The following is a 56305-nucleotide window of genomic DNA, read 5'->3' as shown; positions in this document are numbered from 1 at the left end:
CCCAGCAGTACCAGGGCCCCCAGCACCAGCAGGCCGAACAGCCACCAGCCATAGCGCCGGCGGGGACGTTTGGGCAATGCGGGAGTATCCGGTTGTTCTGCGGCAGCCTGCGTCTTGTCTGGTTCCGTTTGCCACTGTGCGCCCATAGTGTTCAGCCCGGCTGCGTATGTTCGTCTCGCTTGCCTGAAGCTTAGACGCTGGTCGCAATTGATGAAAAATTTGTGGGTTGCCAGCGGCAGGTTCGCCAATCACGGCGCGAACATGCGCCTTTGGTGCAAGGTTGTGTTGCCCCGTTTTGGTGCTATGTTAGCCGCCCGGTTGACACCCGCACGACCAAGCGCGGGAAATGCCACTCCGAATAAGCGGTAATTGCCGAGAGTTCTCGCCAAATATCGGGGTTTATATAGTGAAAAGCCCTGTAGCGGCCTTCCTATACTGCTCGCCCCTTTCGCTCGGCCGGTGCTCCGCGCCCCGGTCGACGTGCTTGCCCACAAGGTGAGCCCGGCGCGGCGAAACAGCAGCCTATCGGCGCTGTACAGCCTGCACGAAGGGTTATATCCAATAACAAAATGAGGTTGTATTCCTATGCCAGTCGGCAACCACCCTTCTCATGGTGAGACCGCCCAGGGCGGCCCACTCAAGCGGGAACTCGGCGAACGTCACATTCGCCTGATGGCGCTGGGCGCCTGTATCGGTGTCGGGCTGTTCCTCGGTTCGGCCAAGGCCATCGAAATGGCCGGGCCGGCGATCATGCTGTCCTACATCATCGGCGGCCTGGCGATCCTGGTGATCATGCGCGCGCTGGGCGAGATGGCCGTGCACAACCCGGTGGCCGGGTCCTTCAGCCGCTACGCACAAGACTACCTGGGCCCGCTGGCGGGCTTTCTGACCGGCTGGAACTACTGGTTCCTGTGGCTGGTGACCTGTGTCGCCGAGATCACCGCGGTGGCCATCTACATGGGCATCTGGTTCCCGGACGTACCGCGCTGGATCTGGGCGCTGGCGGCGCTGGGCAGCATGGGCGCGATCAACCTGGTGGCGGTGAAGGCCTTCGGCGAGTTCGAGTTCTGGTTCGCCCTGATCAAGATCGTGACCATCATCGCCATGGTGCTGGGCGGCATCGGCGTGATCGCCTTCGGCTTCGGCAACGACGGTGTGGCGCTGGGCATCTCCAACCTGTGGAGTCACGGCGGCTTCATGCCCAACGGCGTGACCGGCGTGCTGATGTCGCTGCAGATGGTGATGTTCGCCTACCTGGGCGTGGAGATGATCGGCCTTACCGCCGGTGAAGCGCGCAACCCGCAAAAGACCATCCCGCAGGCCATCGGCTCGGTGTTCTGGCGCATCCTGCTGTTCTACGTCGGCGCGCTGTTCGTGATCCTGTCGCTGTACCCGTGGAACGAGATCGGCAGCCAGGGCAGCCCGTTCGTGATGACCTTCGAGCGCCTGGGCATCAAGACCGCAGCCGGCATCATCAACTTCGTGGTGATCACCGCGGCGCTGTCGTCGTGCAACGGCGGTATCTTCAGTACCGGGCGCATGCTCTACAGCCTGGCGCAGAACGGCCAGGCCCCGGCCAGCTTTGCGCGCACCTCGCGCAACGGCGTGCCGCGCAATGCACTGCTGCTGTCGATCGGCGCGCTGCTGCTGGGCGTGCTGGCCAACTACCTGGTACCTGAAAAGGTCTTCGTGTGGGTGACCTCGATCGCCACCTTCGGCGCGATCTGGACCTGGGTGATGATCCTGCTGGCGCAACTGCGCTTTCGCGCCGGGCTGAGCCAGGCCGAACGGGCCGCGCTCAAGTACCGCATGTGGCTGTGGCCGCTGAGTTCCTACCTGGCCCTGGCGTTCCTGATCCTGGTGGTCGGCCTGATGGCCTACTTCGAGGAAACCCGCGTGGCGCTGTTCATCGGCCCGGCGTTCCTGGTAATGCTGACGGTGCTGTACCACGTGTTCAAGCTGGCGCCCAAGGGCGACAGTGAAGCAGTGGCGGCATCCAGCGCATCCTGATGTACACAACCCCGGCCCAGGCCGGGGTTTTTGTGTGGCTGTACTGCCCCTTCGCCGGCAATGCCGGCTCCTGCAGGTGAGGAGTCGGCGACGCCGTTACGCCGCTTCGGCGTTGGGCTCGAAACTGTCTGCCCGCGCCATCTGCCACATCCGCGAGTAGAACTCGCCGTTCACCTCGCCGGTAAGCAGTTCACCCGGCTTGAGGAACACGTGCAGCTGCGAGAACAGCTTGATCTCGGTGGCCGACATGCGCCGCACCAGGTGCTTGGCCTCCAGCTGCGAGGGGTGATCCAGCCCGGCGGCGGCCAGCATCTCGGCCAGCGCCTTGAGCGTGTTGCGGTGGAAGCTGAACACCCGCTGCGCCTTGTCCGGCACCACCAGCGCCCGCTGGCGCAGGCCGTCCTGGGTGGCCACGCCGGTCGGGCACTTGTTGGTATGGCAGCTTTGCGACTGGATGCAGCCGATGGCGAACATGAAGCCGCGCGCCGAGTTGGCCCAGTCGGCACCGATGGCCAGCACGCTGGCGATATCGAACGCACTGACGATCTTGCCGCTGGCGCCCAGCTTGATCTTGTCGCGCAGGTTCAGCCCCACCAGGGTGTTGTGCACGAACAGCAGCCCTTCGCGCAGCGGCACGCCGATGTGGTCGGTGAACTCCACCGGCGCGGCGCCGGTGCCGCCTTCCTTGCCGTCGACCACGATGAAGTCGGGCAGGATGCCGGTCTCGAGCATGGCCTTGGCAATGCCCATGAACTCCCACGGGTGGCCCAGGCAGAACTTGAAGCCGACCGGCTTGCCGCCGGACAGCTCGCGCAGCTGGGCAATGAACTGCATCAGCTCGATGGGGGTGGAGAACGCGCTGTGGCGCGACGGCGAGATGCAGTCTTCGCCCATCATGATGCCGCGGGTGTCGGCGATTTCCTGGGTCACCTTGTGCTTGGGCAGGATGCCGCCGTGGCCGGGCTTGGCGCCCTGGCTCATCTTGATTTCGATCATGCGCACCTGCGGGCTGCTGGCCTGCTGCGCGAAGCGCTCGGGGTCGAAGCGACCGTCCGAGGTGCGGCAGCCGAAGTAGCCGCTGCCCAGTTCCCAGGTCAGGTCGCCGCCATGTTCGCGGTGGTAGGGGCTGATGCTGCCCTCGCCGGTGTCATGTGCGAAGTTGCCGAGCTTGGCGCCCTGGTTGAGGGCGCGAATGGCGTTGGCGCTGAGCGAGCCGAAGCTCATGGCCGAGATGTTGAACACCGAGGCCGAATAGGGCTGGGTGCACTGCGGGCCGCCGACGATCACCCGAAAGCTCTCGGGGTCGCTGAGCGGTGCCGGGCGCATGGAGTGGCCGATGAACTCGAAGCCCGACTGGTAGACGTCGATCAGGGTGCCGAACGGCTTGTCGGCGGTTTCGTTCTTGGCCCGCGAGTACACCAGCGAGCGCTGGGCGCGGGAGAAGGGCAGCGCATCGCTGTCGGATTCGAGCAGGTACTGGCGGATTTCCGGGCGGATGCCCTCCACCAGGTAGCGGATATTGCCCAGGATCGGGTAGTTGCGCCGCACCGCATGGCGGCTCTGCAGCAGGTCGAACAGGCCCAGCAGGCTGAGCAGGCCGGTGACCAGGGTGAAGGGCCACAGCCAGTCGTGGTGCAGGAACGGCAGGCTGGCGAGGGTGAACACGACACACGCGGCGAAGAAGGCATAACGGCTGAGGAGGGAGAGGCTCATGCGGGTTCCTTTTGCAGGCAATCCAAGACCTTATATCGAATGGGGGATTGGATGCCAGTGAACCCATCAAGACAGCGTTGCGGCCTTCGCCGGCAATGCCGGCTCCTGCACACACCGCAAAGCTTCGGGATCAGTGATGGACATCGCGCACCACCCGCTCACGCAGCGCCGCATCCTCCTGCACCCAGTACTGCGCCTTGCCCGCCACCCGCGCCGCTACCGCCACGCCGTCGCGGTACACCACCCGGTTGCCGCTCACCGCTGCCACCTTGCTGCCGGGCAGCAAGGTGCCCACCAGGTTCAGCGGGTCGCTGGCACTCACCGCCACCAGGCTGCCATCCAGCGGGCGCCTGCGTACTTCGCGCAATACGCCGATGGCCTCGGGCAAGGCGAACTGTTCGCCGGCCAGCCCGCTGATGAAGCGACCGCCACGGATCTCGCCACGCGCCTCCAGGCGGTGCAACGTGCGCAGCAGGTCCCGCCAGCTCGGCAGCCAGTCGGCCTCGCGTTCGAGCAGCCGCCAGCACACCACGCCATAGCGGCGCAGCAAGGTCAGGGCCACCTGTTCCAGGGCGTCCTCGGCCGGCGTGCCGGCGCGGCGCAGCAATGCCCAGCGCCCGGCGTCCTCCATGCCGCCACTGAATGCCCCGCGACCACGCCGATGGCTGCGTGCCTGGCGCTTGCTGGCCGGGGTGATCAGTGCACGCAGGCCGGCAAAGCTGTCGGCACTGATCTGCCCGGCCGCCACCAGTTCCTGCAGGGCTGTCTCCAGCTCGCTGGGCAACAGGCGTGCCTCGTCGCGCAGTTCATCGAAAAACAGTGCGCCGTGCTCGCTGAGCGCGGCCAGTACACGTTGCGCGCGGGGCGACGGTGCCGGGGCGTCGTCGGTGGCGGCCAGTGCTCGCCACAACCCCAGCCGCGCCCGTGGTAGCAGCACGACAGGGGTGCTGCGCAGGGTACTGGCCGCAGCCTTGCCCGAAGGGGCCAGGCGAGCCCACACGAACTTGCCGGCCCGGCAGGCATCGTCCAGCCACTGCCCGCTGTAGTCGCGCAGCCGGCTCGGCAGCAGGTCGCTTTCCCAGGCCGAGGCCGCTGCGGCGAAGCCTTCCAGTTGGGTCAGCGCCTCGCCCAGCGCCGCCGGGCCCTCCAGCCGGGTGCCGGGCGAAAGGTGCTGCCAGTCGAACAGAAAGCGCATGAAATCCTGCAGGCTGACCGGCTCGATTTCGCGGCGCAGGCGCTTGAGCGTGTAGCGGTGGATGCGCGCCAGCAGGTGGCGTTCGCACCATTGTTCAGGGGTGTGGCCCGGGCTGAAGTGCCCGCGCATCACATAGCCCTCGGCTTCCAGGCGCAGCATTGCCTGCTCGACCTGTGAGGGGCTCAGGCACAGCGGCGCGCCGATCTCGCTGCTGGTCAGCGGGCCGAAGCCGCTCAGGCGCGCGCGCAGCAGTTCTACGGCAGCACTGTCGGCATCGATGGGCTGATCGAACCCGGGCAATGGGGTGGGCGCCGCTTGCGGGTACAGCGCCAGCAGCCACGGCAGGCGTTCGCGGGCCAGCCACAGGCCGCCACCCTGCGGCAACTTCAGGTGGCAGGCGCGTGCGCCGGCGGCCAGTTGCTGCAGCCATGCCAGCCAGCCCGGGTTGGCCTGCACCTCGGCATCGCACACGGCCGCCAGGCTCATCAGTGCCTCGTGCATTTCGTCAGCGCCGCCTGGCAACGGCCAGGCCTCGGCACGCACTGCGGCAATCGCCTGCGGATCCAGTGCGCCCAGGTCGTCGGCACTTTGCGGGTCGCTCCAGCGCCGGTTGAGCACGGCCTGGGTGCGCCGCTCTTCCAGCGGTGCGTCATCGAGAAAGGCGTATGGACGTGCATTCAGGATCGCCGCCGCCAGGGGCGAAGGCGCCGGCAGGTCGCGGCAGATCAGGCGGATGCGCTTGTCTTCGATGCGCCGCAGCAGGTTCACCCAGCCCTCGCAATCCATCGCCTCGTGCAGGCAGTCGTCGAGGGTCTGCTCCACCAGCGGGTGGTCGGGAATCTCGCGCTCGCCGACGATGTTTTCCAGGCACGCCAGCTGGTCGGGGAACACGGCAGCGGTGAGGTCTTCGCTTTTCATGCGCTGGATCTGCGGGGCGACCTTGCGCCCGCCGGCATAGCGCGGCAGTGCCAGCGACACCCCGGCGTTCCAGCGCCAGCGCACGCCGAACAGCGGCGCATCGAGCACGGCCTGGGTCAGCAGGTGCTCGGCACTGGCGCTGGAAATGTAGCGCCACACCTCTTCCAGGGCAAAACTGTGGCCGGCCGACAGCGACAGGATCAGCGCATCCTCGCTGGCTGCCGCCTGCAACTCGAAATTGAAGGTGCGACAGAAGCGTTTGCGCAGTGCCAGCCCCCAGGCGCGGTTGATGCGGCTGCCGAAGGGAGAGTGGATGATCAGCTGGGTACCGCCGGACTCATCGAAAAAGCGCTCCATGATCAGCGTGTCCTGCGAGGGCAGGGCGCCGAGGGCCTGGCGGGTGCGGGCCAGGTAGTCGAGCAGTTGCTCGGCGCTGTCCGCGTTCAGCCCGAGCGTGGCGTGCAGCCAGGTCAGCAGCGGTTGCAGCTGGCCGCCGCTGGTATCCAGGCGCTGGTCGATTTCGGCTTGCAGGCGTGCCACAGCGAAGGACAGCTCGTCGCTGCGCCCCGGCGCCTCGCCCAGCCAGAAGGGGATGGTCGGCGGTTGCCCGTGGGCATCCTCTACTCGTACCTTGCCGGCCTCCACCCGCAGGATGCGGTACGACGCGTTGCCCAGCTGGAAGATGTCGCCGGCGATGCTCTCCACCGCGAAGTCTTCGTTCACGCTGCCGATGTTCAAGGCCTGGGGTTCGAGCAGCACGCGGTAGTCGGCGTTGTCCGGTATCGCCCCGCCACTGGTCAGGGCGGCCAGCTGGCTGCCGCGCCTTCCACGCAACTGGGCACTGACCGCATCGCGGTGCAGGTACGCGCCGCGCACGCCCTGGCGCCCGCTGTAGCCTTCGGCGAGCATGCGCAGCAGGGCCTGGTAATGCACCTGGTCGAGATTGGCGTAGGGCATCGCACGGGTGAGGCACGCAAACAGCGCCTGTTCGTCCCAGGGCTGGCAACTGACCTCGGCGACGATCTGCTGGGCCAGCACGTCCAGCGGTGCGTTGGGGATATGCAGCTCGTCCAGCTCGCCACGGCGCACGCAGTCGAGCAGGGCCACGCACTCGATCAGCTCGTCGCGGGTGGTGGCGAACACACGACCCTTGGGGGTGCCGTCCACCTGGTGGCCGGAGCGGCCAACCCTCTGCAGCAGCGCGGCAATCGAGCCAGGCGAGCCGATCTGGCACACCAGGTCGACCTCGCCGATGTCGATGCCCAGCTCCAGCGAGGCGGTGGCCACCAGCACCTGCAGCTCGCCGCGCTTGAGACGCTGCTCGGCGTCGAGGCGAAATTCCTTGGCCAGGCTGCCATGGTGCGCGGCCACCGCCTCGCGTCCCAGGCGCTCGCTCAGGTGGCGCGCCAGGCGCTCGGCCAGGCGCCGGGTGTTGACGAACACCAGGGTGGTGCGATGCTCGCGGGCCAGTTGCGCGAGGCGATCGTAGACCAGCTCCCACACATCGTTGGCCATCACCGCGCCCAGTGGCGCGCGCGGTACCTCGATGGCCAGGTCGCGCTGGCGCGCATGGCCGATATCCACCAGGGCGCAGGGGCGCTGATGGCCCACCAGGTACTGCGCCACCCGCTCGATCGGACGCTGGGTGGCCGACAGGCCGATGCGCCGCAGCGGGCGCTGGCATAGCGCCTGCAGGCGTTCCAGGCTCAACGCCAGGTGGCTGCCGCGCTTGTTGCCGGCCACGGCGTGGATCTCGTCGACGATTACCGTGTGCACCGAGGCCAGGCCCTGGCGCCCGGACGTCGAGCCGAGCAGCACGTACAGCGACTCGGGGGTGGTCACCAGGATATGCGGGGGCTGGCGGCGCATGGCCGCGCGTTCCTTCTGCGGGGTATCGCCGCTGCGCACTGCGGTGCGCAGGGTAGGGGTGGGCAGCCCGAGGGCGGCCAGTTCGGCGCTGATACCGGCCAGGGGGGCCTGCAGGTTGAGCTGGATGTCGTTGGACAGCGCCTTGAGCGGCGAGACGTACACCACCAGCGTCTGTTCGGGCAGCTCGCCGCCGGCGTGCAGGGCCTGGGTGAAGAGTTCGTCGAGGACCGCGAGGAACGCGGTGAGGGTCTTGCCGGAGCCGGTGGGGGCCGCCACCAGCATCGATTGTCCGCTGCGGATCAGCGGCCACGCCTGGGCCTGGGCGGCGGTCACCGTGGCGAAACGGTGCTGGAACCAGGCACGGACGGCGGGGTGGAAGCCGTCGAGTACCGGGTGATTGCGGGCGGGCAGGTTCATCAGCTGTTTATGCGGCCGTTGCGCCCTGGTTGCAAGGGGCTTTCGTCAGGCTGCGGCGGCCGCTTCGCCGGCAAGGCCGGCTCCTACAGGGAATGCGCCGAACCTGTGGGAGCCGGCTTTGCCGGCGAAGCGCTCAGCAAGATTGAAAGCCCTGCGCCAGCATGTGATCCTAGCGCGCCTTCCCCGCCACGAGCCGCCTACCATGAGCAAAACCATCCGTATCGCCGCTGCCCTGTTGCTCGATGCTCAGGGCCGTACCCTGTTGGTACGCAAGCGCGGCACCCTGGCCTTCATGCAGCCTGGCGGCAAGATCGAACCCCACGAGCAACCCGTCGATGCCCTGGCCCGCGAGCTGTTCGAAGAGCTGGGCCTGCGCATCGACCCGCAGCAGGCGCAGTACCTGGGCCAGTTCAGCGCACCGGCGGCCAACGAGCCGGGTTTCGAAGTGCAGGCCGAGCTGTTTCAGTTGCACACCGACCTGACGCTTGAACCCGCAGCGGAAATCGAGGAAGCCTGCTGGGTCGACGCCCACCAGGTGGATCACCTCGAACTGGCGCCGCTGACCCGCGACCTGATCCTGCCGCTGCACCTGCAACGGGCCGCGCAATGATCCCGCTGCACGAATGGCTGCTGTTCAGCGGCGCCGCGCTGCTGATGGTACTGACCCCCGGGCCGAACATGATCTACCTGATCTCGCGCTCGATCTGCCAGGGCCGCATGGCCGGCGTGACGTCGCTGATCGGTGTGGTGGGCGGGTTTCTGGTGCACATGACGGCCGCAGCTGTGGGCCTCACCGCGTTGTTCATGGCCGTGCCGCTGGGTTACGACCTGCTGCGCTGGGCCGGTGCCGGCTACCTGCTGTGGATGGCCTGGCAGGCGGTCAAGCCGGGTGCGCGCTCGCCGTTCGAGCCCCGTGAGCTGGCCCCTGATTCACCGGCGCGGCTGGTGACGATGGGGTTTCTGACCAGCGTGCTGAACCCCAAGGTGGCGGTGTTCTACCTGTCGGTGCTGCCGCAGTTCATTTCGCCCGAGCACGGCTCGGTGCTGGCGCAGAGCCTGACCCTGGGCCTGACCCAGATCGGCGTGAGCTTCACCGTGAACCTGCTGATCGCACTGTTCGCCGCCGGCCTGTCGGCCTGGTTCGCGCGCTACCCGCTGTGGCTGATGTTGCAGCGCTACGTGATGGGCTTTGTGCTGGCGGCCCTTGCGCTGCGCCTGGTGCAGGAACAACGCAAACTGGCTTGATGCTTGCCGCTTGAACCTTCAGCGCACTGCACTGACCCCATCCAGGGTCGAGAACGAGGTGTCCTTGGCGGTCAGCAGAAAGTCGCGCATATACGGTGCATCGAGCATGTCGCTGCGCACTGCGGCGTACAGCGTGGCGAACAGGCCCTTTTCACCCAGGCGCTTGCCCTTCACGTAGCCGCGCGAGCTGTACTCGTGCAGGGCCCAGTGCGGCATGCCGCATACCCCGCGTCCGCTGGCCACCAACTGCATCATCATCACCGTCAGCTCGGCGGTGCGCACCTGCCCGGGCTCGATGTCGGCCGGCTCCAGAAAGCGCGTGAAGATGTCCAGGCGGTCGCGTTCCACCGGGTAGGTGATCAGGGTTTCCGTGGCCAGGTCCTGCGGCACCACGTAGGGCCTGGAGGCCAGTACGTGCTGGTTGGCCACCGCCAGCATCGCCTCGTAGGTGAACAGCGGCACGTAGGTGATACCGGTCAGTTCCAGCGGGTCGGAGGTCACCACCAGGTCCAGGTCGCCGCGGGCCAGGGCCGGCAGCGGGGCGAAGGCGAAGCCCGAGGCCAGGTCCAGCTCCACCTCTGGCCAGGCATCGCGGAACTGGTCGATGGTGGGCATCAGCCACTGGAAGCAGCTGTGGCACTCGATGGCCATGTGCAGGCGCCCGGCGGTGCCGCCGGCCAGGCGCGCAATGTCCCGTTCGGCGCCGCGCAGCAGCGGCAGGGTGGCATCGGCCAGTTGCAGCAGGCGCAGGCCGGCGCTGGTGAAGCGGATCGGCTTGGTCTTGCGGGTGAACAACTGCATGCCCAGGCGTTCTTCGAGTTCCTTGAACTGGTGGGACAACGCCGACTGGGTCAGGTGCAGGCGCTCGGCGGCCTCCACCAGGCTGTCGGCTTCGCGCAGGGCGTGCAGGGTCTTGAGGTGGCGAATTTCCAGCACCAGGGTGCTCCATGAACAGAATTTGATGGATGAGACAATTCGTTGAGTTTGTCTCATGTTGACGATGCTGTCGACCGCCCGGCAGTTGTCATCAAACGGTCACCGATCTGTGGCAGCGCGCCGGCATGAACTTCATCAGACTCGCGCTTTACTGGCGAACTGCACTCTGGTGTTTCTTTCATGCGGGCATTCCTGTTTCTGGTGGCGCTGTGCAGCGCCTTTTCTTCGTTCGCGGCGCCTCGCTGCGACATCACTTCAGCTATCCGATACGCCGAGGCGGGGCCGGTCAGCCTGGCCTATCAGAGCATCGGGCGTGACAGCGACCCGGCCCTGCTGCTGGTCATGGGCCTGGGCGGCCAGTTGATCCACTGGCCCGACGAGGTGGTACTTGCGCTGTGCCAGCAGGGCTTCAGGGTGATCCGCTACGACAACCGCGACGTCGGCCTGTCGCGCTGGAACCAGCCCCCCGCCCAGGCCAACCTGACGGTCGAGGCGCTGCGCTACCGGCTCGGCCTGCCGGTGGCGGCGCCCTACAGCCTGAGCGACATGGCCGCTGATGGCCTGGCGCTGATGGATGCGCTGCACGCGCAGCGCTTTCATGTGCTGGGGGTGAGCATGGGTGGAATGATTGCCCAGCACCTGGCGGCGATGGCGCCCGAGCGGGTCGAGAGCCTGACCCTGATCATGTCCAGTTCGGGGGCGCAGGGGCTGCCGGCGCCTGCGCCGGCGCTGGTTCGGCAGTTGGCCCGGCGCGGTGCGCCGAATCGCCAGGTGGCCCTGGAGCAGCAGGCCGACTTGCTGGCCGCGCTGGGCAGCCCGCAGGTGCAGGATGATCGCCAGGCCCTGTTGCAGCAGGCCGCCACTGCCTACGACCGGGCCTTCAACCCCGAAGGCGTGCAGCGCCAGGTCATGGCCATACTTGCCGAGCCCAGCCGTGTCGAGCTGCTCGACAACCTGCGGGTACCGGCCCTGGTGGTGCACGGCACGGCCGACCCGCTGTTGCCGGTGATGCACGGCGTGCACCTGGCCGCGCACATCCAGGGCAGCCAGCTACGCCTGATACCGGGCCTGGCGCACCGCTTCCAGGAGCCGTTCAAGGCCCCGCTGCTGGCGGCGGTACTGCCTTACCTGAAGGCGCACCGCGAAGAGCTGGGCCATCTGGCCCAACGCTAGTGCAGGCGCACCCATACGCTGACCAGCACGGTGGCGGCGATCAGCCAGGCCACTGCCGCCAGCGCCAGTGACAGCTCCAGGCGCAGGCGGTCGACCAGCACGTACAGCGCGGCCAGGTACACGAAGTAGGGGATGATCGACCACATGCCGAACACGATGGTGGCCTTCAGGTCCTCCAGCGAGCGGCCCTTGCCGATGATGTAGTGGGCAATCAGGGCAAAGGTGGGAAACAGCGGCACCAGCCCGGCCACGTAGTAATTGCGGGTCTTGGCCAGGGCCGCGATGATCAGCACCACCACGGCGCCCAGGCAGGCCTTGAGAATCATGTCCATCGAAACGCTCGCTCAGGCCAGGCCGTATTTTTTGACTTTGTCGAACAGGGTGGTCTTGGCCATGCCCAGCTCCTGGCTGGCCTGGCTGAGGTTGCCGCCGGTGCGCTGCAGGGCGTCGCTGAGCAGGTTGCGCTCGAAGGCCTCGACCGCCTCGGCAAAGCCCAGGCTCTGCGCCACATTGGCGCCGGCCTTCTTGAACGCCGGCAGGCCCAGGGCGTGGCGCTCGGCCACGTTGCGCAGCTCGCGCACGTTGCCCGGCCAGTCATGGGCCATCAGGCGCGACAGGGTCTGGCTGTCCAGCGGCGGTGCCTCGCGGTCGAAGCGCAGGGCCGACTGCTGCAGGAAGTGCTCGAACAGTTGCAGGATGTCTTCGCGGCGCTCGCGCAGCGGCGGCAGTTCCAGGGTCACCACGTTGAGGCGGTAGTACAGGTCGCTGCGAAACTGGCCGGTCTGGCCGAGGGCATCCAGGTCCGATTTGGTGGCGGCGATCACCCGGCAATCCACCGCAATGCTCTGGTTCGAACCCAGGCGTTCCAGGGTGCGCTCCTGCAACACGCGCAGCAGCTTGATCTGCAGGTTGAGCGGCATGCTCTCGACTTCGTCGAGAAACAGCGTGCCGCCGTTGGCGTGCTCGATCTTGCCGATGCGGCGCTTGCCGGCACCCGTGAAGGCGTTGGCCTCGTGGCCGAAGATTTCGGTCTCGAACAGGTTCTCCGGCAGGCCGCCGCAGTTCAACGCCACGAAGGGCTGGCTCTGGCGCCGGCTGAAGTCGTGCAGGCAGCGCGCGACCAGCTCCTTGCCGGTGCCGGTCTCGCCCTCGATCAGCACGTTGGCCGAGGTATCGGCGACGTTGGCGATCAGCTCGCGCAGGTTCTGCATGGCCGGCGAGCGGCCGATGATGCGCCCCTCCAGGGTGCTGCGCTCGGCCAGCTGGCGGCGCAGCGAGAACACTTCGCGGGCCAGGCCGCGCTGTTCCAGCGCCCGGCGCACCACATCCACCAGGCGCTCCGGCGAGAAGGGCTTTTCCATGAAGTCGTAGGCGCCGTTGCGCATGGCGCCCACGGCCATGTCGATGTCGCCGTGGCCGGTGATCAGCACCACCGGCAGGCTCTTGTCGCGGGCCTTGAGGCGGCTGAGCAGTTCCAGGCCATCGATGCCCGGCAGGCGGATATCGCTGACCACGATGCCGGCGAAATCATCGCCGATGCGCTCCAGTGCCTGTTCGGCACTGCCGACGCCTTCGCAGGCGATATCTTCCAGGGCCAGCGCCTGCTGGCACCCGAGCAACACATGCGGATCGTCTTCGACGATCAGGACGGTAAGGGGCGATGGGGTCATAGGGACTCGGCAGGTTCAGTGGGGGCATCGACCAGCGGCAGGCTGAGCACGAACGCGGTACCGCCGCTGGCGGGGTGTTCGACGTTCAGGGTACCGCCGGCTGCAGCGGCGAGGCTGGCCGACAGGGTCAGGCCCAGGCCCAGGCCGTGCTCGCCCGGTTTGGTGGTGAAAAACGGTTCGAACAGGTGCTTGCGCGCTTCATCGTCGATGCCATGGCCGTTGTCGCGCACGCGCAGGCGGTACTTGTCGCCCACCAGCTCGCCTTCGAGCCAGAGTTGCGGCAGCGGCACCGCGGCCATGGCATCCAGGGCGTTGCCGATCAGGTTGACCAGGATCTGCTCCAGGCGGGTCTGGTCGATGGTCAGTTGCTGGTCGGCGTACTCGAGGTGCAGTTTCAGGTGGCAGCCCTCGATGCGCGCATTGAGCAGTTGCAGGGCGGCGGTCACGGCCTTTTCCAGCGAGGCCTGGCCACGGTCGTCGCCGCGCCGGGCGAACGAGCGCAGGCTGGCGGTGATACGGCCCATGCGGTCGATCAGTTCGTTCATGGTCAGCAGGTTGGCGCTGGCGGTTTCCAGCGCACCGCGCTGCAGAAAGCGCACGGTGTTGCCCGACAGGGTGCGCAGCGCCGCCAGCGGCTGGTTCAGCTCATGGGCGATGCTGGTCGACATCTGCCCGATGGCCGCCAGCTTGCCGGCCTGCACCAGTTCGTCCTGGGCATGGCGCAGGGTCTGCTCGGCGTGCCGGCGTTCGCGGATCTGGCCCTTGAGGCGTTCGTTGCTGGCACGCAGGTCGGCGGTGCGCTCGGCAATCTTGCGTTCGAGCTGGTTGTTGGCTTCTTCCAGCGCCTCGCGGGCGGCCAGGCGGGTGGCGATCACCTTGCGCCGCTCGTTCCAGGCTATCAGCAGGATCGCCAGCAGGGCGAAGGCCACGGCCACCAGCACGCCCTGGATCATCGATTCGTGGCGCAGGTCCTGCAGCGGGGTCAGCAGGGTGAAGTGCCAGGGCGTGTCGCTCAGGCGCCGGGTCTGGGCCAGGTAGGTGACCTTGCGGTTGCTGTCGCCCAGTTCGGCATTGGCCGGAAAGGTCAGCTTCTCGACCCCGTCGGCGAGCTTCTCGCGCGCCAGCGGCTGCAGTTCGTTGAGCGGGAACCAGTAGTACTGCAGGCTGCGTGCCAGGCGCTCCTTGATTTCCGGGGTCAGCGGGCGCACCGACTTCAGCCGCCGCGCCGGGTCGCTGGAGAGGATGATGATGCCGTTCTCGTCGCTGACGAAGGCTTCCAGGCGGGCTCGCTGCCAACGCTCTTCGAGGGCTTCCAGGCGCACCTTGATCACCGCCACGCCGATGATCTTGCCGTGTTCTTCCAGGCCATGGGCCAGGTAGTAGCCAGGTTCGCCGGTGGTGCTGCCGATGCCGTAGAAGCGCCCGGGCTGGCCGCGCACGGCATTCTGGAAATAGGCACGGAACGAGAGGTCTTCGCCCAGGTAGCTGTCGACGTCGCGCCAGTTGCTGGTGGCCTGCACCCGGCCGGTGGTGTCGAGCACATAGATGGCGCGGCTGCGGCTGCGCCGGTTGAGCCCTTCGAGGTATTCGTTGACCGCCTGGCGCTGGTCGCCATCGGTGGAGTTCAGCAGGCTGGAGACGCTGTCTTCGAGTTCCAGCAGGCTGGGCAGGTAGGTGTACTTGCTGATCTCGCTCTCGACCGCGCGGGCATGCAGTTCAAGCTGACGCTCGCCGGTCTCGCTCAGGGTGCGGATGCCGTTGTGCTCGCTGATCAGGTAGCCGATCACACCCAGGCCGATCATCAGCAGCAGGACCAGTGGGGGCAGGAACAGGTGGCGGATCAGGCGAGGTTTCACGGCAAGGTCAGGCTTGGCTGGGCGAAAGAGCGTGGGATCGCATTTCATCACAGTGGCCTTGTCACGACCAGCGCCCTCTGCCCGGCGTGGGCCGGGCAGGGGCACCGGGCGGTATCAGTGCTGCAGGATCTTGCTGAGGAAGTGCTGGGTACGCTCGTCGCGCACGCTCTGGTCACCGAAGAACTCTTCCTTGGTGCAGTCTTCGATGATGTTGCCCTTGTCCATGAAGATCACCCGGTTGGCCACCTTGCGCGCAAAGCCCATTTCGTGGGTCACGCACATCATGGTCATGCCTTCGTGGGCCAGTTGCACCATCACGTCGAGTACCTCGCTGACCATTTCCGGGTCCAGGGCCGAGGTGGGTTCGTCGAACAGCATCACGATCGGATCCATGGCCAGGGCGCGGGCGATGGCCACGCGCTGCTGCTGGCCGCCGGAGAGCTGGCCGGGGTGCTTGTGCGCATGGGCCGACAGGCCGACGCGCTCAAGCAGTTGCAGGCCCTTCTTGGTGGCTTCTTCCTTGCTGCGGCCCAGCACCTTGATCTGCGCGATGGTCAGGTTCTCGGTGATGGTCAGGTGCGGGAACAGTTCGAAGTGCTGGAACACCATGCCGACCCGCGAGCGCAGCTTGGGCAGGTTGGTCTTGGGGTCGGCGATCGAGGTGCCGTCGACCACGATGTCGCCCTTCTGGAACGGTTCCAGCGCGTTGACGCACTTGATCAGGGTGGACTTGCCCGAGCCAGACGGCCCGCACACCACCACCACTTCGCCTTTCTTGACCTCGGTGCTGCAGTCGGTCAGAACCTGGAAATCGCCGTACCACTTGTTGACGTTCTTGATGGAAATCATACGGTTATCCTTTTCTGCAGACGCTTGACCAGGAAGGAAGCGGAGAAGCTGATGACAAAGTACACGGCGCCGGCAAACAGCAGGAACTCGTTGGAGCGCCCGATGATGTCGCCACTGGCCCGTGCCGAGTTGAGGAAGTCCACCAGGCCCACGGTGTAGACCAGCGAGGTGTCCTGGAACAGGATGATGCTCTGCTGCAGCAGCAGCGGGGTCATCTTGCGAAATGCCTGGGGCAGGATGATCAGGCGCATGGTCTGCGCGTAGTTCATGCCCAGTGCCTGGGCAGCCGCCATCTGGCCCTTGGAGATCGACTGCACGCCGGCCCGCACGATTTCGCAGAAGTACGCCGCCTCGAACATCATGAATGCCACGACGCAGGAGGTGAACGCACCCACCGGGGTGTCTTCGCCGGTGATCCAGCGCAGCACGAACGGTACCGCCAGGTAGAACCAGGTGATCACCAGCAGCAGCGGGATGGAGCGAAAGTAGTTCACGTAGGCGCCGGCCAGGCGTGAAAGCAGCTTGCTCGACGACAACCGCATCAGTGCCAGCACGGTACCCAGCGCGATGCCGCCAATGATGCCCATGAGCATCAGTTGCAGGGTCATCTTCATGCCGTTCCACAGGCCCGGCAGGGCTGGCACGATTCCACTGAAATCCATGTCCATTATTTACCCCCCACGGAGATCAGGCCCGGCACCGCGACTTTCTTCTCGACCAGGCGCATCAGCAGCATCAGCCCCATGTTCAGGGTGAAGTAGATCAGCGTGGCCAGGGTGAAGGCCTCGAACAGGTTGGCCGAGAACTCGGCGGTCTGCTTGGTCTGTGCCAGCAGTTCCATCAGGCCGATCAGCGACGCCACCGAGGAGTTCTTGAACACGTTCAGGAATTCGGAGGTAAGCGGCGGAATGATGATCCGGTAGGCTTGCGGCAGCAGCACGTTGTTGTAGATCTGCGGCAGGCTGAAGCCCATGGCGCGGGCAGCGGCTTCCTGGCCACGGGGCAGCGCCTGGATGCCGGTGCGCACCTGCTCGCACACCCGTGCAGCGGTGAACAGCCCCAGGCAGATGACCACGCTGATCAGCGCCGAGGTGGTCGGGTTGAGGTCCTGCTTGTACCACTCCTGCAGGCCTTCGGGCAGCAGGTCGGGTACCAGGAAGTACCAGATGAACAGCTGCACCAGCAGCGGCACATTGCGAAACAGTTCCACGTAGCACGTGGCGATACCCGACACCAGACGGTTCGGTACGGTACGCATGACGCCGAGCACCGAGCCCAGCAGCAGCGCAATGATCCAGGCGGCAACGGCGATCAGGATGGTCCAGCCCAGGCCGGTGATATACCAGTCCAGGTAGGTCTCGCTGCCAACGCCGGTGGACTTGAAAAAAACGCCCCAGTCCCAGTTGTAATTCATCGGGGTCTCCCCTCAGATCGGTTGTTTCACGGGCACCTTCGAGCATCCGGGGGCGCTGGGCGCCCTCGGATGAAAGGTTAGACACTAACTAGCTGGGGGTCAGGACTTCTTTTCGTCTGCAGCTTTGTCGGTAGGATTGGCGATCAGCGCCTTGAGCTCGTCGCTCATGGGGAACATCAGGTTCAGGCCTTTAGGCGGGATTGGCTGGTTGAACCACTTGTCGTAGATCTTGTTGATCTCACCCGACTTGTACAGGGCGACGATGGCGTCATCGACCGCTTTCTTGAACGGGGCATCGCCCTTGCGCACCATGCAGCCGTAGATTTCATAGGACTGCGGGGTACCGGTCACGGCCCAGTCGGTCGGCTTCTTGGCCTTGGCCATTTCGCCGGCGAGCAGGGCGTCGTCCATCATGAAGGCGACGGCGCGGCCGGACTCGAGCATCTGGAACGACTCGCCGTGGTCCTTGGCGGAGATGACGTTCATCTTCATCTGCTTGTCGGCGTTCATCGACTTGAGGATGCGCTCGGATGTGGTACCGGCGGTGGTCACCACGTTCTTACCGGCCAGGTCCGGGAAGTCCTTGTAGGAGGAATCCTTTTTGGACAGCAGGCGGGTACCGATCTCGAAGATGCCGACCGAGAAGTCGACCTGTTGCTGGCGCTCGAGGTTGTTGGTGGTGGAACCGCACTCGACGTCAACGGTGCCGTTCTGCACCAGCGGGATGCGGGTCTGCGAGGTGACCAGGTTGTATTTGACCTTCAGGTCCGGCTTGTTCAGGTCCTTTTTCAGGGCCTCGACGATAGCCAGCTGGATGTCGTGGGAGTAACCGACGGGTTTGCCCGAAGCGTCGGCGATGTAGGAGAACGGGATGGAAGCGTCGCGGTGCCCCAGGGTAATGGTGCCCGAGTCGTTGATTTTCTTCAGGGTGCCGGTCAGTTCGGCGGCAAGGGCCGGCGTGCTGATCAAAGCGGTCGCCATGGCGGCGCCCAACAGATGGGGAACGATACGCATCAAATTTTCCTCGACGTTGTTTTTCTTATTGAGCCGTTGGCGGGCTCTTTCGTTCAGCGAACACAGCAATGAAGCGGTTGCGCATTCGGGTACTGAGTGTAGAGCATGACTCATGCCAAACTCTGATTTTGATCATAACCCCATGCAAATAGCGGCGGCGGGCATTTTTTGCCGGGGTATGGCGGGGGAGGGATGTCCGGGTTTCCGATTAAGGGTCAATGGCTCGTTCGGGAAACCGAACAGATAGTGCTTTGGTGGCCTCATCGCGGGTCAAGCCCGCTCCCACAGGTTTGGTGACCTTGTGGGAGCGGGCTTGACCCGCGATGCGATTTGGCGGTGTCATGCCGCCTGAATACGCCCGCGGCTCAGTTCTACCCGTTGCAGGTAAACCCGCAGAGCCTGTTGTTCGGCCGGGCTGGTGAAAAGCCCCAGCTTGGTGCGCCGCAGCAGGATATCGTCGGCGCTGACCGCCCATTCCTCGCTGCACAGGTAATCCACCTCGCGGGTGAACAACCCGCCACCAATCGCATCGCCCAGGTCGTCCGGGCCCTGGACGCCCTCGAGCAGGCGCCATACGCGGGTGCCGTAGGTCAGCGCCCAGCGCTTGGCGATATCCGCTGGCAGCCAGCCGAAGCGCGCGAGAATCTCGTCGCACAGCGCCTGCGGCGTGGTCATCTGTTCACCGCCCGGCAGGCTGGAGGTGGCGGTCCAGCTACCGGTCATCTGGGTGAAGTACGGCGCCAGCTCGGCCATGGCCGATTCGGCCAGCTTGCGGTAGGTGGTCAGCTTGCCGCCGAACACCGACAGCAGCGGCGCCTCGCCGGCAGACGCCGACAGGGCCAGGGTGTAGTCGCGGGTGACCGCCGAGGGGTTGTCCGACTCGTCGTTGCACAACGGGCGCACACCGGAATAGGTGCTGAGGATGTCGGCGCGGCCCAGCTGGTGGTTGAAGTGCGCGTTCACAACCTTGAGCAGGTAGTCGGTCTCGGCCTCGGTGATGCTCACCTGGGCCGGGTCGCCGCTGTACTCGCGGTCGGTGGTGCCGATCAGGGTGAAGCGCTCCAGGTACGGGATGGCGAACACGATGCGCTGGTCTTCGTTCTGCAGGATGTAGGCATGCTCGCCCTCGTACAGCCGGGGCACGATCAGGTGGCTGCCCTGAATCAGGCGAATGCCGTAGGGCGCCTCCAGCTTGAGGTCGTCCTTGATGAACCTGGCCACCCACGGGCCGGCCGCGTTCACCAGGGCGCGGGCCTGGATGGTCTGCTGGCTGCCGTCGGCGCGTTCGAGCTGCACGTTCCACAGCTTGCCCACGCGCCGTGCGCTGACGCAGCGGGTACGGGTGAGGATGTGCGCACCCAGCTCACGCGCGGCCATGGCGTTGAGCACCACCAGGCGGGCGTCGTCCACTGCGCAGTCGGCGTATTCGAAACCGCGGGTGATGGCCGGCTTGAGCGGGTTGCCCGGGCCGAAGCGCAGGCTGCGCGAGGCGCCCAGCTGCTTGCGCTTGCCCAGATGGTCATACAGGAACAGGCCGGCGCGGATCATCCAGGCCGGACGCAGGTGCGGCTGGTGCGGCAGCACGAAGCGCATCGGCTTGACGATATGCGGCGCCTTGGCCAGCAGCACTTCGCGTTCTGCCAGCGCTTCGCGCACCAGGCGGAACTCGTAGTGCTCCAGATAGCGCAGGCCACCGTGGATCAGCTTGCTGCTGGCCGAGGACGTATGGCTGGCCAGGTCGTCCTTTTCGCAGAGCAGTACCGACAGGCCGCGCCCGGCTGCATCGGTGGCGATACCGACGCCGTTGATGCCGCCACCGATCACGGCAACGTCGTAGATTTCGGCAAGGGCGGGCGATGGCGAGCTGGACTGGGACACGAGGCGGCCTCTGGTTTCTATCGAATATGAACATTAATGTTCGTTTGCGAAAATGGTAGCGCAACAAAATGGCGCCCGCCAGTCGCTTTCAATAGAAAATACTGATCGGATGACAAATAAATGAAAAATTATGAACATTCGAGCGGCCCCCGTTGCGAGGGCCGCGATGGCGCTACACCACGTCCAGGCGGATCTTGTGCTGGTTGAGCAACTGGGCGAGGGCGGCGACGGGAGGCTGGTCGGTCACCAGGCAGTCGATCAGGCTGATCGAGCCCAGGCGCACCATGGCGTTGCGCCCGAACTTGCTGGAGTCGGCGGCGAGGATCACCTGGCGCGCATTGGCGATGATGGCCTGGGACACGCGCACTTCCTGGTAATCGAAGTCGAGCAGGCTGCCGTCTTCATCGATGCCGCTGATGCCGACCAGGGCGAAGTCGACCTTGAACTGGTTGATGAAGTCGACGCTGGCCTGGCCGACCACACCGCCATCGCGGCGCACGTTGCCGCCGGCCAGCAGTACTTCGAAATCGTCCTTGGCGCTGAGGATGGAGGCCACATGCAGGTTATTGGTGATGATCTTCAGGTGGTTGTGGTTGAGCAGGGCGCGGGCGATGGACTCGGTGGTGGTGCCGATGTTGATGAACAGCGAGGCGTGATCGGGGATCTGCGCGGCGATGGCTTCGGCGATACGCTGCTTTTCGTCGCGCATCTGGTCGGCACGCATGGCGTAGGCGGTGTTCTCGATGCTCGAGTCATAGGCCGCGCCACCGTGATAGCGGCGCAGCAGGTTCACTTCGGCCAGCTGGTTGATGTCACGGCGGATGGTTTGCGGGGTTACAACGAACAGCTGCGCCATTTCCTCGATACTGACATAGCCGCGTTCGCGGACCAGCTCGAGGATTTGTTGTTGGCGAGGGGGCAGATTCATGGGCGGTCCTTTTGGGCTGCCGGGCAAATCTGCATGATGCCGCAGGATGGGGGCGGGGGCCAGCGCGGGGCTGGCTGAAACGATCCTGTGGGCGCCTCGCCAGCAAGGCTGGCGCCTACAGTGTAGGAGTCAGCCTTGCTGGCGAAGAAGCCTGCGCAGGTTTTATTCCTCGTGCGGTTCCCAGTCGCGGGTACGGTCCACCGCCTTCAGCCAGCCGGCGTACAGCTTCTCTTTCTGCGCCTCCTCCAACTGCGGGGTGAACTCGCGCTCGATGATGGCCTTGCCGCGCAGCTCGTCCAGCCCGCTCCAGAAGCCACATGCCAGGCCGGCCAGGTAGGCGGCGCCGAGCGCAGTGGTTTCGCGCATCTGCGGGCGTTCCACGCAGGTGCCGAGAATGTCGGCCTGGAACTGCATCAGGAAGTTGTTGGCCACCGCGCCACCGTCCACCCGCAGTGCGCTCAGGCGCTCGCCGCAATCCTGCTGCATGGCGTCGAGCACGTCGCGGGTCTGATAGGCGATCGACTCCAGCGCGGCGCGGATGATGTGGTCGACCTTGACCCCGCGGGTCAGGCCGAACAGGGCGCCACGCGCGTACGGGTCCCAGTACGGCGCACCCAGGCCGGTGAATGCCGGCACCAGGTACACGCCGTTGCTGTCCTTGACCTTGCTGGCGAAGTACTCGGTGTCGTGGGCGTCGTTGACGATCTTCAGTTCGTCACGCAGCCACTGCACGGTCGAACCGCCGTTGAACACCGCGCCTTCCAGGGCATAGGCCACTTCGCCGCGCGGGCCGCAGGCAATAGTGGTCAGCAGGCCATGGGACGACTGCACGGCCTTGTCGCCGGTGTTCATCAGCAGGAAGCAGCCGGTGCCATAGGTGTTCTTGGCCTGGCCCGGCTCCACGCACATCTGGCCGAACAGCGCAGCCTGCTGGTCGCCGGCGATGCCGGCAATGGCGATGCCGCTCTTGGTGTGGCCGTACACCTCTGACGACGAGCGTACCTGGGGCAGCATCTGCTTCGGGATGCCCAGCACCTGCAGCATCTTCTCGTCCCATTCCAGGGTGTGGATGTTGAACATCAGGGTGCGCGAGGCGTTGGTGTAGTCGGTGACATGCACCTTGCCGCCGGAGAACTTCCAGATCAGCCAGGTATCCACGGTGCCGAACAGCAGCTCGCCGCGTTCGGCGCGTTCACGCACGCCGTCGACGTTGTCCAGGATCCACTTGAGCTTGGTGCCCGAGAAGTACGGGTCGGTGACCAGGCCGGTGGTTTCGCGGATGTAGTCCGCGTGGCCGTCACGCTTGAGCTGCTCGCAGATCTCGGTGCTGCGTCGGCACTGCCAGACGATGGCGTTGTACACCGGGCGACCGGTTTCGCGGTCCCACACCACGGTGGTCTCGCGCTGGTTGGTGATGCCGATGGCTGCCACCTGGTCGTGGCTCAGGCCCGCCTGGGCCAGTGCTTCGACCATGGTCGCGCTCTGGGTGGCGAAGATCTCCATCGGGTCATGCTCGACCCAGCCGGCCTGGGGGTAATGCTGGGCGAACTCGCGCTGCGAGGTGCCGACCACGTTGGCGTCACGGTCGAAGATGATCGCGCGTGAACTGGTCGTGCCCTGGTCCAGGGCAATGATGTAGTGCTTGTTCGGGGTGTCGGTCATGGTGTGGGCCTTGCACTCGAAAAGGTGGAAGTCGGGGCAGGGCGAGCCTGGCTCGCCGGTTCGGCATCAGGAGGCCTGGGTCTTGCCCCGAGCGTTGTCGTCGGTCTGGGCGTTCGCGCCGTCTGCCGTGGGCAGGTTGCGCGCGATCACGCCGCGATACAGGGCGGCACCCACGCTTGCACCTATGATCGGCGCAATGATGGGAACCAGGAAATAGGGAATGTCACGTGCGCCAGTAAAGGCCACGTTGCCCCAGCCGGCCAGGAAGGTCATGAGCTTGGGGCCGAAGTCGCGCGCCGGGTTCATCGCAAAGCCGGTCAGCGGGCCCATGGCACTGCCGATCACCGCGATCAGCAGGCCGATCAGCAGTGGTGCCAGTGCGCCCCGGGGCAGGCCGTTGCTGTCGTCGGCAAGGGCCATGATCACCGCCATCAGGATGGCCGTGATCACGGCCTCCACCAGAAATGCCTGGCCGGTGGACAGCAACGGGTGCGGATAGGTGGAGAACACCGAGGCCAGCTCCAGGCTGGCGGTGCTGCCGCGCACCATGGCGTGGGTCTGTTCGTAATCGAAGAACAGGTTGCTGTACAGGGTGTATACCAGCGCCGCGCCGCAGAAGGCACCGGCCACCTGGGCGACGATGTAGAACGGCAGCTTGCGCTTTTCGAAGCCGCTGAACAGGCTCAGGGCGATGCTCACGGCCGGGTTCAGGTGTGCACCCGACACCCCGGCGGTGAAGTAGATCGCCATGCTGACCCCCACGCCCCAGATGATGCTGATTTCCCACAGGCCGAAGCTGGCGCCCGCGACCTTGAGTGCCGCGACGCAGCCGGTACCGAAAAAGATGAGCAATGCGGTGCCGAGGAATTCGGCCATGCATTGGGCAGACAGCGTTGGTTGTCGTAGAGCAGTCGTCATTCGTGACCTCGGTTCTTGTTGTTGTGAGGCGCGTGTGCGCTCGACAAAAACCCGAGCAGAATCCCCATTCTGGTCGGGTTGACGGCAGAACTGCACGGTATTGGGGCAGTTCGATATTCAGAATCGAAAAAATATAGACAAGAAACGCTGATGTCAAAGGTCGAAAGTGAACTGCCATTCATATTCTGACTGCCGGTGGCTCAGGTGGTGTCGGTGGCAACCGGGCGGGTAATGGTTGGCTCCGGCGTTTTGCCCTAAAGTAGCCAGCGACTGGAGACCGATCACCCTGCCTGGAGCCCTGCATGACCCCCGCCCTGGATTTGCTCAAGAAAGCCCGCGCCGAACACCGCATCCACAGTTATGAACACGACCCCAAGGCGGCTTCCTACGGCCTGGAAGCCGCCGAGAAGCTCAACCTGGAGCCAGCGCGGGTGTTCAAGACGCTGCTGGCCAGCACCGAGAAGGGCGAGTTGCTGGTGGCGGTGGTGCCGGTGGTGGGCAGCCTGGACCTCAAGGCCCTGGCCCATGCGGCGGGCGCAAAGAAGTGCGAAATGGCCGACCCGATGGCCGCACAGCGTTCCACCGGGTACCTGGTGGGCGGGATCAGCCCACTGGGGCAGAAGAAGCGCCTGCGCACCTTCATCGATGCTTCGGCGCAGCAGTTCGAAACCATTCATGTCAGCGCCGGGCGGCGCGGGCTGGAGGTGGAACTGGCGGCGGCGGTGCTGGCCGAGCACACCCGGGGCAGCTTTGCGGCGATCGGCCGCGAGTAGCATCTGTATCCTCCAAATCCGGCCATTCTGTATATGGAAGCGCGAGCGCCCGGGCAGGCATGCTCGCTGCCTTCCCATGCAGGAGCCAACCCATGCAGCTTGAATTTCACCAGGTCGATGCTTTCAGTTCCCAACCCTTCAGCGGCAACCCGGCGATGGTGTATCGCCTGGAGCAATGGCTGCCCGATGAACTGATGCAAAAGATTGCGGCCGAGCACAACCTGGCCGAAACCGCATTCGTCGTGCGCGAGGCGCAGCGCTGGCGCATCCGCTGGTTCACGCCCTCCACCGAAGTGCCGCTGTGCGGGCATGCGACCCTGGCCAGCGCGCATGTGCTGTTCGAGGTGTATGGGGAAGATGCCGAGCGCCTGGCGTTCGACAGCCGTTCGGGGCCGCTGACCGTGAGCCGCGAGGCGGGGCGCCTGGTGCTGGACTTCCCGCGCTACGACCCGCAGCCGCTGGCCGAGCTGCCGCCGGTGGCGCAGGCGCTGGGGTGCCCGGTGGTCGAGGTGTGGCAGACCAATGAACTGTTCGTGGTGCTCGAAAGCGAACAGGCGGTGCGGGATTGTCGCCCTGACATGGCGGCGCTGGTGCCGTTGCCGGGGCTGGGCGTGATTGTCACGGCGCCAGGGCGCGAGCATGATTTTGTGTCGCGCTATTTTGCGCCGGGGATCGGTATCCCTGAAGACCCGGTGACCGGCTCCACGCACTGCTCGCTGATCCCTTACTGGGCGCAGCGCCTGGGTAAGGATGAGCTGCACGCGGTGCAGTGTTCCGCGCGTGGCGGGGAGCTGTTCTGCCGGCTGGAAGGGGCGCGGGTGAAGATTGGCGGGTATGCGACGCGGGTGGCGAGCGGGACGTTGTTCCTCTAGCGGCCCTTTTCGCCAGCAAGGCAGGCTCCTACAGTAGGCCAGGCAATTTCCTGTAGGAGCCAGCCTTGCTGGCGAAGCGTTATCAGAGCGCCGCGCTGTAGCGTCGCACGCCGTTCTCCGCCACCGGCAGTTGTGCCGGCACCGTGCCGGCCACCGGGAACAGCACCAGGTGGTCCGCCGCCACTTCTATGCCCACCTCGCCGCCGACCTGATGGTCGATATGGCTCGGGAAGATCGCTTCGAGCTGGCTGCCGGTACCCAGTTGCAGGCGGTACAGGGTGGACGCACCGAGGAAGCTCTTGCCGACGATGCTTGCCTTCAAGGCACTGTGGGGCGCATGCACGATGTCGTCCGGGCGCAGCAGCACATCCACCGCGCTGCCTTGGGGCAGGGTGTAGGCCCGATTGCCGCGCAGCTCGCCCAGTTCGGTCTGCACCGATTCGGGGCTGGTCAGCTGGCCACGGATGAAATAGCCCTGGCCGATAAAGCTGGCCACGAACGGCGTGAACGGTTCGTGGTAGAGGTTGTACGGGGTGTCCCACTGCTCCAGGCGGCCTTCCTTGAACACGCCCACATGGTCGCTGACGGCAAAGGCCTCTTCCTGGTCATGGGTGACCAGGATCGCGCTGGTGCCGCGACTCTTGAGGATGTCACGCACCTCATGACTGAGGCGTCGGCGCAGTTCCACGTCGAGGTTGGAGAACGGCTCGTCCAGCAGCAGCAGTTGCGGCTCGGGTGCCAGGGCACGGGCCAGGGCCACACGCTGTTGCTGGCCGCCGGACAGCTCGTGCGGGTAGCGCCCGCCAAGCTTGTCCAGCTTCACCAGCTCGAGCATTTCATCGACCACCTGGCGCTGGCGCGGGTGCTTGCCGATGCCGAACGCGATGTTCTCGGCCACGGTCAGGTGCGGGAACAGCGCGTAGTCCTGAAACACCATGCCGATGCGGCGCTTCTCCGGGGCCAGGGTGAAGCCGGCCTTGGAGATGACTTCGCCCGCCAGGCTGATCTCGCCCTCGTGCACCGGCTCGAAACCGGCGATGGCGCGCAGCGTGGTGGTCTTGCCGCACCCCGAGGAACCCAGCAGGCAACCGATGTCGCCGGCGTTGAGGTGCAGGTTGAGGTTCTGGACGATGCGCTGCTCGCCATAGCCGCAGGCGAGGTCGCGCAGGTTAAGCAGTAGAGGTTTACTCATGCGTGGTGATAGGCCGGTTCGACAAGATATTCGAGAAGCGCCTTCTGTGCATGCAAGCGGTTTTCGGCCTGGTCCCAGGCGACCGAACGGGGGTCGTCGAGCAGGTCCAGGCTGATTTCCTCGCCACGGTGGGCGGGCAGGCAGTGCATGAACAGGGCATCCGCAGCCGCCAGGTCGAGCAGTTCGCGGTTGACCTGGTAAGGCGCAAACAGCGCCAGGCGCCGTGCAGTTTCCTCCTCCTGGCCCATGGAAGTCCAGACATCGGTGCTCACCAGGTGTGCACCGCGAACGGCGTCCTTGGGATCGCGCACGATCTGCACGCGCTCGCCGGCCTGGGCCACGAACGCCGGGTTGGGCTCATAGCCCTCGGGGCAGGCGATGCGCAGCTGGAAGTCGAACTGGATGGCCGCTTCTATATAGCTGTTGCACATGTTGTTGCCATCGCCCACCCAGGCCACGGTCTTGCCCTGGATCGAGCCGCGGTGTTCGAGGAAGGTCTGCATGTCGGCCAGCAACTGGCACGGGTGCAGGTCGTCGGACAGGCCGTTGATCACCGGTACCCGCGAATTGGCGGCGAACTCGGTGAGCGTGCTGTGGGCAAACGTACGGATCATCACCGCGTCGAGCATGCGCGACATGACGATGGCGCAGTCACCGATCGGCTCGCCACGGCCCAGCTGGGTGTCGCGTGGCGACAGGAAGATGGCCTGGCCACCGAGCTGGATCATGCCGGCTTCGAACGACAGCCGGGTACGCGTGGACGATTTTTCGAAAATCATGCCCAGCACGCGGTTTTTCAGGGGTTCGAAGAGTACGCCGCGGTTACGCAGGTCCTTCAGCTCGATCCCTCGGCGGATCACACTGACCAGTTCTTCGGCGGTGAAATCCATCAGGGAGAGAAAGTGCCTAGCGCTCATCATTGACTACCTTTTTGCAACAGACCGCAGATCATCAAAAGCCGGTTTTCGAAAACAACGGAAGTGACCTGCGGCGAAAGCCGCACGGGGCGACGAAATAGGGAAAGGCGCAATACTATAATTAAATGTCGCGTCTTACCAAGTGGGGGCTGCGAACTCGACGTTGCCGAATGTGTTCAAGCCGTTGGGTGACGCTTTTTATTGGGCCGGACAGGCTTTGTACACTGCCCGCCGAGGCCTTTGCAACGCATGCGCGGTACAGGTGCCAGCGCGCCGCGACCATCGCCTTGCCTGATGCCGGGCGATTCACGCCACGAACGTCACTGGCGAGGGGGGCGGGGCAGGGCCATAGTCGAGGTCGCTAATCAGACCTACAACAAGAGGCGGCCATGAGCAAAAGCGTGCATCACCGTGCCTGTCATCTGTGCGAAGCCATCTGCGGCCTGACCCTGGAAGTGGCCCATGAGCCTGGGCAGGCGCCGCGCATCACGTCGATCAAGGGCGATGCGCTGGACACCTTCAGCCGTGGCCATATCTGTCCCAAGGCCGTTGCGTTGCAGGACATCCAGAACGATCCGGACCGCCTGCGTACTCCCATGCGCCGCATCGGCGAGCAATGGCAGGCCATCGGCTGGGACGAGGCGTTCGCGCTGGCCGCCCGGAAGCTCTGGGCCCTGCAGCAGCGCCATGGTCAGAATGCGGTGGCGGTGTACCAGGGCAACCCCAGCGTGCACAACTACGGCCTGATGACCCACAGCAACTATTTCCTGGGCCTGCTCAAGACGCGCAACTGCTTTTCCGCGACCTCGGTCGACCAGTTGCCGCAGCACCTGACCAGCTACCTGATGTACGGCCATGGCCTGCTGTTACCGATTGCGGACATCGACCATACCGACTTCATGCTGATTCTGGGCGGCAACCCCTTGGCTTCCAACGGCAGCATCATGACCGTGCCCGATGTCGAAAAGCGCCTCAAGGCCCTGCAGGCACGGGGCGGCAAGCTGGTGGTGGTCGACCCGCGGCGCAGCGAGACCGCGGCCATGGCCGACCAACACCTGTTCGTGCGCCCAGGCGCTGATGCGGCGCTGCTGTGCGGGCTGCTCAACACCCTGTTCGAGGAAGGCCTGAGCCGTACCACGCACCTGCCGGTGGCCGGGCTGGACGCGGTGCGCGAGGCAATCGCGCCGTTCACAGCCGAAGCCATGGGCCCGCGCTGTGGTATCGAGGCCGGGCAGATCCGCCAGTTGGCCCGCGACTTCGCCGCCGCCGACAAGGCCGTGTGCTATGGGCGCATGGGTATCTCGACCCAGGCTTTCGGCACCCTGTGCCATTGGCTGGTGCAGATGATCAACCTGGTCAGTGGCAATCTGGATCGGGTCGGCGGCGCCTTGTGCACCCAGCCGGCAGTGGACCTGGTGGCCAGTACCAGCGGCGGGCATTTCAACGCCTGGCAGAGCCGGGTGTCGGGCCTGCCCGAGTACGCAGGCGAGCTGCCGGTGGCGGCACTGGCCGAAGAGATGCTGTGCGAGGGCGAAGGGCAGGTGCGTGCACTCGTCACCGTGGCCGGCAACCCGGTGCTCTCCACGCCCAATGGACGGCAGCTGGAGCGGGCGCTGCAAGGGCTGGAGTTCATGCTCAGCATCGACCTGTACATCAACGAGACCACGCGCCATGCCGACCTGATCCTGCCGTCCACCTCGGCGCTGGAGAACGATCACTACGACACCACCTTCAACCTGCTGGCGGTGCGCAACGTCAGCCGCTTCAACCGGGCGATCCTGCCCAAGCCCGAAGGCGCGCTGCACGACTGGGAGATTTTCGTCGGCCTGGCCAAGGCCTTCGCGGCACTGGCAGACAAGCCGCTCAAACCGACCCTGACACCCGCGCAGATGATCGACCTGGGCTTGCGCGGCGGGCCCCATGGCCAGGGCAGCGCGTTCGACCTGTCGCTGCACACCCTCGAGCGCTATCCCCACGGTATCGACCTGGGGCCGTTGCAGCCCAACCTCGGTGCGCGGCTGAAAACTGCCAGCCAGTGTGTCGAGGCCGCGCCCGCGGTGATCCTGGCCGACCTTCAGCGCTTCGCCGCGCAAGCTTTGCCCCACGCCACGCAACTGGTGCTGATCGGGCGTCGGCATGTGCGCAGCAACAACTCCTGGATGCACAACTACCATCGCCTGGTGAAGGGCAAGCCGCGCCACCAGCTGCTGATGCACCCCGACGACCTGGCCGGCCGGCAGTTGCAGGACGGCCAGCGGGTGCGTGTCAGCTCGCGCGTGGGCAGCATCGAGGTGGAGGTGCTCGCCAGCACCGATATGATGCCCGGCGTGGTCAGCCTGCCACACGGCTTCGGCCACGGGCGGCCAGGCATGCGCCTGGGCATCGCTCAGGCGCAAGCAGGGGCCAGTGCCAACGATCTGACCGACGAGCGTCAGCGCGACGCGGTATCGGGCAATGCGGCGCTCAACGGCGTGGTGGTAGAGGTGGTTGCGGCCTGATATCGGCAAGGCCGAGCGTCACGCTCGGCTTTCCGATACAATGCGTCACCGTGCCGACAACCAGGTCGGAAAGTTCAGCCGCGAGGTGCTTCATGGATATTATCGAAACAATCAAAGAGCAGATTGCCAACAACACCATTCTGCTTTACATGAAAGGCTCGCCGAATGCCCCGCAGTGCGGCTTTTCGGCCAAGGCGGCGCAAGCCGTGATGGGTTGTGGCGAGAAGTTCGCGTACGTGGATATCCTGCAGAACCCGGAAATCCGCGCCAACCTGCCCAAGTACGCCAACTGGCCGACCTTCCCGCAACTGTGGGTGGGCGGTGAGCTGGTCGGCGGCAGCGATATCATGGCCGAGATGTTTGCCAACGGCGAACTGCAGACCCTGATCAAGGACGCCGCTGCCAAGGCCGAGGCGGCCAAGGCCTGAATCCGGTTTTGCACTGAAGAGCCCCGCATCTGCGGGGCTTTTTTGTGCCTGCCTGGGCCCGGTGGCCGGCAAGGCCGGTTACCCCAGGCGAAAAAAAGCCCCGCGCAGGCGGGGCTTTGATTGCAGCCGGTTGGGCGTGACTACTCGCCCATCTGCGACTGCAGGTAGTTTTCCAGGCTGACCTTGTCGATCAGGCTCAACTGGGTTTCCAGCCAGTCGATATGCTCTTCCTCGGCCTCGAGGATGTCTTCGAGCAGTTCGCGGCTGCCGAAGTCGCCCACGGTCTCGCAATGCGCAATCGCCGCCTTCAGGTCGATCAGGCCTTTCTGCTCCAGGCGCAGGTCGCACTCGAGCATTTCCTTGGTGTGTTCGCCAATCAGCAGCTTGCCCAGGTCCTGGACGTTGGGAATACCTTCTAGAAACAGAATGCGCTTGATCAGTTTGTCAGCGTGTTTCATCTCGTCGATGGATTCTTTGTATTCGTGCTTGCCGAGCTTTTCCAGACCCCAGTCTTCGTACATGCGCGCATGCAGGAAGTATTGGTTGATTGCGACCAGCTCGTTTCCGAGGATCTTGTTGAGATGCTGGATGACGCTAACGTCGCCTTTCATGATGGGGTCCTGCCCTGCGTAAGTGTGTCGATAGGCACGAGTCTGAGCCCGACAACTTCCAGTGTCAAACCTAAGTTATTGAATAATAAATGAAAATTAATCGGAATAAGAATGTTTGTGTTCCGCGTTTTAAGCCTAACTACTTGAATTGCAGGCATAAAAAAACCGGACACGAGGTCCGGTTCTTCAAATTCGCTGTTTTCAGGCTGCGGTAAATTCTACCGGATAAGGCAGGGCGGCCTGGCTGACCTGCAGTTTGGTCAGGGTTTCACGTACCACTTCCTTGGCCAGGCAGGCACATTTGCCGCACTGGGTGCCCACGTTGGTGGCGGCACGGACTTCCTTGTAGCTGCAGCATCCTTCGTAAATCGCATCGCGGATCTGTCCGTCGGTAACACCAACACAAAGACACACATACATAAGGGAGACCATCGCTGGTAAAGGCTTGATGTCGGGGAGCTTAATGCTAATGAGAATGCTTGTCAAAGTACCTTGTGCAGAGGCCCGTTCCAGAGCGACCGGCGGTCAGTCTGGCAGCGGGCTGGCATTCGCTCGGCGCACGGCGTCGGTCGGTGTATGATGGGCAGTTCTTGTGTCATGCCAGCTGACCTGCGGGTCGGCTGCGCAAACCATTCAATACCATCAGGAGATATCGAATGAGCGTGCTCGTAGGCAAAAACGCCCCGGACTTCACCGTACCTGCAGTACTGGGCAACGGCGAGATCGTCGACAGCTTCAACCTGGCTTCGGCTATCAAGGGCAAGTACGGCCTGGTGTTCTTCTACCCACTGGACTTCACCTTCGTCTGCCCGTCCGAGCTGATCGCCCTGGATCACCGCATGGACGACTTCAAGGCGCGCAACGTTGAAGTGATCGCCGTTTCGATCGACTCGCACTTCACCCACAACGCCTGGCGCAACACCCCGATCAACGCCGGCGGTATCGGCCCGGTCAAATACATCATGGCTGCCGACCTCAAGCACGAAATCGCCCAGGCCTACGACGTCGAGTCCGAAGGCGGCGTGGCCTTCCGTGGCGCGTTCCTGATCGATGACAAGGGTGTTGTCCGTTCGCAGATCGTCAACGACCTGCCGCTGGGCCGCAACATGGAAGAGCTGATCCGTCTGGTCGACGCGCTGCAATTCCACGAAGAGCACGGCGAAGTCTGCCCTGCCAACTGGAAAAAAGGCGACAAGGGCATGACCGCTTCGCCAGAAGGCGTTGCTGCCTACCTGAGCGAGAATGCTGGCAAGCTGTAAGCGCCACGCATGAAAAAACCGGCCCTGGTGGCCGGTTTTTTTATGCCTGTTCGCCAGCAAGGCTGGCTCCTGCGTCGCGTAGCGTCTGCAGGCGCCGGCCGGCGAAGCGGTCAGTCGCGAAAGTCCTGCCAGCCGCCCATTTCCTTCCAGCGATTGACGATGCCGCAGAACAGCTCGGCCGTCTTCTCGGTGTCGTAGCGCGCCGAGTGTGCCTCCCGCCCGTCAAAGTCGATGTCGGCACTCTGGCAGGCCCGCGCCAGCACGGTCTGACCATAGGCCAGGCCAGCCAGGGTGGCGGTGTCGAAGCTGGAGAACGGGTGGAAGGGGTTGCGCTTCATGTCGTGGCGCGCCACGGCCGCGTTGAGGAAGCCCAGGTCGAAACTGCTGTTGTGCCCCACCAGGATCGCGCGCTTGCAGCCATTGGCCTTGAGGGCCTTGCGCACGCCGCGGAAGATGTCGGTCAGCGCCGACTCTTCGCTGACCGCCATGCGCAGCGGGTGATCGAGCTTGATGCCGGTGAAGTCCAGGGCCGCCTGTTCGATATTGGCGCCCTCGAAGGGTTCGACGCGGAAGAAATAGGTGTGCTCCGGGAACAGAAAGCCCTTTTCGTCCATGCCGATGGTGACTGCGGCTATTTCCAGCAGTGCATCGGTGGCGCAGTTGAAACCACCGGTTTCAACATCCACCACCACCGGCAGGTAGCCGCGAAAGCGCTCTGCCATCGGATGGCGCGAACCGCCGCCTTGACCTTCCTGGTCGTCTTCGTAATCGTCGCTCACACAGTCTCCTCCAGCAGGCGCCAGCGCAGTTGCTCACCGGCGCGCAGCGGGATGACAGTCTGCTCGCCGAACGGCAGGCTGCCTGGGGCGGTCCAGCTTTCGCGGACCAGGGTAATGTGGTCGGTGTTCGCCGGCAGGCCGTAGAACGCCGGGCCATGAAGGCTGGCGAAACCTTCCAGCTTGTCCAGCGCGTTGCGCTGTTCGAACGCCTCGGCGTACAGCTCGATGGCGGCGAACGCGGTGTAGCAGCCGGCACAGCCGCAGGCGGCTTCCTTGGCATGCTGGGCGTGGGGCGCCGAATCGGTGCCGAGGAAGAACTTGCTGCTGCCGCTGGTGGCTGCGTCGAGCAGAGCCACCTGGTGGGTGTTGCGCTTGAGGATCGGCAGGCAGTAGAAGTGCGGGCGAATACCGCCCACCAGCATGTGGTTGCGGTTGTACAGCAGGTGCTGGGCGGTGATGGTTGCGCCGACGTTGGCCGGGGCCTCGTTGACGAACTGCACGGCTTCGGCAGTGGTGATGTGCTCGAACACCACTTTGAGCGTGGGGAAGCGCTCGACCACACGGCGCAGATGCTCGTCGATGAACAGCTTCTCGCGATCGAACACGTCGATTTCGGGGCGGGTCACTTCGCCATGCACCAGAAGCGGCATGCCCACCTCGGCCATGGCTTCGAGCACCGGGAAAATCTTGTCGACGCTGGTCACGCCGGAGTCCGAGTTGGTGGTCGCGCCGGCCGGGTACATCTTGGCGGCATGCACGAATCCGCTGGCCTTGGCCGCGCGAATGTCCTCGGGCTGGGTGCGGTCGGTGAGGTACAGCACCATCAGCGGTTCGAAGCGGCTGCCGGCAGGGCGGGCGGCCAGGATGCGCTGGCGATAGGCGTCGGCTTCGGCAGTGTTGCGTACCGGCGGTACCAGGTTGGGCATGATGATGGCGCGGGCAAAGGTGCGCGCCACGTCGCCGACGGTATGGGGCAATACAGCGCCATCGCGAAGATGGATGTGCCAGTCGTCGGGACGCAGGAGGGTCAGGCGGTCGGACATTGGGGATTCCAGGCGGTTCGAACTCCCGGTGAATGCTACCGGAAAAGCCCGATCCGAGCACTCGCTATCAAGTTTTGCGCAGGGCGTCCGATAGCTTGCAGGTATGCCGTAAGAAATTTGTGGAGCCGCCCGTGCGCCAGCGTTACCTAGCCCTGCTCAGTATGTTTGCCAGCCTGCCGGCCGTGGCACTCACCTTCCAGACTCGCGTGGAGAACGTCGAGTGGAAGGTCGAGGGCGATCAGTTCGAATGCCGGCTGATCCAGCCGATCGCCGATTTCGGCAGCGGCGAGTTCGTGCGCCGTGCGGGCGAGCAGGCCACCTTCCAGCTGCGCTCCACCAGCAATGTGCTGGGCGCCGGCTCCGCGACCCTGCTGGCCGCCGCCGCACCGTGGCAGCCCGGGCGTGGCGACATCAACCTGGGCGCGGTGCGCATGGCGCGCAGCGGCGTGCTGTTCAACAGCTCCCAGGGCCAGGCCAGCCGGCTCATCAATGGCCTGCTGGACGGGCGCAGCACCGTGGTGCGCAACTACACCGGCGAAGCCGGGCGCAGCATGGAAGTGAGCGTGCTGCCGGTGAAGTTCAACCGTGCCTACGGTGACTACCAGGCCTGTGCGGCCAAGCTGCTGCCGATGAACTATGACCAGGTGCGCCAGGCACGCGTGGGCTTTCCGGGCGGCGGTATCGATCTGGATGCCGATGCACGTGCCCGCCTGGACGTGATCATCGACTTCCTCAAGGCCGACCCCACGGTCAACCACATCGAGCTCGATGGCCACTCCGACAACAGCGGCAACCGCCTGACCAACCGTGACCTCTCGCGTCGCCGCGCCCTGGCGGTGCAGGACTACCTCAAGGCCCATGGCATCCCCGAAGAGCAGATCACCGTGCGCTTTCATGGCGAGCGCTATCCGCTGGCGGCCAATACCAATGCCGCCAATCGGGCACGCAACCGCCGGGTGAACATCCAGCTCGACCGCGTCACCCCGGTCGAGAAGCCCGCAGAGGTTGCCCCGCACAAGCCTGCCGAACCGGCAGCGACCCCGCCTGCGCCGGCACCCACGCAGACGCCGGCCGCCCAGGCAGGCAAACCCGCCGCCTGATTCGACGGTGCGACCGCCGGTCGCGCCGACGACAATTTCTGTCGCTTTGTCGTCACAAGCTGTCGCCCCACTGTAAATTCTGCGGTAAGGCCGGTAGAATCACCGGCTTTCCGTACAACCCGTGGAGTGATGGCATGGCGGACGTAAAAAAGGTCGTACTGGCGTATTCCGGCGGCCTTGATACTTCGGTGATTCTCAAGTGGCTGCAAGATACCTACAACTGTGAAGTGGTGACGTTCACCGCCGATCTGGGGCAGGGCGAGGAGGTCGAACCGGCCCGCGCCAAGGCTCAGGCCATGGGTGTCAAAGAGATCTACATCGATGACCTGCGAGAAGAATTCGTCCGCGATTTCGTGTTCCCGATGTTCCGCGCCAACACCGTCTACGAAGGCGAGTACCTGCTGGGTACTTCCATCGCACGTCCGCTGATCGCCAAGCGTCTGATCGAGATCGCCAACGAAACCGGCGCCGACGCCATTTCCCATGGCGCCACCGGCAAGGGCAACGACCAGGTGCGTTTCGAGCTGGGTGCCTACGCGCTCAAGCCAGGCGTCAAGGTCATCGCCCCATGGCGCGAGTGGGACCTGCTCTCGCGCGAGAAGCTGATGGACTACGCCGAGAAGCACGGTATCCCGATCGAGCGTCACGGCAAGAAGAAGTCGCCGTACTCGATGGACGCCAACCTGCTGCACATCTCCTACGAGGGCGGCGTGCTGGAGGATACCTGGACCGAGCACGAAGAAGACATGTGGCGCTGGACTAAGTCGCCAGAAAACGCCCCTGACGTTCCGACCTACCTGGAACTGACCTACCGCAACGGCGACGTCGTGGCGCTGGACGGCGTCGAGATGACTCCGGCCACCGTCCTGGCCACCCTGAACCGCATCGGCGGCGAGAACGGCATCGGTCGCCTGGACATCGTCGAGAACCGCTATGTGGGCATGAAGTCCCGTGGCTGCTACGAAACCCCGGGCGGCACCATCATGCTGCGCGCGCACCGTGCGATCGAGTCCATCACCCTGGACCGCGAAGTGGCTCACCTCAAGGATGAGCTGATGGCCAAGTACGCCAGCCTGATCTACACCGGCTACTGGTGGAGCCCTGAGCGTCTGATGCTGCAACAGATGATCGATGCTTCGCAGTTGAACGTGAACGGTGTGGTTCGCCTGAAGCTGTACAAGGGCAACGTGATCGTCACCGGTCGCAAGTCTGACGATTCGCTGTTCGATGCCAACATCGCCACCTTCGAAGAAGACGGCGGCGCCTACAACCAGGCCGACGCGGCGGGCTTCATCAAGCTCAACGCACTGCGCCTGCGCATTGCCGCGAACAAGGGCCGCTCACTGGTGTGAGGGGCGCTTGAACGAAAGGAACCCGGCCTGAGGCCGGGTTTTTTTATGCCTTCATTGCGGTGGCTCGGCGCCCAGGGCATGGGTGGTCAGTGTGGTCTGCGTGCCGGTTTCAAGGTTGTGGATGACCAGCGTGCCCAGCCTGGGCTGTTGCGTGATGGCCTGAGTGACAAGGTATTCGATCAGCGATGTGCTGTGTGCACCGGAAATGACGATGGTCGAGATAGCGGGTGCCATGGCGTCGCAACCCAGGGATGGGGCTTGTGTTGTCAATTGTGCAAAGGCAGAACGGGCAGGCGGCAGGTGACTTTCACGTTGTTCTGAAGTTGGCCAGTCTTTGGGTTCATCCGGAACTTCAGGCGTGTCCTCGTTGTACTCCGGGCAATACAGCGTCTTGCTATTGAAGTTGAGCGTCAGGAAAAACAGGATTGTCAGAAAGGGTGGAAAGCCCACCAGAAACCACGTGTAGATACCCTGGCTGTCTTCGCCAAGAAAGGGCAGTGAGGCCAACGCAGAGGCTTCGATGATACCCGCGAAAATAGCAATGATCGTCAGTGGGCTTTTCGGTTCGACGTTGCTCATGTACGTGCCTGCTGCTCGGCGTGAGCGCTGTTTCGTGGGCGCAAGGGTCAGGGTTCGCATTGTTTTTGGAACCACTATGCGGCCTGGGTACTTCGGTGTTCAGGGGGTTATGGATCGTCCTCAGGAAATACTTCGGTGCAACTTCGACGCGATAAAACGCCGTGACAGGATTGATACCCGGGTTAGTCAAATATCACGGATATTTCCTGCGTGCGGGCGAGCGTTGTCATATGGAACGTGGCGAGAGTGCGGTGTTAGTGTTTGTTCGCACTGCATGCACGCCTCGAACGACGCAATGATTGTTTCTGCTTAACGCCTGCTATCAGGAAGTTTTGTAGGAATAATCTTCTATTTAGGTAGGTCTGGTCTTGTCGTGCAACTGTCAAGGAAGCTGCAATGCACTATGCCGGTTGACTAGGCTATTGTGCGGGCTCAAAAAATCGAACAGCGAAAATTGGATTTTGCCCATGAATAAAGTGCTGATCGTGGATGATCATCCGGTCATTCGCCTGGCTGTACGCATGCTGATGGAGCGGCATGGCTATGAAGTTGTCGCAGAGACCGACAACGGAGTGGACGCGCTGCAGCTGGTCAAGAAACACCTGCCCGATATCGTGATACTGGATATCGGCATGCCCAAGCTCGATGGGCTGGAGGTCATTGCAAGGTTGACCTCCAATGACGTGAACATAAAGGTACTGGTGCTGACCTCACAGGCACCTGGGCATTTTTCGATGCGGTGCATGCAGGCGGGCGCCGCGGGTTATGTCTGCAAGCAGCAGGACCTTACCGAGCTGCTCAGCGCCATCAAGGCGGTCCTCTCCGGTTACAGCTACTTCCCCAACCAGGCCCTGCACTCGGTGCGCTCGAACCTTGGCGGTTCCAGCGAAGCGGATATGGTCGAACGTCTGTCGGGGCGGGAGATGATGGTGCTGCAGCAACTGGCACGCGGCAAGACCAACAAGGAGATTGCCGACGGCATGTTTCTGAGCAACAAGACGGTGAGTACCTACAAGACGCGCCTGTTGCTCAAGCTCAATGCGCGCTCCCTGGTGGACCTTATCGAACTGGCCCAGCGTAACGGCCTGGTGTGAACCAGACCTTGCCAGGGCGACTGCCTGGCCCCTGCATGCGCTAGAGACGGCCCGCCCGCGACCTGAAGTGGGCCGTCAAAGATCGAAGTCGTAATCGGCCAACTGCTTTTGCAGGCGGCGTTCTTCCAGCATGTTGTCGATGGTGCGACGCTTGCTGAGGTTGGTCTTCGCCGTTTCGGGCGGGCTTTCCGTTTCCTGTTCGTCTGCCGTGTCCGGCTCGACGTCGATATCCAGCTCTTCGTTATCGGTGCTCATAAGTCACTCCATGCCAAGAGGGCTATTGGCGCACCTTATAGCGATATTTTCAGAGCCGGTAAAAAAGATTTTTTCAATCGTGCGCAACCGATTCAACTATTTGTTCAATCGTCGGAGGTTTTTTGCGGGTACTCGCAAAGGTCCTCGATACGGCAGCTTCCACAGCGTGGCTTGCGCGCCTGGCATACATAGCGCCCATGCAGTATCAGCCAGTGGTGCGCATCCAGCAGATAGTCCTTGGGCACAAACTTCATCAATGCCTTTTCCACCTCCAGCACCGTCTTGCCGGGGGCGATACGGGTGCGGTTGCTGACCCGGAAGATATGCGTGTCCACCGCCATGGTCGGCTGGCGAAATGCGGTGTTGAGCACCACGTTGGCCGTCTTTCTGCCCACCCCGGGCAACGCTTCGAGGGCTTCGCGGGTTTGCGGCACTTCGCCGCCGTGGCGCTCGATCAGCAGGCGACAGGTTTCGATGACGTTCTTGGCCTTGCTGTTGTACAGGCCGATGGTCTTGATGTAGCTGGACAACCCTTCAACGCCCAGGTCGTAGATGGCCTGGGGCGTGTTGGCCACCGGGTACAGGCGTGCAGTGGCCTTGTTGACCCCCACGTCGGTGGATTGCGCCGAGAGGATGACCGCGATCAGCAGTTCGAAGGGGGTGGTGTAGGCCAGCTCGGTCTTCGGGTCCGGGTTGTCTTCGTGCAGCCTGCGAAAGATTTCCAGGCGTTTGGCAGCATTCATGGGCTCAGAGGCTTCCTTGACGGCTAGAGGGGGCCGGCTTGCGCCGCACCCGGTTGAAAATGGCCAGTAGCAGGCCCAGCAGGATCAGTGCGCCCGGGGTCAGTTGGGCCAGGCGCAGCCCGGCAGAGCCCAGCAGTTCGCGGCACAGGCCCAGCAGCAGGTGCACTGTACACAAGCCGATGACCACCAGCAGGCCTTGCGCGACGCCGCGATGGCGCTCGAAGCACTGTTCCAGCAGCACGCATTGCAGTGCGATCAGCGCCGGGTAGATGCCCAGTTGCGCGTGAACCTCCAGGGCCCAGGCGCGCAGGCTCAGCTCCAGGCAGGTCACCAGCATCGCCGCCAGCAGCACGCTGACCAGCGTGGTCTGCAGCCCTTGCAGCAGCGGGCGCAAGGGCGTCATGCACAACCGGTGCAGGCACAGGCTCAACAGGCTGAACAACGCCACCGCTGCGGCCTGGGCCAGGGTCTGGCTGGCGCCCAGCATCGGGGCCAGGCTGAGGATGAGCAGGCTGCGGCTATTCATGTTCACCGGTACCCAGCAGATAGAGGGAGTGTTCGTCGAAGTAGCGCAGGGCATCGTGCACCGCCTGGATCACTGCGCGGGAGGTCACGCTGGCGCCGGCCAGCTGGTCGAACTGGCCGGCATCGCGCTTGAGGGCCCAGGCCGGATCGGGGGTGTCCGCCAGCGTGCGGCCCTCGAACCCGCGTAGCCAGGTGTTGCCCGGTTCACTCAACTTGCCGCCAAGCCCTGGCGTTTCCTGGTGCTGCAGCACCCGGGTGGCCAGCAGGCGGCCGTGGCTGTCGATGGCGATCAGCAGGTCCAGTGGCCCCCCATAGCCCTGAACCCGGCTGTGCAGCACCACGGCGCTGGGCTGGCCGAGCAGGGTCGCGCGGTAGCCGGCCAGCAGGGTGCTATGGGCCAGGGTCGGTGCGGGCAGTGCGAGGGGGCGTTGCAGCGGCTGGTTGTCGTAGCGCTCTGCCGGCAGCACGCTCAGCAGGCTCCTGGCCTTGAGCTGCAGTTCAGCCTGGCTGATACGCGCGGCGTTCAACTGCGCCCAGCCAATGGCGCAGCCGATGGCCAGGCACGCCACGGCCGCCACCAGCAGCACTGCACGCGCCCGGGGGGTCATGCCGGCTGCCCTTGGCGCCGCGCGGCCCAGCGTTCGAGCGCCGGCACGCACAGGTTCATCAGCAGCACGGCGAACGCACTGCCGTCGGGGTAGCTACCCCAGGTACGGATCAGATAGACCAGCACGCCCACCCCGGCGCCGAACAGCAGGCGTGCGCTGGCCGCCCTGGGGCCGCTGACCGGTTCGGTGACGATGAAGAACGCGACGAACAGGCTGGAGCCGGCCAGCAGGTGAAACAGCGGCGAGCCATTGGAGTCGGAGCCCGAGCCGTTCCAGCCCAGCAGGCTCATGATGAACAGGCTGCCCAGCATGGCCACCGGGGCATGCCAGCTGAACACCTTGCGCTGCAGCAACAACAGGCCACCGGCCAGGAAGGCCAGGGCGACCCACTCGCTGCCTGCGCCGGCGAATCGGCCGAAGGCCGGGTGCTGGCCGGACAGTTCGTCGATGGTCAGGCTCTGGTTGTGGCGCACCACATCCAGCACCGTCGCCTGGGCCCAGGCGTCGGGTCGGACGGCCAAGCCGAACACCGCTTCGAGGCTGGTGCCCAGGTCCAGCGGTTGCGGCCCGGGCCACTGGGTCATCTGGGCCGGAAAGCTGACCAGGGCCACGGCATAGCCGAGCATGGCCGGGTTGAACGGATTCTTGCCAAGCCCGCCGTACACATGCTTGCCCAGGGCCAGGGCGCTTGCGCTGGCAATCACCGGCACCCACCAGGCGAGGTAGGCGGGCAGGGCGATGGCCAGCAGCGTGGCGCTGACCAGGGCGCTGCCATCGCCCAGTGCAGCACGCACCGGGCGGCGCTGGGCGCGCAGCAGCACCGCTTCGGTCGCCAGCGCCGCGGTGGTGGTCAGCAGCAGGTTGAGCAGGGTGCCCCAACCGTGCAGCCAGGTCAGTGCCAGCAAGCCGGGCAGGCACGCCAGCAGCACCAGGCGCAGGCTGGCGCGCAGGCGTTCGCCCGGGTCAGGCGCGGGCAGCATCGCTTACCGCCAGCAGTGATTCCAGGTGAGCCTGGGTCTGTTGCTGCGCTTGCTGCAGGTCAGCCAGTTGCGCTTGCTGCGCCGGGCTTGGCGAGTCGCCAAAGGCTGTGCGCGCCTTGGTCAGCTGGGCGCGACTCATGGCCGCGGCAATCTTGGCCTTTTTCAGCGCCGCATCGGCGGCTGCAGCCTTTTGCGCCTGCACCCGCGCAATCGCGGCCTTGATCGGGTCGTCGGCCGGCACCGCAGCCGCCGCGTTCGGGGCGGGCCGCTGGCTGCGCGCGATGCGTTCGGCCTGCTTGCGCGCCTCTTCGCGTTGCAGGCGCTGGGCACGCTGCTCGAAGCGGTGGCGTGCATGGCTGCGCCGGGCGGCGCGGGCGAGCTGCTGTGGCCGGGTGTGAGCAAGGCCGCCGACGATCGGCACGATGGGGCTGTCGGCAGGCAGTGGCAGCAGGTCGATGCAGTCGACCGGGCAAGGCGCCACGCACAGGTCGCAGCCGGTGCATTCGGCGCTGATGACCGTGTGCATCAGCTTGGCGGCGCCGACGATGGCGTCCACCGGGCAGGCCTGGATGCATTTGGTGCAACCGATGCATTCGGCCTCGCGAATGAAGGCGACCTGGGCGGGCGCACTGCCGCGGTCGGTATCCAGGGCAATCACCGGCACCTGCAGCAGTGCGGCCAGTGCGGCAATGGTCTCGCTGCCGCCGGGTGGGCACTTGTTGATGGCCTCGCCCGCCGCCAGCCCCTGGGCGTAAGGCTGGCAGCCGGCATGACCGCACTTGCCGCATTGGGTCTGGGGCAGCAGGGCGTCGATGCGTTGAATCAGGCTCATGAGGTGAACAGTCCGTTGAAACCGAGAAAGGCCAGGGCCATGATCCCTGCGCCGATCAGCTCGATGGGCAGGCCGCGCAAGGCCACGGGGGCCGCGTCGCTGCGTTGGCGCAGGTCGTCGAACAGGCACAGCGCCAGCCAGAAGCCCAGGCCGCCGCCCAGGCTCAGGGCCAGGGTGGCGAACGGGTCGAGCGTGGCATCGCTGGCTTGCAGGGCAAGGCCCAGGACGGCGGCATTGCCCAGCAGCAAGGGTTTGAGGCCGGTGAACGGCCAGTGTGGCAGTTGGCGTTGCAACCGGTTCAGCACCGGCGCTGCCAGCAGAACGCACAGCGGCAGGAACACGAACAGGCGCAGGTACTCCAGTTGCAGCGGGCGCAACCCGTAGCGGTAAAGCAACTGCCCCGGTACGACCGCCAGCACCATCAGCACCAGCGTCGCCAACCCCAGTGCGTGCACCCGGCGACGTGACGCCGGCTCGACGGGCTGCAGCAGCGGGTCGAGCGCGAGGGCCTGGTGCAACACGAGGTTGTTGACCAGCGCAGCGCTGATAAGGGTAAGGAGCAGTTCGGTCATGGGCGCGCCACAGGCAAGAGGCTGTGCGCCATTATCCGGCAATCACGGTGCAATGAGAACGCCCCGGCCGGTCAGGGTCGGGGCGTGGCACTTACTTGATGCGCTGACCCGGCTTGGCGCCGCTGTCAGGGCTGAGCAGGTAGATCTCCTCGCCGCCAGGGCCTGCGGCCATGACCATCCCCTCGCTTACGCCAAAGCGCATTTTGCGTGGCTTGAGGTTGGCGATCATCATGGTCAGACGACCTTCCAGCTTGCTCGGGTCGGGGTAGGCGGACTTGATGCCGGAGAACACGTTGCGCTGCTCGTCACCGATGTCCAGGGTCAGTCGCAGCAGCTTGTCGGCCCCTTCCACGGCTTCGGCCTTGAGAATCAGCGCTACCCGCAGGTCGACGGCGGCAAAGGTGTCGAAGTCGATCTCGGCCGACAGCGGGTCCTTGGTCAGCTCGCCGTTGCCGGTGACCACGCTGGTCTGGCTGGCGGCCAGGTCCTGCTTGGAAGCGTCGACCATGGCTTGCACCTTGACCGGGTCGATGCGGGTCATCAATGCCTTGAACGGGTTCAGCTGGTGGTTCTCGAGACGGCTCTGGTGGTCGTTCCAGGTCAGCGGCGCGACGTTCAGGAACGCCTCGGCATCGCTGGCCAGTTGCGGCAGCACCGGCTTGAGGAAGATCACCAGCTGGCGGAACAGGTTGATGCCCTGGGCGCACACGGCCTGCACTTCGTCCTGCTTGCCTTCCTGCTTGGCCAGCGACCACGGGGCCTTGTCGGCGATCCAGGCGTTGGCGCGGTCGGCCAGGCCCATGATTTCGCGCATCGCACGGGCGAAGTCGCGGCCTTCGTAGGCGTCGGCGATACCCGGTGCCGCAGCCAGGAAGGCCTCGGTCAGCTCCGGTGCGGCGTCGCCGGCCACCATCACGCCGCCGTTACCCTTGTGGATGAACCCTGCGCAGCGGCTGGCGATGTTGACCACCTTGCCGATCAGGTCCGAGTTGACCTTCTGCACGAAGTCTTCCAGGTTCAGGTCCAGGTCATCCACGCCACGGCCCAGCTTGGCCGCGTAGTAGTAGCGCAGGTATTCCGGCGACAGGTGGTCGAGGTAGGTGCGCGCCTTGATGAAGGTGCCACGGGACTTGGACATCTTCTGGCCGTTGACCGTCAGGTAGCCGTGCACGTTGATTGCGGTCGGCTTGCGGTAGCCGGCGCCTTCGAGCATGGCCGGCCAGAACAGCGCGTGGAAGTTGACGATGTCCTTGCCGATGAAGTGGTACAGCTCGGCGCTGGAGTCTTTTTTCCAGTAGGCGTCGAAGTCCAGTTCCGGCGTGCGGTCGCACAGGTTCTTGAAGCTGGCCATGTAGCCGATCGGCGCGTCCAGCCACACATAGAAGTACTTGCCCGGCTCGCCCGGGATCTCGAAGCCGAAGTACGGCGCATCACGGGAGATGTCCCATTCCTGCAGGCCGGAATCCAGCCATTCGGCCAACTTGTTGGCCACGGCGTCCTGCAGTGTGCCGCTGCGGGTCCACTGCTGCAGCATGGCCTGGAAGTCGGGCAGCTTGAAGAAGAAGTGCTGGGAGTCCCTGAGCACCGGGGTGGCGCCGGAGATCGCCGACTTGGGGTTCTTCAGTTCGGTCGGTGCGTAGGTGGCGCCGCATTTTTCGCAGTTGTCGCCATACTGGTCGTCGGCCGCGCATTTGGGGCAGGTGCCCTTGATGAAGCGGTCGGCCAGGAACATCTGCTTGTCGGGGTCGAAATACTGGGTGACCGAGCGCGTGGCGATATGCCCGGCGTCACGCAGTTTCAGGTAGATCTGGCTCGACAGCTCGCGGTTTTCGTCGGCGTGGGTCGAATGGTAGTTGTCGAACTCCACCAGAAAGTCGGCAAAGTCGCCGCAGTGCTCGGCCTGCACGTTCGCGATCAGTTGCTCGGGGGTAATGCCTTCTTTCTCGGCGCGCAGCATGATCGCCGAACCGTGCGCGTCGTCGGCGCACACGTAGGTGCACTGGTTGCCGCGGTACTTCTGGAAGCGCACCCACATGTCTGTCTGAACGTACTCGAGCATGTGGCCAAGGTGGATCGACCCGTTGGCATAGGGCAGGGCGCTGGTGACGAGAATCTGGCGTGGCTCGGACATGGGGGCTCGGCTACTTTCGGCTACAGGGTATGAACGGTGATCGGCCACTATAAAACGATGGGAAATATATTTCACCCCATGGACGTATCTGCCGTTGTTTCACGGGTTAGCATAGCGACCTGTTTCATTCAGTCTTTTATCGGGAGTCTCCATGAGCGCCGTCACTCGCGCAGCGGTTGAAACCGTCCTTCGCCAATACACCGACCCTTACCTGAACCAGGACCCGGTCAGCGCCGGGTGTGTGCGCAGCATCGATATCCAGGGCGACCGGGTCAGCGTGGCCCTGGAGCTGGGCTATGCCGCCGGCCTGTTCAAGAACGGCTGGGCCCAGGTGCTGCAGACTGCCGTCGAGGGGATCGAGGGCGTGGCCTCGGCACAGGTCGAGATCACCTGTGTGATCGCCGCGCACAAGGCCCAGGCGCAGATTCCGGGCCTGGCCAACGTCAAGAACATCGTGGCCGTTGCCTCGGGCAAGGGCGGTGTGGGCAAGTCCACCACCGCCGCCAACCTGGCCCTGGCCCTGGCCCGTGAAGGGGCGCGGGTGGGTATCCTGGATGCCGACATCTATGGCCCCAGCCAGGGCGTGATGTTCGGTATCGCCGAAGGGACCCGGCCGCAGATCCGCGACCAGAAGTGGTTCGTGCCGTTGCGTGCGCATGGCGTGGAAGTCATGTCGATGGCGTTTCTTACCGACGACAACACGCCGATGGTATGGCGTGGCCCGATGGTCTCCGGTGCGTTGCTGCAACTGGTGACCCAGACCGCCTGGGACAACCTCGACTACCTGGTGATCGACATGCCGCCGGGCACCGGCGACATCCAGCTGACCCTGGCGCAGAAGGTGCCGGTGGCTGGTTCGGTGATCGTGACCACGCCGCAGGACCTTGCGCTGCTGGACGCGAAAAAGGGTGTGGAGATGTTCCGCAAGGTGAATATCCCGGTGCTGGGCGTGGTCGAGAACATGGCCGTGCATATCTGCTCGAACTGCGGGCATGCCGAGCACCTGTTCGGTGAAGGTGGTGGCGAGAAGCTGGCGGCGCAGTACGGTGTGGAGCTGCTGGCTTCGCTGCCCCTGTCGATGCTGATTCGCGAGCAGGCCGACAGCGGCAAGCCGACCGCGATTGCCGAGCCTGAAAGCCAGATTGCCATGGTGTACCAGGAACTGGCACGGCAGGTGGGGGCGCGCATCGTGCTGCAGGAAGCGGCGGCGCCGGCGATGCCCAATATCACCATCAGCGAAGACTGAGTCGATACCCTCGCCTGTGTAGGAGCCGGCGTTGTCGGCGAAGGGCCCACTGCATCACCAGGCAGGTACTGCGGTGTTGCCTTCGCCGGCAACGCCGGCTCCTACGGGCAGGCCCACCGGCAAGGCAAAAAAAAGCCCCGCCGGTGAGGGCAGGGCTTTTTTCAAGCAGTGAAGCGCAAGTTAGATAACTTGTACTTCTTCAGCTTGCATGCCTTTCTGACCGCGGGTAGCGACGAAAGAGACCTGCTGGCCTTCTTTCAGGCTTTTGAAGCCGTCAGCTTGAATGGCTTTGAAGTGTACGAACAGGTCGTCACCGGATTGTGGGGTGATGAAGCCGAAGCCTTTTTCATCGTTGAACCACTTAACGGTACCGGTTTGGCGATTGGACATGGTCTGTCTCCTTGGACAAAGTTAATTACGGCTCAGGAAACGCCCTGGCCGAGACTGAGTGCAAAGAGGCAGAAAATTCATGAAGATGGGTTGATCGAGATCTTGCATCAGGTAGAGATTCTCAGTGACACGTGCAGCACAGTGGCGTCACCATAACCCTTTTTCCAGAACGTGCCAATGGTCTTGTTCAGCTTTCGTGCAATTCAAGACTGGCGGCGCCGCGATACCCCGCGCAGGCCCCGTATGACGCGGATCTTGCCGCCAACACCGCACGGAACTTTGAACCCGGCGCCGGGCCCGGTAAGATGCCCCACAGAATTTCTTCACCACGCTATTTCAGGACACCCGCCATGAGCATCAAATCGGACAAGTGGATTCGCCGCATGGCGCAGGAACACGGCATGATCGAGCCCTTCGTCGAGCGTCAGGTACGCGGCGAAAGCGACAACCGGCTGATCTCCTTCGGCGTCTCCAGCTACGGCTACGACGTGCGCTGCGCCGACGAGTTCAAGGTGTTCACCAACATCAATTCGGCCACCGTCGATCCGAAAAACTTCGACGCCGGCAGCTTCGTCGACGTCAAGAGCGACGTGTGCATCATCCCGCCCAACTCCTTCGCCCTGGCGCGCACCGTCGAGTACTTCCGCATCCCGCGCAACGTGCTGACCATCTGCCTGGGCAAGAGCACCTATGCCCGTTGCGGCATCATCGTCAACGTCACCCCGCTCGAGCCGGAGTGGGAAGGCCACGTGACCCTGGAGTTCTCCAACACCACCACCCTGCCGGCCAAGATCTACGCCAACGAAGGCGTGGCGCAGATGCTGTTCCTGGAGTCCGACGAAGAGTGCGAAGTGTCCTATAAGGACCGCGGCGGCAAGTACCAGGGCCAGCGTGGTGTGACCCTGCCGCGCACCTGAGCCGACGAAGCGAGGGAATTACTCGCCGGCAAGGCACTCCAAGCAGATGAACCGTCCCGGCACGCCAGGAGGCGTGTCGGACTTCGCTCAGGAGCCGCCTATGAAACTCGACCCCTCAATCAGCGCCAAACTTGCCGTGCTGCAGCCCAATCAGATCGGGCTGGTGGCCTGGTCATTGCTCGCGCAGCCGCCACTGATGCAGGCCGGTGGCGTCCCCGGCCAGCCTGGCCCGGACACCCCGTCGCCGCCGCAGCCAGGCGATAACCCGCCGATGGAACCGGGTGAACCCACACTTCCTGATGAACCGCCACCGGCACCGGTTGCCTGAGCCTAGGGCTTGACCGGCCATACCTGCGCGTCTGCCGTCAGGTACACGCGCTCACCCGGCTGAGGCTGCACTGCCCAGCCGCCGGTGAAGTCCCCGAAGGCCGGCAGCAGGCCGAGCCGTTCGCCGATCACGAAGCAGGGCAGGCGCAGGCGTTGCCGCGCGCGCCCCCGCAGCACATACACCGGGTGTACGTGGCCGGCCAGCACCAGGTGCGTGGCATGGGGCTCGGGCTCGTGCTGCAAGGCGAACGGCCCCAGCAGCAGCGGGCCGTCAAGCACATCGATGCGCAGCCCCTCGGGCGGGTCGCCGGCATGCAGGTCGTGGTTGCCGCGTATCAGCGTGATCTTCAGCCGGGCGTGCCGTTCCCGCCATTGCCGCACGCGTTCCAGCGTGGCCGCGGCGCGGCCGGTGCGTGCGTGCAGAAAGTCGCCCAGCACGATCAGCTCTTCGCACGGGTAGCTGGTCAGCAGCCGGTCCAGGCGTTGCAGGATCGATTGCGTGGTGCCGCGGGGCACGGGCAGGTGCTGGGCGCGAAATGCCGCCGCCTTGCCGATATGCACATCGGCCACCAGCATCACCCTGCGCGCCGGCCAGTACAGCGCCTTGTCCCCCAGCAGCCAGAGCTGCTCGCCGTGTACGTCGATGTTCAGGCAGTGACTCATTCAGCGCTCCCGGCTCGCGGCCTTTTCCAGGTCGGCGACCATGCGGGCGATGCGGTCGGCGAGCTTTTCCGTGCTCAGGGTTTCGCGCATGCCTTCCACCAGCAGCGGAAAGGCCAGCGGGCCCGGGCGCGCAAGCGGCTGCAGATGCAGGCGCAAACCGCCCAGCCGGCTCAGTACCTGCGCCAGCCGGTCGATCTCAAGCTCTGCGTTCAGTACCTCGTCACGGGCCTGGCCCAGCAGCAGGTTGCCCGCGTCGTGCTGGCGGAACACCTCGAAGAACAGGCCGCTGGACGCCTGGATCTGCCGGGTGCTCTTGTGCGAGCCGGGATAGCCGCCGAACACCAGCCCGGAGATCTGCGCGATTTCGCGAAAACGGCGCATGGTCATTTCGCCGGCATTCAGGCTGGCCAGCACGTCCTCGAGCAGTCCATCGGGGCTCAGCAGGTCCGGCAGCATGGCCGCCCACGGCACTTCGCCAGGGCACAGCAGTTCCAGGCCATAGTCGTTCACCGCAATCGAGAAACTCGCCGGCTGGCTGCGGCTGTAGCGCCACGCCAGCAGGCTGGCCAGCCCAAGGTGGGTGGTGCGCCCGGCAAATGGATAGAGAAACAGATGGCAGCCCTGACGCGAGGTCCAGGTCTCGGCCAGCAGCATGTCGTGGGTGGGGATCACCGACCAGCGCCGCTGCAGCTCCAGCAATGGCTTGACCGCCTGCATGGCCGGCCCGTGGTAGCGACCGTGCGCGGCGCTGTCGAGCTGCTCGACCACGGCCCTGGCCAGCTCGCTGGAAAGCGGCATGCGCCCGCCGTTCCAGCGTGGTACGGCAGGTTTGCGTGCGGTGCTGCGACGCACATAGGCGGTCATGTTGTCGATGCGCACCAGCTCCAGCGTGCGCCCGGCGAACAGGAAGGCATCGCCCGGGCGCAGGCGGGCAACGAAGGCTTCCTCGACACTGCCCAGGTTGCGCCCGCCGCCTCCCTTGCTCCAGAACTTCAGCTGGATGCTCGCATCGCTGACGATGGTGCCGATGCCCATGCGGTGGCGGCGCGCCAGGCGCGCGTTGGCCACCCGCCATACCCCGTCCGGCGCTTCGATGACCCGGTGATAGTCAGGGTAGGCGCCCAGCGAGGCACCGCCGTTGCGCACGAATTCCAGCGCCCATTGCCACTGTTCGTCGCGCAGGTGCCGATAGGCCCAGGTGCTGCGCACTTCCTCGAGCAGTTGCGCGGGGCGAAACCCGGCCCCCAGGGCCATGCTCACCAGGTGCTGCACCAGCACATCCATGCACAGCGCCGGAGAGCGCCTTGCCTCTATCTGGCGTGCTGCCACGGCCTCGCGGGCGGCGGCGGCCTCCACCAGCTCCAGGCTGTGGGTCGGTACCAGGGTCACCCGCGAAGGGCGGCCCGGCGCGTGCCCCGAGCGTCCGGCGCGCTGCATCAGACGCGCCACGCCCTTGGCCGAGCCGATCTGCAACACCCGTTCGACGGGCAGAAAATCCACCCCCAGGTCGAGGCTTGAGGTACATACCACTGCCTTGAGCTGGCCCTGTTTCAGGCTCTGCTCGACCCAGTTGCGGGTTTCGCGGGCCAGCGAGGCGTGATGCAGGGCAATGATGCCGGCCCAGTCGGGGCGCGCCTCCAGCAGCGCCTGATACCACAGCTCGGCCTGGGCGCGGGTGTTGGTGAACACCAGGCAACTGCTGCTGCGCGCCACCTCATCGCGCACCTGCGCGAGCATCTTGAGCCCCATGTGCCCGGCCCAGGGGAAGCGCTCGATGGCTTCGGGCAGCAGGGTATCGACCTCGATGCGCTTGTCCTGGCGGCCTTGCACCAGGCAACCGCCCTCGGGCAGCAGCACGTCGCGGGCATGCTCCAGGTTGCCCAGGGTGGCCGAGATGCCCCATACGATCAGGCCCGGGTGCCAGCGGCGCAGGCGCGCCAGGGCCAGTTGCAGTTGTACACCGCGCTTGTTGCCGAGCAGCTCGTGCCATTCGTCCACCACCACCAGGCGCAGGCTGGCGAACTCGCTCTGCGCCGCATCGCGGGTCAGCAGCAGGGTCAGGCTTTCGGGGGTGGTGATCAGGGCACTGGGCAGGCGCCGGCTCTGGCGGGCACGCTCGGCGCTGGAGGTGTCGCCGCTGCGCACGCCCAGGCTCCAGTGAATCTGCAACGCGTCCAGTGGCGCCTGCAAGGCCCGCGCGGTATCGGCGGCCAGGGCGCGCATGGGGGTGATCCACAGCACTTGCAGCGGTGCCGGGTGCTTGGCGCGTGGCGTGTCCTGGGCATGGAGGTGTTGCAGCGCGGCCAGCCACAGGGCGTAGGTTTTGCCGGCGCCGGTGCTGGCATGCAGCAACCCGGATTCGCCGCGGGCGACGGCGGCCCACACGCGCTTCTGAAAGGCGAAGGGCTTCCAGCCACGGGTGGCAAACCAGGGGCCAGCAAGGTCGGACGGTTTACGCATGCCGGGGCCGCTTGTGGGCAGTGGGTGTGTCTTCACAGACCATCAATGCCCGGCATTAGTTTTAGCGGGTGACAATCGTCGGGTTATTTGAGGTTGCCACTCAGGAACTGGCGCAGCCGCTCGCTCCTGGGGTTGCCCAGCACATCGGCCGGTGCGCCCTGTTCCTCCACCAGCCCCTGATGCAGGAACAGCACCTGGCTCGATACCTGCCGTGCAAAGCTCATTTCGTGGGTCACCATGATCATGGTGCGGCCTTCCTCGGCCAGCCCCTGGATCACCCGCAGCACTTCCCCCACCAGCTCCGGGTCCAGCGCCGAAGTCGGCTCGTCGAACAGCATCACCTCCGGCTCCATTGCCAGCGCCCGCGCGATCGCCACCCGCTGCTGCTGGCCACCGGACAGGAACGCCGGGTACTGGTCTGCCACCCGGGGCGCCAGGCCTACCTTGTCCAGGTAGGCACGTGCCCGTTCCTCGGCCTCGTGCCGGCTTACCCCCAGCACCCGGCGCGGCGCCATGCTGATGTTCTCCAGCACGCTCAGGTGGCTCCACAGGTTGAAATGCTGGAACACCATGGCCAGGCGCGTGCGGATACGCTGCAGCTCGTCGGCATCGGCCACGCGCAGGCCGTGGCGGTCGTGCACCATGCGCACCGGCTGGCCGTCCAGGGTCATGCTGCCCTCGTCGGGCTGTTCGAGAAAATTGATGCAGCGCAGAAAGGTGCTCTTGCCCGAGCCACTGGCGCCGATCAGGCTGATCACGTCGCCGGTGCTGGCCTGCAGTGAAACGCCCTTGAGCACATGGTGCTCGCCGTAGCGCTTGTGCAGGCCTTCGATGGTCAGTTTGTACATGCACGGCCCCTCATGGCGATAACAGGTAGCCGCTGCGGTACGGCTGGTTGCCCGCCACATGCGCAATCACCATGCCAGCGGTGGCCATGCGTCGCAGCGAGCGGGCATACAGCAGCCCGGCCTGCTGGTTGTATACCGGGGTCACGCGGTCGCTGAGCGGGTCGATCACCTCGGCGATCAGTTGCCCGGCCTGCACCGGCTGGCCCGGGGTGACATGAAACACCAGCAGGCCGCCCAGCGGCGTGGCCACCGGTTCGACCGCCGCCAGCGGTGTGGCCGGGTAGGGCAGGGGCGGCAAGGGGGCTGCCTCGCCTTCGATGGCACCGAAACGGGTCAGGTAGTTCAGGATCGCCTCGCAGTCGGTGCTGGCCAGCGGGTGGCTCACATCGCCCTGACCGCGCAGCTCCACCGTCACCGAAAAGCTGCCCTGGGGGATGGGGAACTGCTTGGCAAAGCGTTGCTGCAGCTGCCACCACACCAGGGTGAAACACTCATCGAACGACTGCCCGCCCGAATCGGTGGCCAGCAGGCTGGCCTGGGCCCCGAGGTAGCGCGACAGCGCCTCGACCCGGGGCCAGGCTTCCGGGGTGGTGTACAGGTGTGCGACGGCCTCGAAGTCGCAGTGCAGGTCCAGCACCATGTCGGCATCGCAGGCCAGGCGTTGCAGTACCAGGCGCTGGGATTGCAGCGGGGTGGCGGCGGGCTGCGCGTCCAGCGCCCGGCGCATGCACTCGCGAATCAGCTCGACGTTGTGCCGCGGGTCCTGGGTCAGGTGCGCCTCGATCTGGTCACCGATGGTGTCGCTCAGGTCGACGAAGTGGCGGTTGAAGTTCTCGCCGCTCTGCAGCTCGAAACGCCCCAGGGGCACGTCCATCAGCACCTGTTCCAGGCCCACCGGGTTGGCGATGGGCACCAGCACGATCTCGTGGCGCAGGCGGCCCTGGCTCTGCAATTCGCCCAGGCGTTGCTTGAGGTGCCAGGCCACCAGCATGCCGGGCAGCTCGTCGGCATGCAGCGAAGCCTGGATATAGACCTTGCCGGCACCGCGCGGGCCGAAGTGGAAGCTGTGGATCTGGCGGCAAATCCCCGGCACCGGGGCCAGGATGTCGTGGGTCTTGTGGTGCATGAACGGTCCTAGTGTGCGGGGCCGAGGAAGGCCAGCCAGCGTCGTTCGGCCAGGCGGAACAGGCCCACCAGTGCGAACGTCACGCACAGGTAGATGATGGCGGCCGTACCGAACGACTGAAAGGTCAGAAAGGTGGCCGAGTTGGCGTCGCGGGCGACCTTGAGGATGTCCGGCACGGTGGCGGTGAAGGCCACGGTGGTCGAGTGCAGCATCAGGATCACCTCATTGCTGTAGTACGGCAGCGAGCGGCGCAACGCGGACGGCATGATGATATAAGCATAAAGTTTCCAGCCGCGCAGGCCGTAGGCCCTGGCCGCTTCGACTTCACCGTGGTGCATGCTGCGGATGGCGCCGGCGAAGATCTCGGTGGTGTAGGCGCAGGTGTTCAGGGCAAAGGCCAGGATGGTGCAGTTCATGGCGTCGCGAAAGAAGCTGTCGAGCAGCGGTTGCCCGCGCACCACCTCCAGGCTGTAGATGCCGGTGTAGCAGATCAGCAGCTGGATATACAGCGGCGTGCCGCGAAACAGGTAGGTGTAGAACTGCACTGGCCAGCGCACCAACAGGCGCCGTGACACCCGTGCGATCGACAGCGGGATCGACACCACGAAGCCGATCAGCAGCGAGGCGCTGAGCAGCCACATCGTCATCGCCAGCCCGGTGATGTGGGTGCCGTCGGTATAGAGGAACGCGCGCCAGTATTCCTGCAGCAGCTCGATCATCGCAGTGCCTCCCGGGTGCCGACGTTGTAGCGCCGTTCGAGCCAGCGCAGGGCCACGTTTGAAGCGCTGGTGATCAGCAGGTAGATGAAGGCCGCCACCACCAGAAAGTAGAACAGCTGGTAGCTGCTCTTGCCGGCATCCTGGGCGGCCTTGACCAGGTCGGCCAGGCCGATGATCGACACCAGCGCGGTGGCCTTGAGCATCACCATCCAGTTGTTGCCGATGCCCGGCAGGGCGAAGCGCATCATCTGCGGGAACACCACGAAGCGAAACCGCTGAAAGCGCTTGAGGCCATAGGCGGTGGCCGCTTCGACCTGGCCGCGCGGCACCGCGAGGATCGCGCCGCGAAAGGTCTCGGTGAAATAGGCACCGTAGATGAAGCCCAGGGTGATGACCCCGGCAGCGAAGGGGTTGATCTCGATGTAGTCCCACTCCATGGCGTCGGTCAGGCTGGTGAGCCCGGTCTGCAGGCTGTAGAAGATCAACAGCATCAGCACCAGGTCGGGCACCCCGCGGATCAGCGTGGTGTAGAGCTGCGCGGGGATGCGTAGCAGCGGCAGCGCGGAGAGCTTGGCGCTGGCGCCGAGCAGGCCCAGGCCGACGCTGACCAGCAGCGACATGAAGGACAGTTGCAGGGTCATCCAGGTGCCTTGCAGCAGCAGCGGGCCGAAGCCCCTGAGGCTGAAGGCGCCAAGGCCCAGGTGTTGCAGGAGGTCGTCAAGCATGGGGCGAGCCTGTGCGGGTGGGACCTTGGGTACGCGGTGAGTCAGCTCTTGCACGCACCGCGAACCCGTGTAGGAGCCGGACTTGCCGGCGAAGAGGCCGGCCCTACTTGCCGCTGTACAGGTTCAGATCACCAAAGTGCTTCTTCTGGATGTCGGCATAGGTGCCATCATCGTGTAACGCTTTGATACCTTTGTTCAGCAAGGCCTTCAGCTCGCTGTTACCTTTCTTAATGCCCACCGCCGTCTTCGACGGCAGCAATTCGCTGTCCACCGGTTGGCTCACTTCGTAGCCCGCGCCTTGTGGCGATTTCAGAAAGCCCAGTTCGGCCTGCAGCATGTCCTGGATCGAGGCGTCCAGGCGTCCCGAAATCAGGTCGGCATACACCTGGTCCTGGTTCTGGTAGGCCTGGGTCTTGACCCCGGCCTTGTCCAGCACGGCCTTGGCATAGGCTTCCTGGATGGTGCCCTGCTCGTAGCCGACGGTCTTGCCCTTGAGCGAGGCCGGGTCGGCGCTCATACCTGCACCTTTTCTGAACACCAGTGCGGTAGGCCCGGAGAACAGCTCGTCAGAGAAGTCGATGACCTTCTCCCGCGCCGGGGTCACCGTCATGGACGAGATCACGCCGTCGAACTTGTTGGCCTTGAGGCCCGGAACCATGCCGTCGAAGTCGCTCTCGACCCACCTGCACTTGACCTTGAGCTCGGCGCAGATCGCGTTGCCCAGGTCGATGTCGAAGCCCACCAGGCTGCCGTCGGCGGCCTTGGACTCGAAAGGGGCGTAGGAGGGATCGACGCCGAAGCGCAGTTCCTTGTAGTCCTTGGCCAGGGTGTTGCCCGCAGCCAGGCACAGCGCTAGAGCAGACAGCGTCAGCAGAGCTTTTTTCATGGTGTGGTCCTTCAAGCGCAAATGATGGGTGGCTGCGCAGCGTTACCGCTGGCCGCTCGACATCAAGCTCACAGCAATTTCCGCACCATAGTCCCAATTGCTGCGTTTCGCTTACCCCAGCAGCGACTGCAACGTGGCCAGGTCGTCTGCTTCGTCCACCGGTTTGTCCAGGCGCCAGCGCAGCATCCGCGGGAAGCGCACCGCAATCCCGCTCTTGTGGCGCTTGGACAGTGCGATGCCCTCGAAGCCGAGTTCGAACACCAGCGTCGGGGTCACGCTGCGTACCGGCCCGAAGGTTTCCACGGTGGTCTTGCGGATGATTGCATCAACCTTGCGCATCTCTTCGTCGCTGAGCCCCGAATACGCCTTGGCAAAGGGCACAAGGCTACGCTGCGGGCTGCCGGCGGGGGCGTCCCACACCGCAAAGGTGTAGTCGCTGTACAGGCTGGCGCGCCGGCCATGTCCGCGCTGGGCATAGATCAGCACCGCGTCCACGCTGAACGGGTCGATTTTCCACTTCCACCACACCCCCATGTCCTTGGTGCGGCCCACCCCGTACAGGGCGTCGCGGGCCTTGAGCATCAGGCCCTCGACCCCCAGGCTGCGCGATGCCTCGCGCTGGGCGGCAAGCTCGGTCCAGGTGTCGCCCTGCAGCACCGGCGACAGGCGCAGCGCCGGGTGCGCAGTGGTCTGCACCAGCGCTTCCAGCTGCGCCCGGCGCTCGGCCTGCGGGCGGCTGCGCCAGTCGGCGCCCTGCCATTCGAGCAGGTCGTAGCCCAATAGCACCACTGGCGCATCGGCCAGGATCTTCTTGCCCAGGGTCTTGCGCCCGATGCGCTGCTGCAGCAGGGCGAAGGGTTGCACGCCGTCGCGCCACACCACGATCTCGCCGTCCACCACGCAGCCATCGGGCAGCACGGCGGCCAGCGCCTGCAGTTCGGGGAAGCGCTCGGTCAGCAGCTCCTCGCCGCGTGACCACACCCACAACTGGCCCTCGCGTTTGACCACCTGCGCACGGATGCCGTCCCACTTCCATTCCGCCTGCCAGGCCTGGGGCGGGCCGAGCAGGGCGTCGAACTGGTCCACCGGCTGTTGCAGCGCATGGGCCAGAAAGAACGGGTACGGCTGGCCGCCGCGCTGGGCATGTTCGTCTTCGGACTCGGCCGCGATCAGCTTGAGGTAGCCCTGGG

The 56305-nt window shown here is 64.9% G+C and carries 53 protein-coding genes and 1 pseudogene (2 of these 54 only partly in view); 15 read left to right on the top strand and 39 right to left on the bottom strand.

Features of this window, described 5'->3' with window-relative positions:
• On the bottom strand, window positions 1-146 hold the start of the coding sequence (locus tag NJH59_RS10455; RefSeq protein WP_088515478.1) for a transglycosylase domain-containing protein. It extends 3001 nt beyond the left edge of the window; the window shows 146 of its 3147 coding nt (coding positions 1-146); the start codon lies at window positions 144-146; the stop codon falls past the left edge of the window.
• A gap of 439 nt (window positions 147-585) precedes the next feature.
• On the opposite strand from NJH59_RS10455, the gene NJH59_RS10450 reads away from it, so the two are divergent.
• Window positions 586-2010 carry an amino acid permease gene (locus tag NJH59_RS10450; protein WP_043862000.1) on the top strand — a complete coding sequence of 475 codons (1425 nt, stop codon included), beginning with the start codon at window positions 586-588 and terminating at the stop codon, window positions 2008-2010.
• Window positions 2011-2106: 96 nt separating this feature from the next.
• Here the strand turns inward: NJH59_RS10450 and NJH59_RS10445 are convergent, their stop codons facing one another.
• Both NJH59_RS10445 and NJH59_RS10440 read right to left on the bottom strand, forming a co-directional pair.
• On the bottom strand, window positions 2107-3723 hold the full coding sequence (locus NJH59_RS10445) for an FMN-binding glutamate synthase family protein (protein ID WP_054914757.1): 1617 nt from the start codon (window positions 3721-3723) through the stop codon (window positions 2107-2109).
• Window positions 3724-3853: 130 nt separating this feature from the next.
• The gene (locus NJH59_RS10440; protein ID WP_253086750.1) at window positions 3854-8122 is read right to left on the bottom strand and encodes a DEAD/DEAH box helicase; all 4269 of its coding nucleotides are present in this window, start codon (window positions 8120-8122) and stop codon (window positions 3854-3856) included.
• Between the two features lie 202 nt (window positions 8123-8324).
• Between NJH59_RS10440 and NJH59_RS10435 the strand changes: the two genes are divergently transcribed.
• Both NJH59_RS10435 and NJH59_RS10430 read left to right on the top strand, forming a co-directional pair.
• Window positions 8325-8732 (top strand): NUDIX domain-containing protein, encoded by a 408-nt coding sequence (locus NJH59_RS10435; protein WP_043861997.1) that lies wholly within the window; start codon window positions 8325-8327, stop codon window positions 8730-8732.
• Window positions 8729-9367 carry a LysE family translocator gene (locus NJH59_RS10430; protein WP_054914755.1) on the top strand — a complete coding sequence of 213 codons (639 nt, stop codon included), beginning with the start codon at window positions 8729-8731 and terminating at the stop codon, window positions 9365-9367. Before NJH59_RS10435 ends, NJH59_RS10430 begins: the two co-directional genes overlap by 4 nt.
• Window positions 9368-9385: 18 nt before the next feature.
• Here NJH59_RS10430 and metR read toward each other — a convergent pair whose 3' ends face one another.
• On the bottom strand, window positions 9386-10303 hold the full coding sequence (gene metR / locus NJH59_RS10425; RefSeq protein ID WP_043861995.1) for a transcriptional regulator MetR: 918 nt from the start codon (window positions 10301-10303) through the stop codon (window positions 9386-9388).
• A 180-nt stretch (window positions 10304-10483) separates the two neighbouring features.
• Between metR and NJH59_RS10420 the strand changes: the two genes are divergently transcribed.
• The gene (locus tag NJH59_RS10420) at window positions 10484-11476 is read left to right on the top strand and encodes an alpha/beta hydrolase (RefSeq protein WP_100633593.1); all 993 of its coding nucleotides are present in this window, start codon (window positions 10484-10486) and stop codon (window positions 11474-11476) included.
• On the opposite strand, the gene NJH59_RS10415 is transcribed toward NJH59_RS10420, so the two are convergent.
• From NJH59_RS10415 to NJH59_RS10365, 11 genes are all read right to left on the bottom strand, one after another.
• Complete coding sequence (locus NJH59_RS10415) at window positions 11473-11799, bottom strand: GlpM family protein (protein WP_173925076.1); 327 nt, start codon at window positions 11797-11799, stop codon at window positions 11473-11475. The genes NJH59_RS10420 and NJH59_RS10415 overlap by 4 nt on opposite strands.
• Window positions 11800-11820: 21 nt before the next feature.
• A complete protein-coding gene (locus NJH59_RS10410; protein WP_043861992.1) occupies window positions 11821-13146 on the bottom strand; it encodes a sigma-54 dependent transcriptional regulator in 1326 nt (441 codons plus the stop codon).
• Window positions 13143-15050, bottom strand: a complete 1908-nt coding sequence (locus NJH59_RS10405) for an ATP-binding protein (RefSeq protein WP_043861991.1) — start codon at window positions 15048-15050, stop codon at window positions 13143-13145. The genes NJH59_RS10410 and NJH59_RS10405 overlap by 4 nt, the downstream gene beginning before the upstream one ends.
• A 66-nt stretch (window positions 15051-15116) precedes the next feature.
• Window positions 15117-15851, bottom strand: a complete 735-nt coding sequence (locus NJH59_RS10400) for an amino acid ABC transporter ATP-binding protein (protein ID WP_043861990.1) — start codon at window positions 15849-15851, stop codon at window positions 15117-15119.
• Window positions 15848-16519, bottom strand: coding sequence for an ABC transporter permease subunit (locus NJH59_RS10395; protein ID WP_043861989.1), 672 nt, complete (start codon window positions 16517-16519; stop codon window positions 15848-15850). Before NJH59_RS10395 ends, NJH59_RS10400 begins: the two co-directional genes overlap by 4 nt.
• Window positions 16519-17265: an amino acid ABC transporter permease gene (locus NJH59_RS10390; protein ID WP_043861988.1), complete on the bottom strand. Its 747-nt coding sequence runs from the start codon at window positions 17263-17265 to the stop codon at window positions 16519-16521. Before NJH59_RS10390 ends, NJH59_RS10395 begins: the two co-directional genes overlap by 1 nt.
• Window positions 17266-17364: 99 nt before the next feature.
• Window positions 17365-18279, bottom strand: coding sequence for a glutamate/aspartate ABC transporter substrate-binding protein (locus NJH59_RS10385; RefSeq protein ID WP_043861987.1), 915 nt, complete (start codon window positions 18277-18279; stop codon window positions 17365-17367).
• A 339-nt stretch (window positions 18280-18618) separates the two neighbouring features.
• A complete protein-coding gene (glpD, locus tag NJH59_RS10380; protein WP_253086749.1) occupies window positions 18619-20157 on the bottom strand; it encodes a glycerol-3-phosphate dehydrogenase in 1539 nt (512 codons plus the stop codon).
• A gap of 172 nt (window positions 20158-20329) precedes the next feature.
• Entirely contained in the window at window positions 20330-21085 is a 756-nt protein-coding gene (locus tag NJH59_RS10375) for a DeoR/GlpR family transcriptional regulator (RefSeq protein ID WP_043861985.1), read from the bottom strand.
• 162 nt (window positions 21086-21247) lie between these two features.
• Window positions 21248-22747 (bottom strand): glycerol kinase GlpK, encoded by a 1500-nt coding sequence (gene glpK / locus NJH59_RS10370; protein WP_043861984.1) that lies wholly within the window; start codon window positions 22745-22747, stop codon window positions 21248-21250.
• A gap of 66 nt (window positions 22748-22813) precedes the next feature.
• Window positions 22814-23665, bottom strand: a complete 852-nt coding sequence (locus tag NJH59_RS10365) for an MIP/aquaporin family protein (RefSeq protein ID WP_043861983.1) — start codon at window positions 23663-23665, stop codon at window positions 22814-22816.
• Between the two features lie 302 nt (window positions 23666-23967).
• Between NJH59_RS10365 and ybaK the strand changes: the two genes are divergently transcribed.
• Complete coding sequence (gene ybaK / locus NJH59_RS10360; protein ID WP_043861982.1) at window positions 23968-24438, top strand: Cys-tRNA(Pro) deacylase; 471 nt, start codon at window positions 23968-23970, stop codon at window positions 24436-24438.
• A 92-nt stretch (window positions 24439-24530) separates the two neighbouring features.
• Complete coding sequence (locus tag NJH59_RS10355; RefSeq protein ID WP_116052172.1) at window positions 24531-25310, top strand: PhzF family phenazine biosynthesis protein; 780 nt, start codon at window positions 24531-24533, stop codon at window positions 25308-25310.
• A gap of 82 nt (window positions 25311-25392) precedes the next feature.
• Here NJH59_RS10355 and NJH59_RS10350 read toward each other — a convergent pair whose 3' ends face one another.
• Window positions 25393-26502 carry an ABC transporter ATP-binding protein gene (locus NJH59_RS10350; protein ID WP_253086748.1) on the bottom strand — a complete coding sequence of 370 codons (1110 nt, stop codon included), beginning with the start codon at window positions 26500-26502 and terminating at the stop codon, window positions 25393-25395.
• Window positions 26499-27419 (bottom strand): ornithine carbamoyltransferase, encoded by a 921-nt coding sequence (argF, locus tag NJH59_RS10345; protein ID WP_043861979.1) that lies wholly within the window; start codon window positions 27417-27419, stop codon window positions 26499-26501. Before argF ends, NJH59_RS10350 begins: the two co-directional genes overlap by 4 nt.
• Before the next feature lie 389 nt (window positions 27420-27808).
• Between argF and NJH59_RS10340 the strand changes: the two genes are divergently transcribed.
• Window positions 27809-29917, top strand: coding sequence for a molybdopterin oxidoreductase family protein (locus tag NJH59_RS10340; protein WP_253086747.1), 2109 nt, complete (start codon window positions 27809-27811; stop codon window positions 29915-29917).
• Between the two features lie 92 nt (window positions 29918-30009).
• A complete protein-coding gene (grxD, locus tag NJH59_RS10335; protein WP_038999109.1) occupies window positions 30010-30345 on the top strand; it encodes a Grx4 family monothiol glutaredoxin in 336 nt (111 codons plus the stop codon).
• 140 nt (window positions 30346-30485) lie between these two features.
• Here grxD and bfr read toward each other — a convergent pair whose 3' ends face one another.
• Together bfr and NJH59_RS10325 are read right to left on the bottom strand one after the other, a co-directional pair.
• A complete protein-coding gene (gene bfr / locus NJH59_RS10330) occupies window positions 30486-30956 on the bottom strand; it encodes a bacterioferritin (protein ID WP_043861977.1) in 471 nt (156 codons plus the stop codon).
• Window positions 30957-31157: 201 nt separating this feature from the next.
• The gene (locus NJH59_RS10325) at window positions 31158-31376 is read right to left on the bottom strand and encodes a bacterioferritin-associated ferredoxin (RefSeq protein ID WP_043861976.1); all 219 of its coding nucleotides are present in this window, start codon (window positions 31374-31376) and stop codon (window positions 31158-31160) included.
• A gap of 236 nt (window positions 31377-31612) precedes the next feature.
• Here NJH59_RS10325 and NJH59_RS10320 point away from each other — a divergent pair, with 236 nt between their 5' ends.
• The gene (locus tag NJH59_RS10320) at window positions 31613-32215 is read left to right on the top strand and encodes a peroxiredoxin (RefSeq protein ID WP_043861975.1); all 603 of its coding nucleotides are present in this window, start codon (window positions 31613-31615) and stop codon (window positions 32213-32215) included.
• Window positions 32216-32325: 110 nt separating this feature from the next.
• On the opposite strand, the gene rnt is transcribed toward NJH59_RS10320, so the two are convergent.
• Both rnt and pyrC read right to left on the bottom strand, forming a co-directional pair.
• A complete protein-coding gene (rnt, locus tag NJH59_RS10315; RefSeq protein WP_173925077.1) occupies window positions 32326-32937 on the bottom strand; it encodes a ribonuclease T in 612 nt (203 codons plus the stop codon).
• 53 nt (window positions 32938-32990) lie between these two features.
• Window positions 32991-34037, bottom strand: a complete 1047-nt coding sequence (gene pyrC / locus NJH59_RS10310) for a dihydroorotase (RefSeq protein WP_043861973.1) — start codon at window positions 34035-34037, stop codon at window positions 32991-32993.
• Window positions 34038-34168: 131 nt separating this feature from the next.
• Between pyrC and NJH59_RS10305 the strand changes: the two genes are divergently transcribed.
• Together NJH59_RS10305 and NJH59_RS10300 are read left to right on the top strand one after the other, a co-directional pair.
• Window positions 34169-35137 carry an OmpA family protein gene (locus NJH59_RS10305; RefSeq protein WP_253086746.1) on the top strand — a complete coding sequence of 323 codons (969 nt, stop codon included), beginning with the start codon at window positions 34169-34171 and terminating at the stop codon, window positions 35135-35137.
• A 134-nt stretch (window positions 35138-35271) separates the two neighbouring features.
• The gene (locus tag NJH59_RS10300) at window positions 35272-36489 is read left to right on the top strand and encodes an argininosuccinate synthase (protein WP_043861971.1); all 1218 of its coding nucleotides are present in this window, start codon (window positions 35272-35274) and stop codon (window positions 36487-36489) included.
• A gap of 51 nt (window positions 36490-36540) precedes the next feature.
• On the opposite strand, the gene NJH59_RS10295 is transcribed toward NJH59_RS10300, so the two are convergent.
• Entirely contained in the window at window positions 36541-37068 is a 528-nt protein-coding gene (locus NJH59_RS10295) for a hypothetical protein (RefSeq protein ID WP_244988654.1), read from the bottom strand.
• Window positions 37069-37535: 467 nt separating this feature from the next.
• Here NJH59_RS10295 and NJH59_RS10290 point away from each other — a divergent pair, with 467 nt between their 5' ends.
• Window positions 37536-38162, top strand: coding sequence for a response regulator transcription factor (locus NJH59_RS10290; protein ID WP_043861969.1), 627 nt, complete (start codon window positions 37536-37538; stop codon window positions 38160-38162).
• Between the two features lie 75 nt (window positions 38163-38237).
• On the opposite strand, the gene NJH59_RS10285 is transcribed toward NJH59_RS10290, so the two are convergent.
• The 8 genes and pseudogenes from NJH59_RS10285 to metG form a co-directional block, all read right to left on the bottom strand.
• Window positions 38238-38417 carry a PA3496 family putative envelope integrity protein gene (locus NJH59_RS10285; protein ID WP_043861968.1) on the bottom strand — a complete coding sequence of 60 codons (180 nt, stop codon included), beginning with the start codon at window positions 38415-38417 and terminating at the stop codon, window positions 38238-38240.
• Between the two features lie 104 nt (window positions 38418-38521).
• Window positions 38522-39160: an endonuclease III gene (nth, locus tag NJH59_RS10280; protein WP_043861967.1), complete on the bottom strand. Its 639-nt coding sequence runs from the start codon at window positions 39158-39160 to the stop codon at window positions 38522-38524.
• 4 nt (window positions 39161-39164) lie between these two features.
• On the bottom strand, window positions 39165-39686 hold the full coding sequence (locus tag NJH59_RS10275) for an Rnf-Nqr domain containing protein (protein ID WP_236176556.1): 522 nt from the start codon (window positions 39684-39686) through the stop codon (window positions 39165-39167).
• Entirely contained in the window at window positions 39679-40293 is a 615-nt protein-coding gene (locus NJH59_RS10270; protein WP_253086745.1) for an RnfABCDGE type electron transport complex subunit G, read from the bottom strand. Before NJH59_RS10270 ends, NJH59_RS10275 begins: the two co-directional genes overlap by 8 nt.
• Window positions 40290-41273, bottom strand: a complete 984-nt coding sequence (locus NJH59_RS10265; protein ID WP_253086744.1) for an RnfABCDGE type electron transport complex subunit D — start codon at window positions 41271-41273, stop codon at window positions 40290-40292. The genes NJH59_RS10270 and NJH59_RS10265 overlap by 4 nt, the downstream gene beginning before the upstream one ends.
• 16 nt (window positions 41274-41289) lie before the next feature.
• Window positions 41290-42105, bottom strand: a pseudogene (locus NJH59_RS10260) (RnfABCDGE type electron transport complex subunit B); the annotation flags it as partial.
• Window positions 42102-42677 (bottom strand): Rnf-Nqr domain containing protein, encoded by a 576-nt coding sequence (locus NJH59_RS10255; protein ID WP_043861962.1) that lies wholly within the window; start codon window positions 42675-42677, stop codon window positions 42102-42104. The pseudogene NJH59_RS10260 and the gene NJH59_RS10255, both read right to left, overlap by 4 nt.
• A 91-nt stretch (window positions 42678-42768) precedes the next feature.
• On the bottom strand, window positions 42769-44808 hold the full coding sequence (metG, locus tag NJH59_RS10250; RefSeq protein WP_043861961.1) for a methionine--tRNA ligase: 2040 nt from the start codon (window positions 44806-44808) through the stop codon (window positions 42769-42771).
• Between the two features lie 151 nt (window positions 44809-44959).
• Between metG and apbC the strand changes: the two genes are divergently transcribed.
• On the top strand, window positions 44960-46054 hold the full coding sequence (apbC, locus tag NJH59_RS10245) for an iron-sulfur cluster carrier protein ApbC (protein WP_058540969.1): 1095 nt from the start codon (window positions 44960-44962) through the stop codon (window positions 46052-46054).
• Between the two features lie 180 nt (window positions 46055-46234).
• Here the strand turns inward: apbC and NJH59_RS10240 are convergent, their stop codons facing one another.
• The gene (locus NJH59_RS10240; protein ID WP_008365925.1) at window positions 46235-46444 is read right to left on the bottom strand and encodes a cold-shock protein; all 210 of its coding nucleotides are present in this window, start codon (window positions 46442-46444) and stop codon (window positions 46235-46237) included.
• A 350-nt stretch (window positions 46445-46794) separates the two neighbouring features.
• On the opposite strand from NJH59_RS10240, the gene dcd reads away from it, so the two are divergent.
• Together dcd and NJH59_RS10230 are read left to right on the top strand one after the other, a co-directional pair.
• Window positions 46795-47361: a dCTP deaminase gene (gene dcd, locus NJH59_RS10235; protein WP_028943496.1), complete on the top strand. Its 567-nt coding sequence runs from the start codon at window positions 46795-46797 to the stop codon at window positions 47359-47361.
• Between the two features lie 100 nt (window positions 47362-47461).
• On the top strand, window positions 47462-47689 hold the full coding sequence (locus tag NJH59_RS10230) for a hypothetical protein (protein ID WP_058540970.1): 228 nt from the start codon (window positions 47462-47464) through the stop codon (window positions 47687-47689).
• Between the two features lie 2 nt (window positions 47690-47691).
• On the opposite strand, the gene pdeM is transcribed toward NJH59_RS10230, so the two are convergent.
• The 8 genes from pdeM to NJH59_RS10190 form a co-directional block, all read right to left on the bottom strand.
• Window positions 47692-48351, bottom strand: a complete 660-nt coding sequence (gene pdeM, locus NJH59_RS10225) for a ligase-associated DNA damage response endonuclease PdeM (protein WP_253086743.1) — start codon at window positions 48349-48351, stop codon at window positions 47692-47694.
• Window positions 48352-50811 (bottom strand): ligase-associated DNA damage response DEXH box helicase, encoded by a 2460-nt coding sequence (locus tag NJH59_RS10220; RefSeq protein ID WP_253086742.1) that lies wholly within the window; start codon window positions 50809-50811, stop codon window positions 48352-48354.
• An 83-nt stretch (window positions 50812-50894) separates the two neighbouring features.
• Window positions 50895-51659 carry an ABC transporter ATP-binding protein gene (locus NJH59_RS10215; protein ID WP_054914743.1) on the bottom strand — a complete coding sequence of 255 codons (765 nt, stop codon included), beginning with the start codon at window positions 51657-51659 and terminating at the stop codon, window positions 50895-50897.
• 10 nt (window positions 51660-51669) lie between these two features.
• Window positions 51670-52785, bottom strand: a complete 1116-nt coding sequence (locus NJH59_RS10210) for a succinylglutamate desuccinylase/aspartoacylase family protein (protein WP_054914742.1) — start codon at window positions 52783-52785, stop codon at window positions 51670-51672.
• An 8-nt stretch (window positions 52786-52793) separates the two neighbouring features.
• Window positions 52794-53504 (bottom strand): ABC transporter permease, encoded by a 711-nt coding sequence (locus NJH59_RS10205; RefSeq protein WP_253086741.1) that lies wholly within the window; start codon window positions 53502-53504, stop codon window positions 52794-52796.
• Complete coding sequence (locus NJH59_RS10200; protein WP_043861954.1) at window positions 53501-54229, bottom strand: ABC transporter permease; 729 nt, start codon at window positions 54227-54229, stop codon at window positions 53501-53503. Before NJH59_RS10200 ends, NJH59_RS10205 begins: the two co-directional genes overlap by 4 nt.
• Before the next feature lie 103 nt (window positions 54230-54332).
• Window positions 54333-55115 (bottom strand): transporter substrate-binding domain-containing protein, encoded by a 783-nt coding sequence (locus tag NJH59_RS10195; RefSeq protein ID WP_253086740.1) that lies wholly within the window; start codon window positions 55113-55115, stop codon window positions 54333-54335.
• Between the two features lie 111 nt (window positions 55116-55226).
• Window positions 55227-56305, bottom strand: partial view of an ATP-dependent DNA ligase gene (locus NJH59_RS10190; RefSeq protein WP_253086739.1) — the 3' portion only. 559 nt of this gene lie beyond the right edge of the window; 1079 of the gene's 1638 nt are visible here — the last part of the coding sequence; its start codon lies beyond the right edge, outside the window; its stop codon occupies window positions 55227-55229.

Source organism: Pseudomonas sp. VE 267-6A (assembly GCF_024126555.1).
GTDB classification, from domain to species: Bacteria; Pseudomonadota; Gammaproteobacteria; order Pseudomonadales; family Pseudomonadaceae; genus Aquipseudomonas; species Aquipseudomonas palmensis.
Note: the sequence above shows the minus strand (reverse complement) of the source record. Positions and strands in the feature narration are given on the sequence as shown.

Coding starts and splice junctions, on each gene's coding strand:
- NJH59_RS10450 (WP_043862000.1), top strand. CDS start 586: ATGCCAGTCGGCAACCACCCTTCTCATGGTGAGACCGCCCAGGGCGGC.
- NJH59_RS10445 (WP_054914757.1), bottom strand. CDS start 3,723: ATGAGCCTCTCCCTCCTCAGCCGTTATGCCTTCTTCGCCGCGTGTGTC.
- NJH59_RS10440 (WP_253086750.1), bottom strand. CDS start 8,122: ATGAACCTGCCCGCCCGCAATCACCCGGTACTCGACGGCTTCCACCCC.
- NJH59_RS10435 (WP_043861997.1), top strand. CDS start 8,325: ATGAGCAAAACCATCCGTATCGCCGCTGCCCTGTTGCTCGATGCTCAG.
- NJH59_RS10430 (WP_054914755.1), top strand. CDS start 8,729: ATGATCCCGCTGCACGAATGGCTGCTGTTCAGCGGCGCCGCGCTGCTG.
- NJH59_RS10420 (WP_100633593.1), top strand. CDS start 10,484: ATGCGGGCATTCCTGTTTCTGGTGGCGCTGTGCAGCGCCTTTTCTTCG.
- NJH59_RS10410 (WP_043861992.1), bottom strand. CDS start 13,146: ATGACCCCATCGCCCCTTACCGTCCTGATCGTCGAAGACGATCCGCAT.
- NJH59_RS10405 (WP_043861991.1), bottom strand. CDS start 15,050: ATGAAATGCGATCCCACGCTCTTTCGCCCAGCCAAGCCTGACCTTGCC.
- NJH59_RS10400 (WP_043861990.1), bottom strand. CDS start 15,851: ATGATTTCCATCAAGAACGTCAACAAGTGGTACGGCGATTTCCAGGTT.
- NJH59_RS10395 (WP_043861989.1), bottom strand. CDS start 16,519: ATGGACATGGATTTCAGTGGAATCGTGCCAGCCCTGCCGGGCCTGTGG.
- NJH59_RS10390 (WP_043861988.1), bottom strand. CDS start 17,265: ATGAATTACAACTGGGACTGGGGCGTTTTTTTCAAGTCCACCGGCGTT.
- NJH59_RS10385 (WP_043861987.1), bottom strand. CDS start 18,279: ATGCGTATCGTTCCCCATCTGTTGGGCGCCGCCATGGCGACCGCTTTG.
- NJH59_RS10375 (WP_043861985.1), bottom strand. CDS start 21,085: ATGAATCTGCCCCCTCGCCAACAACAAATCCTCGAGCTGGTCCGCGAA.
- glpK (WP_043861984.1), bottom strand. CDS start 22,747: ATGACCGACACCCCGAACAAGCACTACATCATTGCCCTGGACCAGGGC.
- NJH59_RS10365 (WP_043861983.1), bottom strand. CDS start 23,665: ATGACGACTGCTCTACGACAACCAACGCTGTCTGCCCAATGCATGGCC.
- ybaK (WP_043861982.1), top strand. CDS start 23,968: ATGACCCCCGCCCTGGATTTGCTCAAGAAAGCCCGCGCCGAACACCGC.
- NJH59_RS10355 (WP_116052172.1), top strand. CDS start 24,531: ATGCAGCTTGAATTTCACCAGGTCGATGCTTTCAGTTCCCAACCCTTC.
- NJH59_RS10350 (WP_253086748.1), bottom strand. CDS start 26,502: ATGAGTAAACCTCTACTGCTTAACCTGCGCGACCTCGCCTGCGGCTAT.
- argF (WP_043861979.1), bottom strand. CDS start 27,419: ATGAGCGCTAGGCACTTTCTCTCCCTGATGGATTTCACCGCCGAAGAA.
- NJH59_RS10340 (WP_253086747.1), top strand. CDS start 27,809: ATGAGCAAAAGCGTGCATCACCGTGCCTGTCATCTGTGCGAAGCCATC.
- grxD (WP_038999109.1), top strand. CDS start 30,010: ATGGATATTATCGAAACAATCAAAGAGCAGATTGCCAACAACACCATT.
- bfr (WP_043861977.1), bottom strand. CDS start 30,956: ATGAAAGGCGACGTTAGCGTCATCCAGCATCTCAACAAGATCCTCGGA.
- NJH59_RS10325 (WP_043861976.1), bottom strand. CDS start 31,376: ATGTATGTGTGTCTTTGTGTTGGTGTTACCGACGGACAGATCCGCGAT.
- NJH59_RS10320 (WP_043861975.1), top strand. CDS start 31,613: ATGAGCGTGCTCGTAGGCAAAAACGCCCCGGACTTCACCGTACCTGCA.
- rnt (WP_173925077.1), bottom strand. CDS start 32,937: ATGGCAGAGCGCTTTCGCGGCTACCTGCCGGTGGTGGTGGATGTTGAA.
- pyrC (WP_043861973.1), bottom strand. CDS start 34,037: ATGTCCGACCGCCTGACCCTCCTGCGTCCCGACGACTGGCACATCCAT.
- NJH59_RS10300 (WP_043861971.1), top strand. CDS start 35,272: ATGGCGGACGTAAAAAAGGTCGTACTGGCGTATTCCGGCGGCCTTGAT.
- NJH59_RS10295 (WP_244988654.1), bottom strand. CDS start 37,068: ATGAGCAACGTCGAACCGAAAAGCCCACTGACGATCATTGCTATTTTC.
- NJH59_RS10290 (WP_043861969.1), top strand. CDS start 37,536: ATGAATAAAGTGCTGATCGTGGATGATCATCCGGTCATTCGCCTGGCT.
- NJH59_RS10285 (WP_043861968.1), bottom strand. CDS start 38,417: ATGAGCACCGATAACGAAGAGCTGGATATCGACGTCGAGCCGGACACG.
- nth (WP_043861967.1), bottom strand. CDS start 39,160: ATGAATGCTGCCAAACGCCTGGAAATCTTTCGCAGGCTGCACGAAGAC.
- NJH59_RS10275 (WP_236176556.1), bottom strand. CDS start 39,686: ATGAATAGCCGCAGCCTGCTCATCCTCAGCCTGGCCCCGATGCTGGGC.
- NJH59_RS10270 (WP_253086745.1), bottom strand. CDS start 40,293: ATGACCCCCCGGGCGCGTGCAGTGCTGCTGGTGGCGGCCGTGGCGTGC.
- NJH59_RS10265 (WP_253086744.1), bottom strand. CDS start 41,273: ATGCTGCCCGCGCCTGACCCGGGCGAACGCCTGCGCGCCAGCCTGCGC.
- NJH59_RS10255 (WP_043861962.1), bottom strand. CDS start 42,677: ATGACCGAACTGCTCCTTACCCTTATCAGCGCTGCGCTGGTCAACAAC.
- metG (WP_043861961.1), bottom strand. CDS start 44,808: ATGTCCGAGCCACGCCAGATTCTCGTCACCAGCGCCCTGCCCTATGCC.
- apbC (WP_058540969.1), top strand. CDS start 44,960: ATGAGCGCCGTCACTCGCGCAGCGGTTGAAACCGTCCTTCGCCAATAC.
- NJH59_RS10240 (WP_008365925.1), bottom strand. CDS start 46,444: ATGTCCAATCGCCAAACCGGTACCGTTAAGTGGTTCAACGATGAAAAA.
- dcd (WP_028943496.1), top strand. CDS start 46,795: ATGAGCATCAAATCGGACAAGTGGATTCGCCGCATGGCGCAGGAACAC.
- NJH59_RS10230 (WP_058540970.1), top strand. CDS start 47,462: ATGAAACTCGACCCCTCAATCAGCGCCAAACTTGCCGTGCTGCAGCCC.
- pdeM (WP_253086743.1), bottom strand. CDS start 48,351: ATGAGTCACTGCCTGAACATCGACGTACACGGCGAGCAGCTCTGGCTG.
- NJH59_RS10220 (WP_253086742.1), bottom strand. CDS start 50,811: ATGCGTAAACCGTCCGACCTTGCTGGCCCCTGGTTTGCCACCCGTGGC.
- NJH59_RS10215 (WP_054914743.1), bottom strand. CDS start 51,659: ATGTACAAACTGACCATCGAAGGCCTGCACAAGCGCTACGGCGAGCAC.
- NJH59_RS10210 (WP_054914742.1), bottom strand. CDS start 52,785: ATGCACCACAAGACCCACGACATCCTGGCCCCGGTGCCGGGGATTTGC.
- NJH59_RS10205 (WP_253086741.1), bottom strand. CDS start 53,504: ATGATCGAGCTGCTGCAGGAATACTGGCGCGCGTTCCTCTATACCGAC.
- NJH59_RS10200 (WP_043861954.1), bottom strand. CDS start 54,229: ATGCTTGACGACCTCCTGCAACACCTGGGCCTTGGCGCCTTCAGCCTC.
- NJH59_RS10195 (WP_253086740.1), bottom strand. CDS start 55,115: ATGAAAAAAGCTCTGCTGACGCTGTCTGCTCTAGCGCTGTGCCTGGCT.